Raw genomic sequence first — 43,885 nt, forward strand, 5'->3', positions numbered from 1 at the left:
GTTTTCTCCCTCTCCCTGTGGGAGAGGGCCGGGGTGAGGGCATCAGCGCGCACGTTTTCTCCACCACAGCAACCCCATCAGCACCACTCCCGGCAGCCAGACCCACAGCAACTCTGAAATGATCACCTGATGTCCGTACGGCGTGGTATAGCGCGACAGGGCAAACGGCGCGACTTTTATCACCTGCCACGGGGCAAAGAAGCGTTCATCTGACCACGGCCACAGCCAGCCGACCCCTTTTCCGCCGGTCGTCACGGAATCCAGCAGGCTGTGAGACAGCAGTGACACGGTCAGAAAAAGCCAGCAGCGCGTCAGAGGGGTTTTGAACCATCGTCGGCCAATCAGCACGCAAAGTATCGGCACCACAAAGGCAAACAGCAGGGAATGGGTAAAGCCGCGATGGCCGAAAACATTGCCGTAAGCGAAGCCGAACTTAAACGCCAGCACGTCGGCGTCCGGCAGCATGGCGAGGACAATTCCGGCAAATAACAGGCGGGGAGCGATGACTTTACTTCCCAGGCCTAAGCCCAGGCAAAGGGGAACAGCTGCGTGAGTGATAACGGTAGGCATTGCATTTATCCATGGCAAATCATGGAAATATAGCAGGGTAATGGCGGAAAATACGCTGAGCTATATTCTGATTTTACGCCGACTCGCGTGCGATAAGCTGCCCGGAGAGGGTGATGCGTTGCGTTTGCAGATCTGGCTCTTTCAGCTTACGGATAATCAGCCCTGCCGCCTGACGCCCGGTTTCATCGCTCGCTGAGGAGACATAGGTCAACGACGGTGAGGTAAGGTTAACGTGAAGCATATCTTCAAAACTGACCAGTGCGACCTGCTGCGTCAGGAACACATCTTTACCCACCGTACGCCCCACCTGGTGAATGCCTGAGATGGAGCCGAGCATGGCATCCGGGGAGTGGCAGAGCAGGGCGGTGATGGTGTTGTTCTTCTCAAGCAACTGGCGCGTTACCATCGCCGCCGCCTGGGTATCATCGGGGCAGGCGGGAGAATATTCGTCACGCCAGACCAGCCCGCTTTGCGTCATGGCACTGCGAAAACCGAGCAGACGTTGCTCGCGGAGAAGACAGCCGTCGCGCCCGCCAATGTAGGCAATATTGCGATGTCCGCGCTCGATAAGATAGCGCGCGGCCAGGTTCGCGGCCTGGCGGTTATCGCGCATGACCAGGTTACATTTTTCATCCAGCAACGACTGGGAAACGACCACCAACGGCAGCGGGCAGTGGCGAATGTGTTCCGGCAGCGTTGCGGTGCGGGTGTCGGACGCCAGATAGATGACACCCGCCACGCCCTGCTGCTTAAACGAGAGCAGGGTGCGTTCAAGATGCTCACGGTCATTCAGTGGCTGACCGAGAAACACCATATAGCCTTGCTTCTCCAGCTCCTGAACAATGCTCGCCATCACCTTGATGGAAAAGCTGTCGCTGAAGTCCCGCAGGATCAGGCCAATTAAATTAGAGGTGTTGGCGCGAAGGTTGGCAGCGGCGACGTTATGAACATAGCCCAGCGTCGTGATGGCGGCGTTGACCTTCCCGATCGTTGCCTCTGAGATTTTCCCTTTCTGGCGCAGCACCAGTGAAACGGTCGAGACCGAGACGCCCGCGTGCTTTGCGACATCAATAATGCTGACTTTCTTCAAAACCGCTCCCTGAAATTAACCGATTATCAGCCAGATAAAGTAATGCGTCCCCCAGCGTACAGGAGACGCATCACGCCGGCATCTTATTATTTGCCAATCATGGTGGACATGGTCTGGGCGATAAACTGTGCTCTGGCACCGAAAATCACCTGAATACCGTTGTCGCCAACGAAGACCACGCCGCGGGCGCCGAGTCCGTTCAGGCCGTCTTTATCCACTGCCTCGCTTTTCGCCACTTCCAGACGCAGGCGGGTAATGCAGGAGCCAACGGAATAAATATTCTGCGCGCCGCCCAGCAGGCTGATAATCTCTGTGGCAAGTTCGGAATCGGACTTGTCATTTGCATTGGCAGTGACATCGGTACGACCCGGGGTTTTGACGTCGAAGCGACGGATCACGAAGCGGAACGTAAAGTAGTAAATCAGCCCCATTGGAATGCCGATGATAATGGCATTCAGGAAGTTGGTCTTGTAACCGTTAAAGGACGGCAGGATCCCAAACGACAGGTAGTCGATAAAGCCCGCCGAGAACGATTTGGCAATATGCGCATGCAACAGGTACATGGTCATGTAGGCCAGGCCCGCCATGATGGCATTAAAGACGTAGAGAATCGGCGCCACGAAGATAAAGGTAAACTCTACCGGTTCGGTGATCCCCGTCAGGAAGCAGGTGAGCGCTGCCGAGAACAGAATACCGGCCGCAATCTTTTTGTTTTTCGTGTGGGCTTCGTGATACATCGCCAGGCACGCCGCAGGCAGCGCGAACAGCATCAGCGGGAATTCACCCTGCATGAATTTACCGGCGTTCTGGTAGGTGTCGCTGCTGAAGGATTTCACCCCTTCTTCCAGCATCTTGAACCAGATGGTCTGGTCGCCATGTATCACCTGGCCTGCCTGAGTTGTGTAATCCCCAAACGAATACCAGAACGACGGATACCAGATATGGTGCAGACCGAGGGGGATCAGCGCACGCTCCACCAGGCCGAAGATAAAGGTCGAGGCCGCCTGGTTATCGCCGTTAACAATCACCGAGAGTGCGTCGATACCGGCCTGAATATGCTGCCAGACGTACGGCAGCAACAGCCCCATCAGGAACGAGAGGAACGCGGTGGCGATCGCCACGAAGCGCTTACCGGAGAAGAAGCCAAGGAACTCCGGCAGCTGCATGGTGTGGAAGCGGTTAAAACACCAGGCCGCAAGGATACCGCAGATCAGGCCACCGAAGACGCCCATCTGCAGCGTTGGTATGCCGACCACCATGGCGTATTTCCCGCCCTGCGAGGCCATTTCCGGCGTGATGCTCAGCACGGTGCTGATGGTGATGTTGGTGACAAACACCGAGACCGCCGCAGAGAGCGCCGCAATACCGGACTCTGACGCCAGGCCCACGGCGGAGCCAATGGCGAACAGCATCGGCAGGTTGTCAAAAATCACCCCGCCCGCGTTCATCATCAGCGGCAGATGGAACTTGTCGCCGAAGGCCAGCAGCAGGCCCGCAGCGGGAAGCAGTGAAATTGGCAGCATTAAGGCGCGACCAATCATCGATAACTTAGACAGCGATTTAACAAACCCTGATATCAGACCCATGCTGATTTCCCCCGAGTAGCGCTTTTTTTGGGCGCTGTTATTGTAAGTAGAACGTTTTAGTAGAACGTTCTACTTATCGTGGAGAAAGCCTGAAAAACGCGCAACTGAATTCTCACCTTTCAACAGATGAAATAGTGATTATTTGAAGTTGATCGATAATTAACCGTGATGATTGTGGGGGGATGGTGAGAGAAATTGCCGGGTGCGGCTTCGCCTTACCCGGCCTACAAATGGAGACAGTACGTAGGCCCGGTAAGCGCAGCGCCACCGGGCATCAGACGGCTCAGGCCGTAACCGTCACGCTCTGTCCTTCAAAACTCACGGTCTGGCCCGCGACAATTTTGCAGCGCTTGCGGGTTTCCACCGCGCCGTCGACTTTTACCAGTCCATCGGCAATGGCGATTTTGGCCTGCGCACCGCTTTCGCTCCAGCCTTCCAGCTTCAGCAGATCGCACAGTTCTACGTGCGGGTGTTTACCTAATGAAAATGTCGCCATCTTACGCGTCCTCTACGTCGTGATACTCTTCGCATGCCTGCAACGTATTCTGAATCAGTGTTGCTACGGTCATTGGGCCTACGCCGCCCGGTACTGGCGTGATGTAAGAGGCGCGTGCCGCCGCATCTTCATATACTACGTCACCGACCACTTTGCCGTTTTCCAGACGGTTAATACCGACGTCCACGACAATTGCGCCTTCTTTGATCCACTCTCCAGGAATAAAGCCCGGCTTGCCAACCGCCACGATCAGCAGATCGGCGTTCTCGACGTGGTGTCGCAGGTTTTTGGTGAAGCGGTGGGTCACGGTGGTCGTGCAGCCAGCCAGCAGCAGCTCCATGCTCATCGGGCGGCCCACGATGTTGGACGCACCGATGACAACGGCGTTAAGACCGTAAGTGTCGATGTTATAGCGCTCCAGCAGCGTCACGATACCACGCGGGGTACATGGGCGCAGACGCGGCGCGCGCTGGCACAGACGACCCACGTTGTACGGATGGAAACCGTCAACGTCTTTATCCGGAGCGATACGCTCCAGCACCTTCACGTTGTCGATGCCTGCTGGCAGCGGCAATTGAACCAGAATACCGTCGATCTCTTTATCGGCGTTCAGGGTGTCAATCAGTTCCAGCAGTTCCGCTTCGCTGGTGGTTTCAGGCAAATCGTAAGAGCGGGAGACGAACCCCACCTCTTCACACGCTTTGCGCTTGCTACCGACATAAATCTGCGATGCCGGGTTGCTACCAACCAGCACAACGGCGAGCCCGGGAGCGCGTTTTCCGGCAACTTTACGCGCCTTCACTTTTTCCGCGACCTCAGAGCGCACCTGCTGCGCAATCGTTTTACCGTCAATTATCTTTGCTGCCATCAGAGAGATGATTCCGTCTGTAACGTTTGAAAGGGGGGATTGCCTGTATTTTGTCAGAAGCGAGCGCCGCTGTCAGTCACCCTTTACGCGTTTTTATCAGCGAGACGCAAAAACCCTTCTTAGTGGGTGGTCAATTTCTTAGACAGTATTAGGATGTGACCTGGCGAAATGGCAGCGTTTTGACATATTTAAAAACCTATTCCTGCGCTACTTTGTCTCCTCCGAAATAAGCTTTCAATTAATCAATTGAACGTATTTCTTATTCCCGATTTTCGCGGGAAGGGTTATTTACATTTTAAAGGAATAGACATGAAACTCAGCAACATTGCTTCTACTGTTATTGCTACACTGGCCCTGGTCGCGGGTGCCGCTCATGCTGAAGATCCAGCCACGCCGGTAACCGTAAATGGCGGTACCGTGCATTTTAAAGGTGAACTGGTTAATGCTGCTTGTTCAGTAAATACTGATTCTTCCGAGCAGACCGTTAATCTCGGTCAGTATCGTACCGCGAAATTCACCAAAGTGGGCGACACCACCTCTAATATTCCATTCAACATTGAGCTGAATGACTGCGATCCGCTGGTCGCTAAAACCGCTGCGGTTGCCTTCACCGGTCAGATCGACCCAACCGACAAAACCCTGCTGGCCGTGACGTCCGGTAACAACGACAACACCGCAAAAGGCGTGGGTATCGAGATCCTCGACAGCAAATCCAGCGTGCTGACCCCAGACGGTGCGACCTTCTCTGCCGCTCAGACGCTGATTGAAGGGACTAACACCCTGAAATTCACCGCGCGTTATAAATCAACGGCTGCGACCACTGAGCCTGGCCAGGCGAACGCTGACGCCACCTTCGTAATGAAATACGAATAATTCCCTCGCACAAGGATGTTCAGGCCTCAGGGATGAGGCCGTCATACGCAAATGCCAGGAATGAAGGATGACAAGGACTGGAACACTACTGCTGTTAACCCTTGCGATGGCTGGCCCGGCATCGGCACATACCGTGGTGATCGACGGTGGCAAAGTGCATCTTCGCGGGGAGTTGGTAAACGGCGGCTGCGCCGTGGCACCCGACAGCCAGAATATGCGCATCGACATGGGGCAGTACCGAACCAATTCATTTTCCGGTGTGGGCAGTTTCTCAACGGTTAACGTGCCCTTCACCGTGCGACTGCTGGATTGCAGCGTGGATGTCTCGCGCACCGTAGGGATCCAGTTTCAGGGTGTTACACCAGAGGAAGATCCGCAGGTTTTTCTGGCGACATCGCGGCCAGGCGAAACACCTGTCAGTAGCGGCGTGGGGCTGGCGCTTTTTGATGAACAGCAGCGTCAGATTATCCCAAATGCGACGGCCGTTAGCTGGTTGCCGGTGAATACCAGCGAGCTCGCATTTCATTTTAGCGCCCGCTATCGCGCTATTTCCGAACACCTCGTGCCAGGCAATATTCAGTCGGATGTCTGGTTTACGTTGATTTATCCATAACACCTGCGAACACATTATTAAAGGTACGGTTTTGATGAATATGCTAATTAAACCAGGACTGATGTTATCGTTTATTTTAATGATGGTTTCTACTTGCGCGAATGCTTCCGGCGGTATTGCGCTGGGGGCCACACGCGTTATTTACCCGGCGGATGCGAAGCAAACGTCGCTGGCGATCACCAACAGCAATAAACAAGAACGCTATTTAATTAACGCGTGGATCGAAAATGCAAACGGGCAGAAGGAGAAAACCTTTGCCGTCACGCCGCCGCTGTTTGTTAGCGAGCCGGACAGTGAAAACACGCTGCGTATTATTTACGCCGGGCCAGCGCTGCCCGCCGATCGCGAGTCGCTCTTTTACATGAACGTGAAGGCGATCCCGTCAGTGAACAAAGCAAAAACAGAAAACAATAACGTGCTGCAGCTGGCAATCCTTTCGCGTATCAAACTGTTTGTACGCCCGAATAATCTGGCGATGCAGCCAGAAGAGGCACTCTCTCAACTGCGTTTTGAGCGCGTTGGTAACCATCTCAAGGTCAGCAATGCGTCTCCTTACTACATCACCCTGGTCAACCTGAAGCTGGGCGGTCAGACGCTGGAGAACCTGATGGTGGCACCGAAAAACTCGGCTCAGCAGGTGCTGCCAGCCGGTGCCAGCGGTACGCTCTCATGGCAGAGCGTGAACGACTACGGTGCCATTACACCGGCGCGTAGCGTCAACCTGTGAGTAGAGACAGGGCGATGAAAAACCATCAGGGACGTTACTGCCCGGTTGCGCTGGCGCTGATGGCCGCGCTCTGGCCCCAGGCTGGCTGGAGCGAAAGCTACTTCAACCCGGCCTTCTTGTCTGACGATACTGCCAGCGTGGCGGATTTGTCGCGTTTTGAACAAGGACACCAGCAGGCACCCGGCGTTTATCGCGTGGATATCTGGCGTAACGATGAGTTTATCGGCACTCAGGACGTGCGTTTTGAGCAGGCTGAGAATACGCCACCGGTGGCGGGCGGTCTGACCCCGTGCATTACGCGCGCGATGCTCGATCGCTTTGGCGTCAACGTTGCGGCGTTTCCCGAACTGGCTAACGTGCAGGGCGAAACCTGCGTTCCGTTGACCACGGCCATTCCCGGCAGCGAAACGGTATTTAACTTTGCCTCACAGCGTCTGAACGTCAGCCTGCCGCAGGTGGCGATGCAAAACAGTGCGCGCGGCTACATCCCGCCCGAACAGTGGGATGAAGGTATTCCCGCCGCCCTGGTGAACTACAGCTTCACGGGCAACCGGGGAAGCGAAGACGACAGCTACTATCTCAACCTGCAGAGCGGGCTGAACTATGGTGCCTGGCGTTTACGTAACAACGGCGCATGGCGTTACACCCAGAATAACGGGCAGCGGCACAGTGAGTGGGAGAATATTGGCACCTGGGCGCAGCGCACCGTTATCCCGCTCAAAAGCGAACTGGTGCTGGGCGACAGCAATACCGGGAATGATGTTTTCGACAGCGTCGGTTTTCGCGGCGGACGACTCTATTCGTCCGACAGCATGTACCCGGACAGCCTGCAGGGCTACGCCCCGACCGTGCGCGGTATTGCCAGGACGCCAGCCAAAGTTGTGGTGCGTCAAAACGGCTACGTTATCTATCAAAGCTACGTTCAGCCTGGTGCCTTTGCCATCACCGATCTTAACCCGACCTCCTCAAGCGGTGACCTGGAGGTGACGGTGGAAGAGAAAGACGGCAGCCAGCAGCGCTACACCGTGCCGTATTCCACCGTCCCGCTGCTGCAGCGAGAAGGGCGCTGGAAATACGATCTCGTGGCGGGGGACTATCGCAGCGGTAACAGCGACCAGGATACGCCGTTCTTCACCCAGGGCACCCTGGTGACCGGTCTTGCCAACGGCTTTACCCTGTATGGCGGTACGCAGCTGGCGTCACGCTATACCGCGCTGGCCGTCGGGGCCGGGAAAAACCTCGGTGACTGGGGCGCGGTATCGGTCGATATCACTCATGCCCGCAGCCAGCTCGCGGACGACAGCAAGCACGAAGGGCAGTCGCTGCGTTTTCTTTATGCCAAATCGCTCAACGGCTTCGGCACCAACTTCCAACTGCTGGGCTACCGCTACTCCACGAAAGGGTTTTACACCCTGGATGATGTCGCCTGGCGCTCAATGGAGGGCTATCAGTATGCCGATAATCAGGACGGTAACGATGTGCCTGACGTACAGAGTTATCACAACCTGACGTGGAACAAAAAAGGCCGCTTTCAGCTCAACGTCTCTCAGTCACTGGGGGATTACGGCTCGGTCTATATTTCCGGGAGTGAGCAAACCTACTGGGGGACGGACGAAACGAACCTCTGGTATCAGCTGGGTTACGCGGGGGGCGTGAAGGGGATCAACTATTCCGTCTCGTGGTCGTGGAACAAATCCGTCGGTATCGACGGGACTGACCGGATCGCGTCGTTCAACTTCTCCGTGCCGTTTAGCTTGTTTACCCGTCAGGGCTATCGCCGGGACAGCGCGATTGACCGCGCCTACGCCACGGCATCCGCCAGCCGAAACAGTGAGGGTGATACCAGCTGGCAAACCGGCGTCAGCGGCACGCTGCTGGAGGACCGCAACCTGAACTACAGCGTGACCCAGGGACACGCCAGCACCAACGGCTCAAGCGGAAGCGCCAGCGCCAACTGGCAGGCAACCTACGGCACGCTGGGGGTGGGCTACAACTATTCCCGCGATCAGCACGATTTCAACTGGCAGCTCTCCGGCGGGGTGGTCGGCCATGCTGATGGCGTGACCTTTAGCCAGCCGCTGGGCGACACCAACGTGCTGATCAAAGCCCCGGGGGCATCAGGCGTCAGCGTGGAAAACCAGACCGGCGTGAAGACCGACTGGCGCGGCTATGCGGTGATGCCGTATGCCACCGTCTATCGCTATAACCGCGTGGCGCTGGATACCAATACCATGAGCAACAACACCGATATCGAAAATAACGTGAGCAGCGTGGTGCCGACCAAAGGCGCACTGGTGCGCGCCAGCTTTGACACCCGTATTGGCGTGCGTGCCCTGCTGACCGTCACACGTGGTAACCAGCCCGTGCCGTTCGGCGCCGTGGTGCGTGAAACCCAGAGTGGCGTGACCAGCATGGTGGGGGATGACGGGCAAATTTACCTGAGTGGGCTGCCGCTCGAAGGCGAACTGCTGATCCAGTGGGGGAACGGGGCACAGTCCCAGTGCCGTGCGCCTTACAGCTTGCCTGAAAAGAGCCTGCAACAGGCAATCACACTTAAGGGGATCCGCTGTGATTAAAATCCACATTTTTGCTTTATCACTTCTGGCTTTACTGCCCGCGTCACACGCACTGGCGACCGTGTGCGTCAACGAAAATGGCGTGCCGACAGAGGTGTACTACGACCTGACGGATAAATTCAACAGCTCGAATAACCAGGTGGGTCAGATTGTGACCCTCAGCGAAAAATCGCAATGGGTGGGGGTGAATGCCGTCTGCCCGAAGGGCACGACCGGCAATACCACCAGACGCAGTTACGTCACCGATTACCCGATCACCGGGACCAGCGATCGCTACCAGTATCTGAAGCTTAACGACTATCTGGATGGGGCCATGAAAATCACGGACAGCTATGCTGGCGAGTTTTACCCCCCGCAAAACTATATCCAGATGGGGAGCCATCCGAACGTCTCAAAAAACAAACCGTTTGGCGTTAAGGATTCCAACCTGGTTTTCCGTCTTAAGGTGACCCGGCGTTTTATCAACATGGTGGTGATCCCGCGTGCCACGATGTTCCGTGTTTACGTGACTACGACCGCCTCTGACCCGTTAACCACGCCGGTCTATACCATCAGCTACAGCGGAACCATTCAGGTACCGCAAAGCTGCGCAATCAATGCCGGTAATGTGGTTGAGTTTGATTTCGGGGACATTGGCGCCTCCTTGTTCAGCAAAGCGGGCGCGGGTAACAAGCCGGAAGGGGTTTCATCGCAGAGTAAAACCATCGCGATTAAATGCACCAACGTCGAGGCGAATGCCATGCTGACGATGCGCGTTGAGGCTGAAAAGATCTCCAGTAATGCACTGGTATCGGATAACCCGGATGTGGGGTTCATCATTGCCAACGAGAGTGGTACGCCGTTAACGCCTAACAACCTGACGAGCAAAATTCCATTCCGTCTGGACGACAGCGCGCAGGCGCAGGTGGGGATCCGGGTCTGGCCAGTGAGCGTGACGGGCAATAAGCCCGCGGAAGGGCGCTTTACCTCGCGCGGGTATTTGCGTGTGGATTACGACTAAGGAGCCGATATGCGAAACGGGATCCGTTTTATCACCGTAGCGCTCTTTGCGCTTTGCACACAGGCTCAGGCGGAAACCGCGTTGGGCGAAATTAACATTCAGCTCTACGGCAATATCGTCGATTTTACCTGCGTAGCCGAGGGGAACGACAGTGACAAAACCGTCACGCTGGGCACCTGGCCCACGAAGCAGCTCAGCACTACCGGGAGCCGCACGCAGCCCATGCCTTTTACGCTGAAACTGACCGGCTGTCCGCCAGGGGCCGCGTCCATTACGTTTTCCGGTAAAGCTGACGGGAGCAACAACGGGTTGCTGGCACTGAACGACGCCAGCACGGCAAGCCGCGTCGCCGTCGAGATCAGGGATGCGGATAAATCGCGTCTGGATCTCCAGCAGGCCAGCCAGCCGGTCACGGTCGATGCGCAGGGGAATGCGACACTGTCATTTTATGCCAATTATATTGCTACTGCCGATAACCCTCAGCCCGGAAAGGCTGATGCTGATGCGACCTTCATGATTAATTATAATTAGCACTGACCGCACTCCCTGCAGCTCAGATAAACTGCAGGGAGTGAATTCAGGTTATAGCAGTTCGTGTGCTTTAGCGTAATCAATTAATTCCACGATGCTTTGCACCCCCAGCTTGGAATAAATATTGGATTTGTGCGCACTAATGGTCTTGTTGCTTAATAGCAATTGCTCCGCAATTTCCTTATTGGACAGCCCATTCGCCAGATAACGTAATACCGTAACCTCGCGATTCGATAACGGCATATCTGCCAGCTCTCCCTTTCCCGACCCCATATGGTTTATAAAATTCAGCGTCTCCGACGGGAAAAAAGAATAGCCCATCAGGATCATCTCTACGGCGTTGTAGATCTCACCCAAATCTTTTCGTTTACTGACAAAGCCGTTGGCCCCGGCGCGAATGGCACGTCCGGCGTAAAACAGTTCTGATTTAGATGATAAGAAAAGAACCTTAATCTCTTTATTTAAGTTTTTGATTCTCTTAAGTAAAGCAAAGGCATCTGTGCCCGTAAGTTCAATGTCAAGGATCACCAAATCGATAGGGTGATTGCGGATGCAGTCAAGAACTTCATGGCTATCGCCAGACTTAAGCTTGACGATGATATTCTTATTTTTCTGTAGCAGGACTTCTATCGACATTCTGACGATAGGATGTTCGTCCATAATGATAACGGATGCCGGTTTCATTTTTAATGCCTCAGATTGTTAAAAGCGTTATGTAGAGTTTTGTAAAACTCTCGAAATGCCGGAAGGATATAATGAGCAGATCCCTATACCGTAGTATTTCCCTGGAAAGAGCGAAAGCATCCCTGTTTACGTAATGAAAAGAACTCTGCCTCAGCGCGGTCGTCTCATTTGGCTGGTGTTGGCAAAAAGGTTTTTCTTATTCAATTTTGATACGCATCTTATTATACAGGGTAAGTTTTTTCCGAAAACCCTGTAAATTACGTTCCGCTTATTGGTTTGTATTATCTTCTGGATCTGAATGGCCTCCTTTTTAAATTTAGCGGAATTATCCTGGTATCCCATTTACCGCATCTTTTCATCTTTATGTAATAACAAAAAATAACAGATGTCTCTTTATGTTGCGAAAATGTTAATAAAATGGCGTCTCGATTTCAGGCAGGATCTTGAGAAGATGAGGCGAAAAAATGCCCTCTCAGGGCCTCAGACCTTCATCTGAAAGTCCTTAAGCGATATCAACGTCGCTCCATCATCGTACAGGAGAACGTGCTGCCAGCTTCGCTTCCCGCTCCTGGTGCGTAAAGGGAAGCTGCTTGTTTTTACATCATTATCATCTCGTTAACGCCTTCTGCATTCACTTAACGGATGGAGGAAAGTGCTGCAGTTGATTCAATCTGTGACATTTCACATGGTTCAAGGCCATAAATTAGGAATAGTTATAAAATCGACTTTATTGTTAATATTTAACATTAAATTAACATAATGGGTAAGTAAATTCTTAAAGCGCTTTAGGAAATAAGGGGTTAGGACGTAAGTTAAAACGAGCAGTCTGAGAGGTTATTAAGAAGGTGTAACAATTCCTGGCGATGGCTCAGCCCGAGCTTCATCAGGATGCAGCTGAGGCGGTAGATAATGCGGCTATAGGGACGATTCTGCAGAAGGGCAATCTGTCGCAACGTCTTGCCACGGGCAAGCTCCTGCAAAATGGGCCATTCGTTGCGCGAGAACCAGTCTCTATCGGAGCCCTGAAGGGGGCGGGGTTCCATCAGGCTGTGCTGAAGCCCTGCTGCGTTCATCTGACGTTCGAGCACATGAAAAGGACCTGCCGCTTTGCAGAAGAGACGCGCGTCATAATTATCAGCCCGGATCAGCAGCCACGGCGTCAGGAAGGGGGGATACAGGCTATGTCTTCTTAACTGATCCAGTTGATCAATCAGCCCCGTGGAACGGCTTTCAATATCCACTACCAGACGGGCCGAGGGCCATTGGCTCTGCGCACCCAGCGCATCGTCCAGCGACGTGAAGTCGCAACAGCTGCTTAGCGGAAACTGCCCATTGAGAAAACCGGAGCGCAAAAAATTGTCCTCCGTTACCAGGATGATAAACGGGGCATCGGTTTTTCGGGGCTGGTTGATGGACTGGCTCAAAAACTCGAGTCGGTCGAAAAAGGGGGGGGCAAAAGGTGAGTGCGTAAATCCCAGTGCATCACTTCCTGTACGCCGCCGCCGGTAACGGCGCACTGTCATTCGCATGGCCTCCCTCCTGGAAATGGCGTGTTAATCCTCCGGCCATGTCCAGGACGGCCAGTAATATCCCTGGCCGAGATCGGCACCTGCCTGCAGTGCCCAGATACGATCGCGTTCAGTCTCAATACCTTCGATGAGTACGCTTCCGGCCAGCTGAAAGCAAAGTGAAACCAGTTTCCTCAGTGCAGGTGTGGCGCGTAAACGCCAGAATGCGTTCTTATCGATTTTGATGCCGTTCAACGGTAATCGACAAAATAAAAACGGCTGAATGATAGTTTCGTCGATATCATCCAGCCAGATAGTGTGTCCCTGTTCCTGAAGTTGCCGCAGGTTGTTAACGACGCTCTGCTTCTGTGCGGCGGAGATCGCCAGAAAGAGAGGGAGGTCGACAATCTCAATATTCAGCGGCGCGGTTTTCATATTGATGAGCCGCACAAAAGGCGCAGGTGCTGTCAACACGGTTATCGGCAGATTAATAAAAAGATTATTGCCGTGCGGGGTATTTTTTAATGCGGCCAGCTGCGCTTCAAGCAGCGTCAAAGACGCGTCTACCGACTGATGGCGGAAGAAGTCCTCGCTATGCTCGGTGTCGGACAAGACGCTCAGGACCTCCACGCCGACCCGGCGCCGGGCGTTGAGGGCGACGATAGGCTCCAGTTTGATGCCGACGATGTCCTGAGAAATAGACTGTAATCGGGGGGGTGTATCGAACGGGTTTTGCGCTGTCACTCCATTGTCCTGTTGTCTGTCAGCCTCCAGGCGGCCGGGATACCTCGCTCTAGTGTGACGAGCTGACGTTCAGGAAAACAGCAGGCGTTACTTAAATGCAACTAAGCCTTTTCGCAGCGCTAAATTTTAAGGTGAAACAGCGAGAAATGTTGAGAAAATAGCCGTATTTACAATCGGCTAGCGGTAATTGCCTCTGCAAGCGGAAAAGGCATTGACTCACCTGCCATTGACCGTATAATTCTTCGCGTTTCACCGCCGCGAAGTTCACTCTTCTCAGTGCGCCCTTAGCTCAGTTGGATAGAGCAACGGCCTTCTAAGCCGTAGGTCGTAGGTTCGAATCCTACAGGGCGTGCCATTAAGTTTCAGATGTTAACGCCTCTTCCTCTTCTCACTATTCCCCTTAGATCTGCAACGAGCTCTATTATTTTCCCTTTTCAGATAAATAACCGCTTAATAAATAGAAGCCTAATTAAAATCCATTCGGGCTGGTCTTAATGTTTTCTTAATCTTTAATTAATCCATTTTTTAAATCTGGATTTTTATCACTTCACTCCCCGCAAAAAAGAAATTTTACACTTTTACGCTTAAACTGGATTGATACTAATTATCATTAGCGTTTTTGTATGCTTTAATCCTGTCCCACAACGCTATGCGTCATTATTCCCGTTGCTCTATTAAGGATATGTTCATGAATTCTCGCCTGCTGTCCTGCTTCTCGCTTGCCTTGTTGTCATCATCGCTTTTCCTTTCCACACAATCCGTTGCCGCTGATAACAGCGAAGGCATTGTGGTATACAACGCGCAGCATGAAAACCTGGTGAAGTCGTGGGTTGACGGTTTTACCAAAGAGACCGGCATTAAGGTCACGCTGCGTAACGGCGATGACAGCGAGCTGGGTAACCAGCTGGTTCAGGAAGGCAGCGCATCACCTGCAGACGTATTTCTGACGGAAAACTCGCCGTCCATGGTTCTGGTGGATAACGCCAACCTGTTTGCCCCGCTGGATGCAGACACCCTGAAGCAGGTACCGGCAGAGTACCGCCCGGCGCATGGCCGCTGGATCGGCATTGCCGCCCGCAGCACCGTATTCGTCTATAACCCGGCAAAACTGAGCGAAGAGCAGCTACCTAAGTCGCTGATGGACCTGGCCAAACCCGAGTGGAAAGGCCGCTGGGCTGCATCACCGTCAGGCGCGGATTTCCAGGCCATCGTGAGCGCAATGCTGGCGCTTAAAGGCGAAAAAGCCACGCTGGAATGGCTGAAGGCGATGAAAGCGAATTTCGTTGCCTATAAAGGCAACAGCACCGTGATGAAAGCCGTCAACGCCGGCCAGATTGATGGCGGGGTGATTTATCACTACTACCGTTTTGTCGATCAGTCCAAAACGGGTGAGAACAGCAAAAACACCAAACTCTACTACTTCAAACACCAGGATCCGGGCGCGTTCGTCAGCCTTTCCGGTGGTGGCGTTCTGGCGTCCAGCAAACACAAAGCGCAGGCCCAGGCGTTCATCAAATACATTACCGGTAAAGAGGGCCAGGAAAGCCTGCGCACCAACAATGCCTTTGAATATGCGGTGGGCGTGAACGCGGCCTCTAACCCGAAACTGGTCCCGCTGAACGATCTGGATGCACCGAAAGTTGAACCTTCAACGCTCAACAGTAAAAAAGTTATCGAGCTGATGACGCAAGCCGGTCTGCTGTGATCCTGAGAGTGAAGTGAAGGTCTTATGTCTGGTCTGAGTCTCGACCTCGGCAAAAACAGCGTGCGGGAGCCTGGCCGCAGGCGTCCTGCACTGCCGATGGTAGCGTTAGCTGTCCTTTTTTCTTTACTGGCACTTCTGCCCCTGGGTTTTATCATTGCCATAGGCGTTGAGACGGGCTGGGAAACGATTAGGGCGCTGCTATTTCGCCCACGTGTTGCTGAACTGCTCAGTAACACGCTGTGGCTGACGGCGCTGGCGGTACCGCTGTGTATCGTGACGGGCGTGGCGATTGCCTGGCTTACGGAGCGCACGCAGCTTGCCGGGCGAGGGATCTGGTCCGCACTGGCGGTCGCCCCACTGGCGATCCCCGCGTTTGTGCAAAGCTATGCCTGGGTGAGCGTGGTTCCCTCGATGCATGGCCTTTCCGCGGGCGTGTTCCTCTCCGTTTTAGCTTACTATCCGTTTATTTATATGCCGGTTGCGGCGGTGCTGCGTCGTCTTGACCCAACGCTGGAAGATGTGGCCGCCTCGCTCGGCACCCCGCCGTGGCGGGTCTTTTTCCGCGTGGTGCTGCCGCAGCTAAAACTGGCTATCTGCGGCGGCGCGCTGCTGGTGGCGCTGCACCTGCTGGCGGAATACGGTCTGTACGTGATGATCCGTTTTGATACCTTCACAACGGCCATCTATGACCAGTTTCAGTCCACCTTCAGCGGCCCGGCAGCGAACATGCTGGCGGGCGTATTGGCCTTATGCTGCCTGGCGATCTTAGTGCTGGAAGGCGTGACGCGCGGGAAAGCGCGCTATGCACGCATTGGCGCTGGCGCGGCACGTGAACAGAAACGCTGGCCGCTGAAGCCTGCGGCGGCTGCGCTGGGACAGCTGTTTTTCCTCGCGCTGGTCATGCTGGCGCTGGGCGTGCCGTTACTTGTCCTGTGCCGCTGGATTTGGCTCGGCGGCGTGCAAAACTGGATGAACGCCGATCTCTGGCACTCCCTGCGCCAGACGCTGATGCTCGGCGTGGGCGGAGCGCTCCTGACTACGGCCTGCGTGATCCCCATCGCGTGGCTTGGGATCCGCTACCCGCACCGTATTTTCCGGATGCTGGAAGGGTGCATCTACATCACCAGTTCGCTGCCGGGCATTGTCACCGCGCTGGCGCTGGTCACGGTCACTATTCATTACGCTCGCCCCATTTATCAGACGGAAATCACCCTGTTCCTGGCCTATCTGCTGATGTTTATGCCCCGCGCGCTCATTAACCTGCGGGCAGGGATTGCCCAGGCGCCGGTGGAGCTGGAAAACGTGGCGCGCAGCCTGGGCAGCACGCCTGCGAAAGCGCTCTGGAGCGTTACCCTGCGGCTGGCCGCACCGGGCGCTGCGGCAGGCGCCGCGCTGGTATTCCTTGGCGTCAGCAACGAATTGACCGCCACGCTGCTGCTCTCGCCGCTGGGAACCCGCACGCTCTCCACCGGATTCTGGGCGCTGACCAGTGAAATTGATTATGTGGCCGCCGCGCCCTACGCGATGCTGATGATCCTGATCTCACTCCCGCTGACCGCCATTCTCTATATGCAGTCGAAAAAAATTGCAGGGCTATGACATGCTTGAATTAACCACCATTTCAAAATCGTTTTCGGACGTGCAGGTGCTCGACAGCTTAAACCTGAGCGTTGCGCCGGGGAGCCGCACGGCGATTGTCGGCCCCTCCGGGTCGGGGAAAACCACGCTGCTGCGTATTCTCGCCGGGTTTGAGACGCCGGATACCGGCCGCATCGTCATGCAGGGAAAAACGCTGTTTGATGAAAATCATGTTGTTCCTGCTCACCTGCGCGGGATCGGTTTTGTGCCTCAGGAGGGCGCGCTGTTCCCCCATCTCAACGTGGCAGATAACATTGCCTGGGGGCTGGACGGTACCCGCCACGAGAAGCGCCAGCGCGTTGAGGTGCTGATGGAGATGGTCTCTCTCGACAGGCAGCTCGCGACGCACTGGCCCCATGAGATTTCCGGCGGACAGCAGCAGCGCGTGGCGCTTGCCCGTGCGCTGGCTCAGCGTCCTTCGCTGATGCTGCTGGATGAACCGTTCTCGGCGCTGGATACCGGTTTGCGCGCCATGACGCGTAAAGCAACGGCCGATCTGCTGGCGGAAGCGGGCGTGGCCTCAATTCTGGTCACCCACGATCAGAACGAAGCGTTGTCTTTTGCCACGCAGGTTGCCGTGATGCGTTCTGGCCGCTTCACGCAGGTGGGAACGCCTTATGACGTCTATACCCGTCCCGTTGACGAAGAGACGGCGCTGTTTCTTGGCGATGCCGTGATCCTGCCTGCTCAGCTCGCTGGCGGTTACGCCGTGTGTGCACTGGGCGAGGTGCCCACGGACAATCCGCATGCAACAGGAGAGGGCCGGGTAATGATGCGTCCTGAACAATTGCGCGTGACGGCATGTGCGCCTCATGAAAGCCCGGTCTCCATTCTTGATGTCGACTTCACCGGTCAGCTGTCTACGCTGACGCTGGGATTAGCCGGGCATGAACAGCCCGTTATCCTCAGGACCGTCAGTCAGCCGGGCTGGCACCCGGGCGCGGCGGTACGCATTGATGTGACGGGCACTGCGCGCGTTTTATAATCATAACCACCCCAAAACGGGGTGGTTGTTCCCCATCGTCCTCATTACCTCCCTTCATGAACGCGTGACGCTTGCCAATGCATAGATAATGCGTATAGTTCTCATTTGCATTGCAGTTAATACATTCTAAGGCCCGACAACGGGTCATTTTTTCGCGCACTTTCAAATGAGTTAACGATGGACAACACCAAAATACACAAAACGCTGCTGGCGCTCGCCATTGGGGCGGTGACACATTCCGTCCAGGCGGCGGATGATAAAAAAGAAGATACGCTTGTTGTGCAGGCTGCACCTGCCAGTGACTTTAAACCCGGCGGCGACCAGCTGGTCCCGGCCTTTCTTGACGGGCAAGTGGCGAACGGCGGGCGCATGGGGATGCTGGGCCAGCAGAACGCCATGGACGTGCCGTTTAACATCATCAGCTACACCTCGAAGCTGGTGGAAGATCAGCAGGCGAAAACCATCGCTGACGTGGTCGCCAACGATGCGGGCGTGCAGTACGTTCAGGGATACGGTAACAGCGCGGAGACCTACCGCATTCGTGGCCTGAAGTTTGACGGCGACGACATGACGTTTGGCGGGCTGTCCGGGGTACTGCCGCGTCAGGTGGTGGATGCGCAGATGGTTGACCGTATTGAGATCTTCAAAGGCGCCAACGCGCTGATGAACGGTGCGGCAAGCTCTGGCGTGGGCGGGATGATCAATCTTGAGCCGAAACATGCGGGCGATACCCCGCAGGCAAAAGTGGGCGTGGATTACACCTCAGATTCGCAGTTTGGCACCACGCTGGATGCAGGCCGTCGCTTTGGTGACAGCGACCAGTTCGGTGCGCGCGTGAACCTGGTCCACCGTGAAGGGGAAACCGGCGTACCGAACGACCGTCGCCGCACCACGCTGCTCTCTACCGGTCTCGATTACAACGGCGACAACGTCCGCACCTCGCTGGACCTGGGCTATCAGAAGAAAACCTTCCACGGCAGCCCGACCAGCGTCAACATCTCGGCGGTGGATTTCGTGCCTGAACCGCCGAAAAACGATCGTAACTTCTCGCAGAAGTGGGCCTACAGCAATATCGAAAACGAATTTGGGATGTGGCGCAGCGAATACGACATCACCGATAACTGGACCGCCTATACCGGCCTGGGCGCGCAGCACGCGCACGAAGAAGGGATCTACAGCGCGCCGAAGCTGCTGGACAAAAGCGGCAAAGCCACGGTCAGCCGTCTGGATACTAACCGCATTAGCGATTCCGTTAGCGGGATGGCGGGCATTCGCGGGAATTTCAATACCGGCTTTGTGTCGCACAAGGTGAACGTTGGGTACTCGGCGACGACCAAAAACGAAAAAATCGCGTGGAAAATGTCTGCGACGAAGGATAACCCGACCACCAACATCTACCACAACACCGGCGTTGATATGCCGGACAGCTCCAACTTCAATGGATCAGGTGGCAAATACAGCGATCCGCTAACCAGCGGGCGCACCCGTACTCAGGGCTGGCTGCTGAGCGATACGCTGGGCGTCCTGGACGACAAGCTGCTGTTCACCGCGGGGGCGCGTCATCAGAAAGTGGTCATCCGCGGGTATAACAAAATTACCGGTGCGGAAAACGACGCGGACGGATTCGACGGTAGCCGCTGGATGCCAACCTACGGCGTGGTTTATAAACCGTGGGAGCAGATTTCCCTTTACGCCAACCACACCGAAGCGCTGCAGCCGGGAAAAACCGCGCCGGACACCGCCACCAACTACGGCCAAAGTACCGGTATTGTTCACTCTAAACAGAATGAAGTCGGCTTGAAGGCAGACTTTGGACGCGTGGGCGGCTCTCTGGCGCTGTTTGAGATCAAAATGCCATCGGCGATCCTCGACGATGACAATCACTACGGCCTGGACGCTGAACAGCGTAACCGTGGCGTAGAGCTCAACGTTTTTGGCGAGCCCATGCTCGGGATGCGCCTGAACGCCAGCGCCACCTGGCTGCAGGCCGAGCTGACCAAAACCAAAAACGGCGTGAATCAAGGCAACGATGCGATTGGCGTGCCGAACTTCTATGCCGTGCTGGGGGCAGAGTACGACATCAAGCCAGTTGACGGCCTGACCGCCACCGCACGCGTGAACCACTCGGGCACGCAGTATGCCGATCTCGCGAACAGCAAAAAGCTGGACAGCTATACCACGCTGGATCTGGGCATGCGCTACCGCTTCGCGCTGAACCACAATGCAAACCAGATGACCGTGCGCGCAGGCATCGACAACGTGACCAATGAAAACTACTGGGCCAGCGTGGACGATTCCGGTACCTACATCACTCAGGGCGAACCGCGAACCTTTAAGGTCTCGGTGGGCTACGAGTTCTAAGCGTTCCACCTCGTTATCCGGGGCAGGGACGCCCCAATCCCGCCGTTATCCTGTTATAAAATTGTAACAAAAGCTTCTTACACTGTTCGCCAACTCCTTACCTCTTGGCCAATGACAGGAAGCCGCTATGGGCAGACCCCTCAAATCCGTTTTTAAAAAAGAACATCGCGACGACATCACTAACCGCAGCGCTAACCCGGTTTTCTCCGAGGTTGCAGAGGTTTTCCTCTCCCGCCGTCGTTTTCTCCAGATGGGCGCCGTGGCGGGGGCTGCCGTTTCCTTTCCCTTTTTGATCAAACCTGATAGCGCCATTGCCGCGGTATCGAAGCCGTCCGCGCTGGCAAAAGCGGTGTCGCTTGGGTTTACCAGTATTCCCGTTTCCACGGACGATACGGTGAGGGTGCCGGAAGGTTATATTGCCCGCCCGTTTTATCGCTGGGGTGACCCGACGGGCATCAAAGACCACATGCCGGCATTTAAGCCGGATGCCAGCAACACGACCGACGAACAGGCCGTGCAGGCGGGGATGCACCACGACGGTATGGCGTGGTTTAGCCTGCCGCAGGGGGAGCAAAACCCGGAACATGGTCTGCTGGCGCTGAACCATGAATACATCGACAACGGGATGCTGTTTACGGACGGTATGGCGAACTGGAACCTCGACAAAGCCCGCAAGGGGCAGAACGCGATGGGCGTGTCGGTGGTGGAAGTGAAAAAAGCGGGCAGCGACTGGGAGGTGGTTCGTCCGTCTTCTTATGCCCGCCGTATCACCGTCAATACGCCGATGCAGCTTACCGGTCCGGCACGGCATCAGGACTTAATGAAAACCGCCGCCGACCCGCAGGGGGAGCGCGTGCTGGGCACCATGCAAAACTGCGCCAACGGCCACACGCCGTGGGGCACCTACCTCACCTGCGAGGAGAACTGGTCGGATATTTTTGTCAAAAAAGCCGATCTCAACCCGCTGGAAAAACGCTACGGCATCAGCGACAGCGATGAGTCCTACCGCTGGAACGAGGTGGATGAGCGGTTTAGCGTCGATAAAACGCCTAACGAGCCTAACCGGTTCGGCTGGGTGGTAGAGATTGACCCCTACGACCCGACCTCCACTCCGCGCAAGCACACCGCACTTGGCCGCTTCAAGCACGAGGGGGCCGCCGTTACGCTCGCCGCCGATAATCGCGTGGTGGTCTATATGGGGGACGATCAGAAGTTTGAGTACATTTATAAATTCGTCTCTGACAAAAAATACGATCCTGCGAACCGTGAGGCCAATATGCAGCTGCTGACCTCGGGTACGCTGTATGTTGCCAGGTTCAATGAAGAAGGAAGCGGCGACTGGCTGCCGCTGATCTTCGGGCAGAATGGCCTGGATAAAAGCCACGGTTTTGAAAACCAGGGCGATCTGCTGATTAAAACCCGCCTGGCGGCTGACGTGGTGGGGGCGACGAAAATGGATCGCCCGGAGTGGATAGCCGTCGATCCGCATGCCAGCGGCAGCGTCTACTGTACGCTTACCAACAACAGCGATCGCGGTAAAGAGGGGAAAGCCCCGGTCGATGCCGCCAACCCGCGTGCTAATAACGTGTTTGGTCATATTATGCACTGGCACGAAGAGGGGGCCGATCCTGCCGCCGCACGCTTTAAATGGGATATTCTGGTCATGGGCGGGCGCACAGACAGCGACGATCCGAAGGCCAAAGGCTCTATGCAGGGCGCGGCATTCGGCAGCCCGGATGGTCTGTCGTTCGATCATCAGGGTGTTCTGTGGATCCAGACCGACGTCTCTTCCAGCACGATCAACAAAAAAGCGTATGAGGGGATGGGCAATAACCAGATGGTGGCCACCATTCCGGGCAGCAATGAGTTTCGTCGTTTCCTGACGGGCCCGCGTGGGTGTGAAATCACCGGTATTGCGTTTACGCCGGACAACCGGACGCTGTTTATCAATATTCAGCATCCGGGAGAGGGCGGGGATGATATTACCGACCCGGCCAATCCGCGTGCTGTCTCTAACTGGCCAGACGCCAGCCCGAACGGACGCCCGCGTTCGTCAACGGTGGTGATCGTCAAAGCGGACGGCGGGATCATCGGGTCGTGACGTTAATCCGCCGGGCGCATGCGCTGGCCCGGCGTTAAACTTGCTACCACCAGCATGAAGTGTTAAAACGTGCCCCTTCTAAAAAAGAGACAGGGGTAGGGCGTGAAAGACGCGTCATCCGCTTCAGGCCATGGTAGCGCTGAAGCCTCGTCGGATCAGAATCCGACGCTGCAACGTGGTTTGCAAAATCGACATATTCAGTTAATTGCCCTCGGCGGCGCGATTGGTACCGGGTTGTTTCTCGGCATCGGCCCCGCCATTCAAATGGCTGGTCCTGCGGTACTGCTGGGATACGGCATCGCCGGGATTATCGCCTTCCTGATCATGCGCCAGCTCGGCGAAATGGTCGTTGAAGAGCCGGTGTCAGGCTCCTTCGCACACTTTGCTTACAAATACTGGGGCCCGTTTGCAGGCTTCCTCTCCGGCTGGAACTACTGGGTGATGTTCGTGCTGGTGGGGATGGCCGAACTGACCGCCGCAGGCATCTACATGCAGTACTGGCTCCCGGATGTCCCGACGTGGATCTGGGCGGCGGCCTTTTTCATCATCATTAATGCCATTAACCTCGTCAATGTGCGCCTGTATGGCGAAACCGAGTTCTGGTTTGCGCTGATCAAGGTACTGGCGATTATCGGGATGATCGGCTTTGGCCTGTGGCTGCTGTTCTCCGGTCACGGCGGCGAGCGGGCAACCCTTGATAACCTCTGGCAGCACGGCGGCTTTCTGGCAACCGGCTGGAAAGGACTGGTTCTCTCTCTGGCGGTGATCATGTTCTCCTTCGGCGGGCTGGAGCTGATTGGTATTACCGCTGCCGAAGCGCGCGACCCGCATAAAAGTATCCCAAAAGCGGTCAACCAGGTGGTGTACCGTATTCTGCTGTTTTACATCGGCTCGCTGGTGGTTCTGCTGGCGCTCTATCCATGGGTGGAAGTGAAATCTGACAGCAGTCCGTTCGTGATGATTTTCCACGATCTGAACAGCAATGTGGTGGCGTCGGCGCTGAACTTCGTCATTCTGGTGGCGTCGCTTTCGGTCTATAACAGTGGCGTTTACTCCAACAGCCGTATGCTGTTTGGCCTTTCCGTACAGGGGAACGCGCCGAAGTTCCTGACCCGCGTCAGCCGTCGCGGTGTGCCGATTAATTCCTTGTTCCTTTCCGGCGCGATTACGTCATTAGTGGTGCTGATCAACTACCTGCTGCCGAAAGCGGCATTTGGCCTGCTGATGGTGCTGGTTGTCGCCACGCTGCTGCTGAACTGGATCATGATCTGCCTGGCGCACCTGCGCTTCCGTGCGGCGATGCGACGCAAGGGACGCGAGACGCAGTTTAAAGCGCTGCTCTACCCGGCAGGGAACTATATCTGTATCGCGTTCCTGGGGCTGATTCTGGTGCTGATGTGTACGATGGATGAGATGCGTCTCTCAGCGATGCTGCTGCCAGTGTGGGTGGTGTTCCTGTTTATTGCGTTTAAATTATCCCGTAAAAAGTAGCACGTTTTTCGCCCGGTGGCGCTTCGCTTACCGGGCCTACATGTCCGGGGCCATTATTATTTTGTAGGCCGGGTCAGGCGAAGCCGCCACCCGGCTTTGAATGTGCAATATCAAATCTGAAACGCTATTCGTTTCCCATTCGGTAACGTCACATCAATGCTCATTTCACCGCCGAGCGCACTGACATAGCGTTTGAGTGTTGAAAGCCGGGGATCGTTTCCCGGCTGTTCGATTTTTGCCACAGTTGGTTGTTTTACCCCCATTGCCGCGGCCAGTTCTGTCTGCGAAATATTGAGCTCTTCCCGCAGTTGGTTCAGGGCAACAATTCTGCGTATTACATCAACTTTAGCCGCAATACGCTCCTGACTTTCCGCGCTCTGTTGTGCCATGAGTTCTTTTAGCGTTGCCATATGGCCTCCTTATCCGCCAGATGTCTGCTGTACTCAACGTCAGCCAGCGTAATCATTTCGTTATAAAACCGTTTTTGATTGCAACCGGTTTTGTTTCCAGCACAGAGCACAATTGCCTTACGGTCAGGATCAAAAGCAAAAAAAGCTCTGATGGGATTTCCCGCATGTTGAATCCGTAATTCCTTCATGTTCGCATAGGCTGAAGCCTTCACGGTATCTACGTATGGCCGCCCAAGTGTTGGGCCAAACTCAGCAAGAATATGCATCATCGCTAGCACATCTTCTTTTAATGCTGTTGTTTGTTCGAAGTACCATTGATCAAATATGTCCGTTGTCTCGACATTCCACATCGTTTCTCCTTTAGCTTCCTCGCTATATTATTTTATAGCCTTTAGGCTATAGTGACAATCAGAACGCCTCGTTTTGTCATACATCGACCTTTATCGTGACCCCCCTCCCAATTCTGTTTCGATCCACAGGATCTTTATTTTGTAATCGATTACTTTTTATTTGCTGTCATTTGTAATCGATTACTTTTTCCGGGTGAGGCTTATCATGGTGTCAACTGAAAGTAGTGAAAAGGCGATAACACAGCACCGGCTGCTGGTGCCGCGTCTGTCGTTGATGATGTTTCTGCAGTTTTTCATCTGGGGTAGCTGGTCAGTCACGCTTGGCCTGGTGATGACCCGGCACAACATGTCTCTGTTAATTGGCGATGCGTTCTCCGCCGGGCCCATCGCCTCCATTCTCTCGCCGTTTGTGCTCGGCATGCTGGTGGATCGTTTCTTTGCCTCGCAGAAGGTGATGGCGGTGATGCACCTGGCGGGCGCGGCAATCCTCTGGTTCGTACCGGGGGCGCTGATTGCCGAAAACGGCGCGCTGCTGATTGGCCTGCTGTTTGGTTACACGCTCTGCTATATGCCAACGCTGGCGCTGACCAACAACATCGCATTTCACAGCCTGGCGAACGTGGATAAAACTTTCCCGGTGGTGCGCGTGTTCGGCACCATTGGCTGGATCGTGGCGGGAATTTTCATCGGCGTGACCGGCGTGGCGTCCAGCGTCACCATCTTCCAGGTGGCGGCAGCCAGCTCCCTGCTGCTCGCACTCTACAGCCTGACGCTGCCGCACACGCCAGCGCCAGCGAAAGGGCTACCGGTGCAGGTGCGCGATCTCTTTTGTGCCGATGCCTTTGCGCTACTCAAAACCCGCCATTTCTTTGTCTTCTCCGTCTGCGCGATGCTGATCTCCGTCCCGCTTGGCACCTATTACGCCTATACCGCCTCGTATCTGGCGGATGCCGGTATTGCAGACGTCAGCACCGCCATGTCCTTCGGGCAGATGTCAGAGATCTTCTTCATGCTGGTCATTCCGCTGCTGTTCCGCCGTCTGGGGGTGAAAGTCATGCTGCTGATCGGCATGCTGGCGTGGTTCGTGCGTTATGCCATGTTCGCGCTGGGCGTTAGCGAGGAAGGACGCATCCTGTTGTACCTGGGGATCCTGCTGCACGGCGTCTGCTACGATTTCTTCTTCGTCGTCGGCTTTATCTACACCGACCGCGTGGCGGGTGAAAAGGTGAAAGGACAGGCGCAAAGCATGATTGTCATGTTCACCTACGGCATCGGCATGCTGCTGGGCTCTCAGATTTCCGGCGCGCTTTATAACCGTCTGGTGGCCGGTCAGACCGTGCCGCAGGCATGGGTGACATTCTGGTGGATCCCGGCGGTGGCTGCCGCGGCGATCGCGCTGATTTTCCTTCTCACGTTCAGGTATGACGATGACAAGGCGTAATGTTCAGGAGGGGTTATGAGGACGATGAAAGGACCGGGCATTTTTCTGTCGCAATTTATTGGCGAGAAAGCGCCGTTCAACACGCTCGACGGACTGGCAGGCTGGGCGGCGGCGAAGGGTTACAAAGCGGTGCAGATCCCCTGCAATCATCCGCACATTTTTGATGTCGAAAAAGCGGCAGAGAGCCAGGCCTACTGCGATGACATTACCGGCAAGCTGGGCGCGCACGGGCTGGTCATCAGCGAGCTGTCGACCCATCTGGAGGGGCAGCTTGTGGCGGTAAACGAGGTCTACAGCGACGCGTTTGACCACTTCGCCCCCGCCGCCGTGCGCGGTAATGATACGGCTCGTCGGGCATGGGCAACGGAAAAGCTAAAGCAGGCGGCAGTCGCCTCGGCCAGACTCGGCCTGAAAGCGCACGCCACCTTCTCCGGCTCGCTGGCGTGGCCGTTTTTCTATCCATGGCCGCCGCATAACGAGCAGCGTTTTCAGGCGGCATTCGAGGAGTTGGCAAACCGCTGGCGACCGATTCTGGATACCTTTGACGAACAGGGCGTGGACGTCTGCTTTGAGTTGCATCCGGGCGAAGACTTGCACGACGGCGTGAGCTTTGAGCGTTTTCTGGCGCTTCTGGATAATCACCCGCGCTGCAATATCCTTTACGACCCGAGCCACATGCTGTTACAGCAGATGGATTACCTGACCTTCATCGACATTTACCACGCGCGCATCAAAGCCTTCCACGTCAAAGATGCCGAGTTCCGTCCTAATGGGCGCAGCGGCGTGTACGGTGGTTACCAGCCGTGGATCAACCGCGCCGGGCGCTTCCGTTCGCTCGGCGACGGACAGATCGACTTCAAAGGCATTTTCAGCAAGCTGACCCAGTACGATTATGACGGCTGGGCGGTGCTGGAGTGGGAGTGCTGCCTGAAAGACGGTGATACCGGCGCAAGTGAGGGAAGCGAGTTTATCCGCCGCCACATCATCCCGGTATCCGGGCGTGCGTTTGATGACTTCGCGGCAGGGGGCTGCCATGATTAATGTCGGGGTTGTCGGCAGCGGGTTTATCGGCCCGGCGCATATCGAAGCGCTGCGGCGTCTCGGGTTTGTGCAGGTGGTGGCGCTCTGCGACGGCACGCTTGCCAACGCGCAGGAAAAAGCACGCCAGCTTAACGTGCCCCACGCCTGCGCCAGCGTGGCGGAACTCCTCGCACTTCCTGACCTGCACGTGGTGCACAACTGCACGCCCAATCATCTGCATGCGGAGATTAACCGTCAGATCCTGCGCGCGGGAAAACATGTCTTTTCTGAAAAACCGCTCTGCATGACGTCGGACGAGGCGCGTGACCTGGTGGCGCGGGCGGAGCAGGCTGGCGTGGTGCACGGCGTGAGCTTTGTCTATCGCCAGTTTGCGATGGTGCGCCAGGCGGAAAGCATGATGCGCGCGGGTAGCCTCGGGCGGCTATTCGCCTCACACGGCAGTTATTTACAGGACTGGATGCTGCTGGAAACCGACTACAACTGGCGGGTGGATGCCGCGCTTGGCGGGGCTTCGCGCGCGGTGGCGGATATCGGCTCCCACTGGTGCGATACGGTGCAATTTGTGACCGGCAGGCGCATTACCGAGGTCATGGCCGATCTCTCCATCGTCTGGCCGACGCGTAAGGCCAGCATGGGCGGTCATCAGACTTTCTCCCACGATGAGGCGGCGGCGTATACCAACACACCGGTCAGTACCGAAGACTTTGGCTCAGTGCTGTTCCGCTTTGACGATGGCAGCAAAGGTTGCTTTAGCGTCTCGCAGGTGAGCGCCGGGCGTAAAAATCGCCTGACGTTTGAGATTAACGGCAGCGAGCAGTCAGTGGCGTGGGATCAGGAGGTGCCGCAACAGCTGTGGATCGGCCATCGCGCGCTGGCAAATCAGACGCTCACCGATGATCCAGGCCTGATGAACCCTGACGTGGCCAGCAGCGCACACTTCCCCGGCGGGCACATCGAAGGCTGGCCTGACGCCTTTAAAAATATGATGATGCAGTTCTACCGCGCCGTGCGGGCGGGAGCGATGCCGGAGGCGCCGCAGTTTGCGACCTTCCACGATGGCGCAAACGTGATGTATATCATTGATGCCATAGTGAAAAGCCATCAGCAGCAGCGTTGGGTACGCGTGGCGCAATGACGTGTTGCCCGGTTCGCCGGGCAACAAATTTATGGTAGCCTGCACAAAACGCTAACCGCAGGATGTGTCGTCGCTATGTCAATTCAGAAAATCGCTCAGCTGGCCGGGGTCTCCGTGGCAACGGTCTCCCGCGTGCTCAATAACAGCGACACCGTGAAGGCAAAAAACCGCGAGCGCGTCCTGCAGGCCATCAAAGAGAGCAACTACCAGCCTAATTTACTGGCCCGTCAGTTACGTACTGCCCGGAGCTATATGATCCTGGTGATGGTCTCAAACATTGCCAACCCGTTCTGCGCCGAAGTGGTGAAGGGCATTGAAGAAGAGGCGGAGATAAACGGCTATCGGATCCTGCTGTGTAACTCCGGGTCGGACATCGAACGTTCCCGTTCGGGCTTAAGCCTGCTGTCGGGCAAAATCGTCGACGGCATTATCACCATGGACGCTTTCTCAAAGCTGCCGGAACTGGCCGCGCTGATTGGCTCCGCACCGTGGGTGCAGTGTGCCGAATATGCCGATGCCGGCGCGGTTTCCTGCGTGGGGATTAACGACGTTGATGCGTCGCAGCATGCCGTCAGCCAGCTTGCCGACGGTGGACGCAAACGCATCGCGATGATCAACCACGACCTGAGCTATAAATATGCCCGTCTGCGCGAGCGCGGCTATAAGAGCGTGATCCACCTAAAAGATCTGGAGTATCAGGCGGTTGAATACGCCAGCGATCTCAGCTTCCGCGCCGGGATGGTGGCGATGCAAAATCTGTTGCAGGATAATCCACCGGATGCGGTGTTTGCCGTCTCTGATACGCTGGCGGCGGGCGCGCTGCGCGCCATTCAGCAGGCCGGGCTGCGGGTGCCGGAGGATATTGCTGTTGTGGGATTTGACGGTACCGAGCTGGCGGACATGATTTCGCTGACCACCATCGAACAGCCGTCGCGGGATATCGGGCGCAAGGCGGTCGACCTGCTCTTAAATAAAATCGACAACCCCGAGGCGCCCACGGAAAGAGTGATGATGGACTGGCGCTTTATTTCCCGCGCCAGTACCTGATTATTGCGCTATAACCCCTGCCAGGGAGCGAATATCGTTCCCGGTAGGTGACTGATGAATACGCAGACCAAACTCCTCCACCACCGCAAAAATATGATCGAAGATGTCAGCCTGAATCTCCTCATATTCTGCCCAGATCACCGTGTTGGTGAAAGCGTATATTTCAATCGGCAGGCCGTTGGCATCCGGTGCCAGCTGACGCACCATTAACGTCATATCTTTGCGAATGCGCGGGTGGTTACGCAGATATTCATTCAGGTAGGCGCGGAAGGTACCAATATTGGTCATTTTGCGCAGGTCTAATACCGATTCACCTTCGCCATTTTTCTGATTCCACAGGCTAATTTCCTCATGTCGCGCGGCCAGATAGGGCTTGAGCAGTTTCGCCTGAATCAGCTTCTGCTGCTCCTGCTCGTCCAGGAAGTGAATGCTGGTGGTATCGATATTCAGGCTGCGCTTAATGCGTCGGCCGCCGGAGGCCGACATGCCGCTCCAGTTGATAAAGGCGTCAGAGACCAGCGCCCACGTTGGGATCGTGGTGATGGTGTTATCGAAGTTGCGCACTTTAACGGTGGTCAGGCCGATGTCCGTAACCGTGCCGTTGGCACCGTATTTCGGCATCTCCAGCCAGTCGCCAAGCTTGAGCATGTCGTTGGCGGAAAGCTGGATCCCGGCGACCAGTCCCAGTATCGGGTCTTTAAAGACCAGCATCAGAACGGCGGCCATAGCACCCAGGCCGCTAATCAAAATGGCCGGTGACTGACCGATCAGCAGAGAGATAATTAAGATCCCCACCAGAATCGCGCTCACCAGCTTGATGCCCTGGAAGATCCCTTTCAGCGGCAGCTGTGAGGCGGTCGCCATTTTCTGCGACAGATTGAATATGACGTCCAGCAGCGAGAAGAAGGAGAGCAGGGCATACACCATCACCCACAGCTTCGCGCAGGTGGTGAGCATTTCTGCCGCTTCGCTCCCTTTTTGCAGCCAGAGAACGGCCTGAACGTTGACGATTATCCCCTGAAGGGTAAATGCCAGACGGTGAAATAATTTATTCTGGGTAATGATCTGCAACCATAAATGGCTGCTGGCCCGGGCGCGTTTCTCGAATGCGCGCAGCACGACTTTGTGCAGAATAAAATGAACGATGATGGCAGTAAGAAAAATAATACCAAAGATAATCACTAAAGAGGTGGTGTGATTAATTTCAATGCCTAACTCTTCAACCTGAGCAATTAATTCCTGCATAACGTCTCCTGTATTGATGCAGCCCCATAATGGCGGCTGCGGATCTATTATGCAAATACCTCAGGCTTATTTGCTGGCCTGGCAGACCTTCACGACGGGTAAACACAGCCGATGGCGGATGCGCAGCGTTGCCAGCGCCAGGATGACCATCAGGCCGGTTTCCACCGTCAGGAAAAGGTTAATCGCCTGGGCGTAATCCCCGTGATGATGTTGCAGCCCGTGCAGCAAAATCGCCCCGAAAATGGCCGGGCCAAGCCCCAGCGCGGCCTGCTGCAGGGTGCTTAAGATGGCGCTGGCGGCCCCTGCGTCATCAGGCTGAATATCGCGCATCCCGATGCGGTAGAAGCTGTTCACAATCAGCGCCTGACCGTAGCCTACCAGCCCGGTGGCTGGCGCCAGCGTCAGCGCCGTATTTTGCACTCCCCAGTAGCGGAACGTGGCGATCAGCGCCAGCAGGCCGATTATCTGGATTGCCAGGCCGGTGAGCAGAATCGTGCTGGTGCTGTAGCGCGCAATCAGCCGCGGCGCGAACCACGCGGAGATAAAATAGGTCACCCCGAGGGCGATAAAACTGTTCCCGGACTGCCACGGCGCCATCCCCAGACCGGTTTGCATGGTCAGCGCCATACAGAACATAAACCCGGACCAGACGCTGAAAAAGAGCAGCGCAATCACGATGCCAAAGCGAACGCTGCGGAGCTGAAGCAGACGCGGTGGGATCAGCGGATGGGCATTTCCACGCTCTTTTTTGCGCGCATTCTGTGCCATCAGCCAGGCCAGCGGAATAATGGCGAGAAGCATAACCTTTAGCGACCACGGCCAGTGCCACTGTGGGCCGAGCGCCATCGGGAACAGCAGACAGCAGAGCATGATGGCCAGCAAGACGGTCCCTGCCCAGTCGATGCGCGACGGCGTTTCACGGCGGGTTTCCGGCACGTAGCGACGGCTCAGCGCCAGCACCACCAGGCAGATGGGGACGTTAATAAAGAAGGCGTTACGCCAGCCCAGTCCGGCGATATCCGCCGATACCAGCCAGCCGCCGCCCATCTGGCCGACGATAAACGCAATCCCCCCAATGCCGCCGAACAGGCTAATCGCCTTCGCGTGGGCGGTGCCTTTTAACGTGACGTGCAGCGTGGCAAGAATTTGCGGCATGATCAAGGCGGCACCCGCCCCCTGAACAATACGCGCGGCCAGCAGTTGTTCAATGTTCCCCGCCATTCCGCACAGCAGCGAGGCCAGGCCAAAGATTGCCACACCCCACATAAACAGGCGACGGCGGCCAAGATTATCTCCCAGCTTGCTGCCGAGCGCGAGGCAGACGGCAAACGCCACGCCATAAAGCGCGACAATCAGCTCCAGCTCGGTGGCGGTTGCGTGCAGTGAATGGGTAATGGCGTCCAGCGCCACGTTAGTGATTGAGGTATCAATCATGGGTAGCATCTGGCCGGTTAACAGCAATATCAGGCCTGCGCGACCCGGTGAAACAACTGACGTATTCATGGTAACTCCATTGCGTCATTCATCAGATGGTCGTAGCATCAACCATCTGATAAACGGGTACCAGTTCTTGCTTATACTGGTACTGGCACTACCATGCAGGGGGATTTATGGCGTTGATGTCTGAACCCGTCGCCTCACTTCAGGATGACACGCGAAAACAGCTGGGCGCATTTTTACGCGCCCGGCGTGAAAGCCTCGATCCGCAGCGTCTCGGTTTGCCGCGCAGCGGACGCCGCCGCACGCCGGGTCTGCGCCGCGAAGAGGTGGCGATGCTCGCCGACGTGGGTGTGACCTGGTATACCTGGCTTGAGCAGGGCAGGGACGTCAATCCGTCCAGCGCGGTGATGGCAGCCATAGCGAAAGCCCTGCAGTGTACTCCGACCGAAGCCCGGCATCTTTTCGTGCTCGCCGGTTTGCCGCCGGGCGAAGCACCGCAGGCGGTCTGCTGCGAGGGGATTAGCGAAGGCACGCGTCGCCTGCTGGATACGCTGATGCCAAAACCTGCCAGCATCCAGAAACCCAATTTCGATATCGTGGCGTGGAACGACAGTTTTGGGCATCTGATGGGCGTTGATTTCAATGAAATCCCGCCGGAGGACCGCAACTGTATTTACCTGTTTCTCACCCATCCCGCGTGGCGCGCGCGGCTCGGCAGACGCGATGATGTGCTGCCGATTTTTGTCTCCTATTTCCGCGCGGCGATGGCCGAGCACCGTGGCGACCCGCTGTGGGAAGCCAAACTGGCGCGCTTCTTTGCGGTGTCTGAGGAGTTCAAAACGCTGTGGCACCAGCGCAACGACGTGCGCGGCGTGGAGAACCAGCTCAAGCTGTTTACCCATCCCGAGCTGGGGGATTTTACGCTGCAGCAGATGTACTGGTACTCCGCACCGCGAAACGGGTCGCGGCTGCTGGTCTATTTACCGGTGGACGAGGCGGGGGAGAGGGCGATGGCATGGCTGGCGGAACAGGCTAAATAATTTTTTTGCGAGACGTTTTCAGGGAATCAGCACGGATCCTGCCGTGTCGGTTCACATTGCGTAAGATAAGGTCTGAATGAGACCAACCTGCTGAATCTACATCATTTAGATGAGTAGTGAAGTGGACTATACTTACGCGATGAGAAACCACCGATGTCGCCACTGATGATTGATTCCGCAGAATTTAGCCAAAAACTTGGGCTTATCACTCAAAACGTTGAACATACTGAAGCGTTTCTGTTGCGGGGCACGGTGGATTTTCATCTGCCAGGTTTTTTGTTGCCTGTGGGGTATCGGCTTCTGAAGTCGCGCTATAGCGATGAATACCGTCTCGTGACCACCGACGACGGTAAGCCTTATACGGCATATGCCGTGAAGCTGACGTTTCATAAAGAAATTACCTTTCCTCACGGTGCCGCCACGCAAGTGATGGTCTGGCGTACGCCCCGCGCGGTCCATCAATCCGTTATCAGCGGGTTGCCACAACTTTTCTTTCAGTGGGTGCTCAGCGAATACGATATCGTGGTCTCAGACAGCGAGCAAACGGGAGACGGGCAGCGGTTTTGGTTGCGGATGATAGACTGGGCGTTCAGCATGAATTACCAGATAAGCGTGGCGGACGGTACGGTAGGCACAGAGTGGGAATTAACACCAGTGAGTTCATACGCTGAACTGGAAGAACGCTGGATTGCTTTTGCCTGGGGAAACGATCGTGATGTTCATCCGCATCGCAGACTGGTCATCAGTAAAACGTAACGGGCCGCGCGCGGCGGCCCGTCGGGATTAGCACTCGGTCACAATCGTGCTCAGCGGCAGGCGAGACTTCGGCAGCGTGGCGTTGAAATCTTCCACGCTGTGATGGCCAACCGGCACCACCACTACGCTGGTGAAGCCTTTCTCTTTCAGGCCAAACTCTTCGTCGAGGATCGCGGCATCGAAACCTTCGATTGGCACTGCATCCAGACCCATGGCACCCACGCCCAGCAGGAAATTACCGACGTTCAGGTAAACCTGTTTCGCCATCCACTGGTCATCATCTTTCAGATCCACACGGTGCATATCGGCGAAGTAAGTCCGGCCCTTATGGTTCGCGGCTTTGGCTTCTGGCGTGTTAAAACGACCATCGGCTTCTTCCTGATCCACGACGCGCTCAAGCCAGGCATCGTCCATCGCGGTTTTCGCGCAGAACACCACCACGTGAGAGGCGTCCAGCATTTTGCGTTCGTTGAACACATAGGTCCCTGCGGCGGATTTCGCCACGCGCGCTTTACCTTCCTCGGTGCTGGCCACAATAAAGTGCCACGGCTGGGAGTTGGTGCTGGACGGGCTGTACTGCAGCAGGGTTTTGATTTTTTCTGCTTCTTCAGCGGTCAGTTTTTTAGTCGGGTCGAACGCCTTGGTGGAGTGGCGTTTGAGGGCGACAGAAATGATATCCATAACTACTCCTGGTAATGAAATTCGCCCGTACGCGGGCGCGAAAGGAGAGCAGATTACCGCGCAAAGCGGCAAAAGATAAGTGCATTTCGAGCGCTTAATCTGTTCGTCTCAGACGAACAATCAGGCAGGGCGTATCCACTTCTGGTCTTTCTTCGGCAGTTTATCAACGACCAGATTCCAGGAATCTGCAATCAGGTCGGCAACCAGTTCCGGGGTGATGTCCTCGGTGCCGTAAAGGGAAATCCAGTGTTTTTTATTCAGATGGTAACCAGGCTCAACGCCCCGGTAGATCTGTTGATTTAACAGCGACGTTTCCGGATCGGATTTCAGGCTAACGTGCGGCCGTCCGTGTGCGGTTGCCATCAGCATGAAAATTTTCCCGCCGACCTTGAAGACGTCGTACTCCGGGCCGAACGGCCAGCAGTGTTCGGTAAAAGGCATCTCCAGCGCGACGCGCTTCGCGTGTTCCTGCAAGGATTTACTGTCCATCGCTCTCCTCCTGAGCCAGTCCACGCCACATCACTTCAAAACCCAGGGCTTTAAAATCGACGGCGCGGGACGGATCGCGGGTGGCAAATTCCATCGTGCTTTCGGCCAGCGATAAAAACAGCGCATCGCCAAACGTTTTGAATTCATCCGACATAAACACCGGGCGCACCGAACGACGGCACAGTTCATGCAGTTCCGGGAACATCTCTTTTACCGCCATTTCCGTTTCGGCGCTCAGCTTTTCACTGACCCCAATCTGGCGAATAGCCGCATGCGCCACGGGGTTACGAATCCCCCAGTCCACATAGCTGTTCCAGATATTGCGGGTATGTTCTTTCGGCAGCGTGATGGTGCGATCGAGGTTCGCCAGCATGGTCTGGCAGAGATCCTGCTTCAGGTGCAGATAGAGGGCATTCAGCAGATCGTCTTTGGTAGCAAAGTAGCGGAACAGGGTGCCTTCGGCGACACCCGCCTTACGGGCAATGAGCGCCGTTGAGGCGGCAATACCTGACTGTGCAAATGCCGCCGTTGCGGCGTCCAGTAAGGCCTGTTTTTTATCTTCACTCTTCGGACGTGCCACTAAATTTTTCCCCCTTTCAATGATAAAAACCCCGATTGAAACACGTGCTTTGACACGCTGCAACGCGGAATGTCAAAGATCGAAAACGTCTTGACGACTTTCTCATCATATCTATAATGAGTGCTTACTCACTCATAATCAAGTTTACCCCACGCAAACCATCGGATGGCTCGCGTTTTCGGGTCAGGATATGAAAAAAACTCTCTTCATCTGCGTGGTGTTCGTCATGATTATTGCTTCAGCTGCGAGTTTACCGTTTGTTCTGAATGCCGGTTTTGGCCAGCCACCGCAGGGTGCGCAGCTCACGGAAGTGGAAGCGTCTCCGCACTACTACGAGGGGAAATTCCACAATACGCTCCCGACGCCTGGCTTTACCGGCCAACAAAATATGCTGGTGGCGTGGTGGCAATTTCTGACCCGTAAAACCGAAAACGCCCGCCCGGCTCAGCCGCTGCCGCTGGTGAAAACCGATCTGGCGAGCCTGCCGCTGGAGCAGGACACGCTGGTGTGGCTCGGCCACTCCTCCTGGTATCTGCAGCTGGCGGGAAAACGCATCCTGATCGACCCGGTCCTTGGTAACTATGCCGCGCCGTTTTCGTTTCTCAATAAAGCCTTTGCGGGGGAGTATCCGTGGCGCGCGGCGAGCATGCCGGAGATCGACCTGCTGATTATCTCTCACGATCACTACGACCACCTGGATTACGCCACCATCAGGGCGTTATTGCCGAAGGTGAAACGCGTGGTGACGCCGCTCGGGGTAGGGTCACACCTGCGCTACTGGGGGATGAAGCCAGAGATTATCGACGAACGCGACTGGAACCAGTCGGTGCACATCAGCGATGCGCTGACGGTTCACCTGTTGCCCGCGCGTCACTTCTCCGGGCGAGGCATTAAACGTGACCAGACACTGTGGGGCAGCTTTATGTTTGTCACCCCAGAGCAGAAGATCTACTACAGCGGAGATTCTGGCTACGGCCCGCACTTTAAGGCAATCGGCGAGCAGTTTGGTGATGTGGATTTAGCCATCATGGAAAACGGCCAGTATGACCAGGACTGGAAGTACATCCACATGCTGCCAGAGGAGACGGCTCAGGCGTCGGTCGACCTGAATGCAAAGGCGGTGGTGCCGGGGCATAACGGTCGTTTTGTGCTGGCGAAACACACCTGGAACGACCCACTGATCCAGCTGGCAAAAGCCAGCAAGGATAAAAACTATCGACTGCTCACGCCGGAACTGGGCGAGCCCGTTCGGGTGAGTGATACCACACAAACTTTTCGTCAGTGGTGGGAATAATGTTTAAGCAAGAAGCAGAAGGGGAGAGCAGTATGACCATTTCCGCTCAAGTCATTGATACGATCGTCGAATGGATCGACGACAACCTGCACCAGCCGTTACGCATTGAAGACATTGCCCGCCATGCGGGTTACTCCAAATGGCATTTGCAGCGGCTGTTTATGCAGTATAAAGGTGAAAGCCTGGGGCGCTATATTCGCGAACGCAAGCTGCTGCTGGCGGCGCGGGATCTGCGTGAATCGGACGAGCGCGTTTATGAGATCTGCCTGCGCTACGGGTTTGAATCGCAGCAGACGTTCACGCGCATCTTTACCCGCACCTTCCATCAGCCGCCAGGGGCGTACCGCAAGGAAAACCACAGTCGGACGCACTGAAACTGACAACACACAGGCCGGGTAAGGCGAAGCTGCTACCCGGCTTTTTTTTATGCATTCATGACGCCAGTGAAAACCAGCGGCGCCAGACGAAACGCAGCACGAAGAATTCGATAGCGCCAAGCAGTAAAAACCACACGCAAAACAAAATGGTGTAAAGCTGGTTCAGATCGACCATGTGAAAGGTCGTCATCAGCTTTTGCGCCAGCACCAGGCCCAGCGACGGCGCGGGTAACAGCAGGCAAGAGATCAGCGCCAGTAATAAAATGCCCCCGGCAGTCAGCAGCGATTCTAACGGGTGTTTCATCGTAATGTTAATCGTCAGTTAAAAATGTCATTGTCCGGCATCCTTTAACGTAAAGCAATATCAACCTGCCTGGGCTTTTTTAATGAAATAATCACCTTCTCCGGCAAATAAAGCGCGTAAGGAGAATGATTTAATCGTGGTGATTAAATTAATATTATGCCATGTAAATAAATGTCTGCATCATGAAAATAATTTTACAAAACTATATGTGCTATATCCAATTAACGTCGCAATAACAATGGCTGCGACAATGTATAACGCCAGGCGTCGTCCGCGATAAATACCAAACATGCTTCCCCCTCGTTTAGCGTTGGTTTAGAAATATTTTGTAAAAATCAGCTTGTCGAAATAATCGTAATTAATTTTGAATAACCCAGCGGTAAATATATTGCGGTAGATCAATTTTAGCCGCAAGACTTAAAAATGAATAAATTAAAGCCCGAAAGGAATTCAGGCTTCTGTTCACCGGATATTGAAGGAAAAATACGATGACCGAAAAAAAATTATCCCCAAACATGCCGCCTTCCGGCGGGCTGGCATACCAGCAGACCGTAGAGCAGGTGCTGGCTCATACGCAGAGCCAGGTGAGCGGTCTGGACCGCGCAGAGGCGCAGGCGCGTCTGCAAAAACATGGCCCGAATGCATTGCCGGAGAAAAAAGGCAAGCCGGGCTGGCTGCGCTTTCTCGCGCATTTTAACGATGTACTGATTTACGTCCTGCTTGCCGCCGCGGTATTAACGGCGGTCATGGGGCATTGGGTTGATACGCTGGTTATTTTAGGCGTGGCGGTTATCAATGCCTTAATTGGTCATATTCAGGAAAGCAACGCGGAAAAATCCCTGAAGAGTATTCGTAACATGCTCTCCAGCGAAGCGCGCGTCATTCGTAATGGCAATCATGAAACGCTCCCCACAACTGAAATAGTCCCGGGCGATATTATTGTATTACGCGCCGGGGATCGTATTCCGGCGGATATGCGTTTAATTGAGGCGCATAATTTACGCGTGGAAGAGGCGATTCTGACCGGTGAATCCACCGTGGTGGATAAACATACTCAGCCGCTGAACGGTGAGCTGCCGCTGGGCGATCGCACCAACCTGGTCTTCTCCGGCACTACCGTGAGCGCGGGCGGTGGCGTGGGCGTGGTTATTGCCACCGGGCAGGAGACCGAGCTTGGCCATATCAATCAGATGATGGCGGGCATTGAAAAACACCGCACGCCGCTGCTGGTGCAGATGGACAAGCTGGGTAAGGCGATCTTCGCCATTATTCTGGCGATGATGGCCGCGCTGTTTGTCTTCAGCCTGGCATTCCGCGAGATCCCAATGGGCGAGCTGCTGCTCTCCCTCATCAGCCTGGCGGTCGCCTCCGTACCGGAAGGTCTGCCTGCAATTATCTCCATTATCCTCTCCCTGGGCGTGCAGGCGATGGCGCGCAAGCGGGCGATCATCCGCAAGCTGCCGACGGTTGAAACCCTGGGCGCGATGACCGTGGTCTGCTCGGATAAAACCGGCACCCTGACCATGAACGAGATGACGGTCAAAGCCATCATCACCGCCGACACCTGCTACCGCGTGGACGGCAACAGCTATGAGCCGGTGGGCAACATTTACCTGGAAGGCAGTGATGAGCCAGTGCAGATCCAGCCGGGCACCGTGCTGGAGCAGTACCTGCGCACTATTGACCTCTGTAACGACAGCCAGCTGATTCAGGACGAGCGCGGCCTGTGGGGCATCACCGGGGGGCCAACCGAGGGCGCGCTGAAGGTGCTGGCGGCGAAAGCCAACCTCGCGCCGGTAACAACGACGCTGGTTAACAAGATCCCGTTTGACTCGCAGTACAAGTACATGAGCACCCACTACCAGATTGGCTGCGAGGAGCAGATCCTGATCACCGGCGCGCCGGACGTCATTTTCGCCCTGTGCGCGCAGCAGCAAACCCGCCACGGTGCAGACGCCTTCAACCGCGCGTACTGGGAAAACGAGATGGAGCGCTATGCGCGTCAGGGACTGCGCATGGTTGCGGCGGCGTTTAAGCCAGCCAATGGCGAAACGGCGCTCACGCACGACGATCTGAGCCACGGCCTGATCTTCCTCGGCATTGCCGGAATGATGGATCCGCCTCGCCCGGAAGCGATTGATGCCATTAACGCCTGCCAGCAGGCGGGGATCCGCGTGAAGATGATCACCGGGGATCACCCGCAGACGGCGATGAGCATCGGCCAGATGCTGGGGATCACCAACAGCGAGCAGGCGGTGACCGGCTATCAGCTTGAGAAGATGAACGATGCCGAGCTGGCGGATGCGGCGGTGACCTATGACATCTTTGCCCGTACCAGCCCGGAGCATAAGCTGCGCCTGGTGAAAGCGCTGCAGGAGAAAGGTGAAATCGTCGGTATGACCGGCGACGGCGTGAACGATGCCCCGGCGCTGCGTCAGGCGGATGTCGGCATCGCAATGGGCATCAAAGGCACGGAAGTGACCAAAGAGGCGGCGGACATGGTCCTGACGGACGATAACTTCGCCACCATCGCCAGCGCGGTGAAAGAGGGGCGTCGCGTTTACGACAACCTGAAGAAGACCATCCTGTTCATCATGCCGACCAACCTGGCGCAGGGGCTATTGATTGTGATTGCGCTGCTGGCGGGGAACATCATTCCGCTGACGCCGGTGCTGATTCTGTGGATGAACATGGCGACCTCCGCCACGCTCTCCTTCGGTCTGGCCTTTGAAGCCGCCGAGCGCAATATCATGCGCCGTCCGCCGCGTCAGACCGGGCAGCACGTGATGGACGCCTACGCGGTGTGGCGCGTGGCCTTTGTCGGCACCATGATTGCCATTGCCGCCTTTGCGCTGGAGGCCTGGCTGGCCCCGCGCGGCCACAGCGCGGAGTTCATCCGCACCGTGCTGCTGCAGATGCTGGTCTGCGCCCAGTGGGTGTACATGATTAACTGCCGCAACACTGAAGGGTTCTCCCTGAACCGTGGTCTGCTGGCGAATAAAGGCATCTGGCTGGTCACGGGCGTGTTGTTCCTGCTCCAGGCCGCCATCATCTACCTGCCGTTTATGCAGATGCTGTTTGGCACCGAAGCGCTGCCGCTCCGCTACTGGTTTGTGACGCTGGCGGTTGCAATGGGAATGTTCTTCGTCGTCGAAATCGAGAAGCGACTGACCCGCAGGTTCCGTAAGGCTGCATAACCAAAACCTTACCCCTCACCCTATCCCTCTCCCCTAAGGGGAGAGGGGACAGCCCGGTTTTCTCCCTCTGCTCTGAGGTGAAGGGGCGGCTCGATTTTCTCCCTCGCCCCTTTGGGGAGAGGGCCGGGGTGAGGGGTGAAATTACGCTGAGGTACTCTCCATGAAATTTCCACTCCTGTTCGCACTCCTTGCCTGCACCCTGCAACCCGTCTTCGCCGCCATTCCCGTGCGCGTCGCCACCGTTGAGCAGACCGCCCACGCCGCCGAGCGTCAGATCCCGGGGCGCATTGAAGCCATCCACACCGTTGAGCTGCGCGCCCGCACGGAAGGTGTTATCACTAAAATCCACTTTCGCGACGGGCAGTATGTGAAAAAAGGGGATGTGCTGTTTGAGCTGGACGATGCCGAGCCGCGTGCCGCCGTGCGTCTGGCGCAGGCCGAAGTCAACAGCGCTGAAGCCACGCTGCGCCAGGCGCAGCAGCAGCTTTCCCGCTTTGAAAGCCTGGGCAGCAGCAAGGCCATCAGCCGTCATGACGTGGACAACGCGCGTATGCAGCGCGACGTCGCCCGCGCCGCGCTGGAGCAGGCCAAAGCCCGGCTCGACGCACGCAACGTCACCCTGAACTACACCCGCATCACCTCGCCGATTGACGGTCGCGTGGGGCACAGCAACTTCCACGCAGGTAGCCTGGTCAACCCCGCAAGCGGCGTGCTGGTGGAGGTAGTCCAGCTTGATCCGATCCGCATCGCTTTTGCGCTGGAAGAGGGCGCCTTTGCCACCAAAGCCGGACAGCATGCAGATATCAGCGCCATGAAACAGGCGTGGCAGGTATTCATTGACAGCAACGGACAGCGTATCCGCGGTGAACTGACCTCGGTGGATAACCGCATCGACCCGCGCACCGCCAGCGTGATGCTGCGCGCCGGGTTTGCCAACCCGCGCCATCAGCTGTTGCCCGGCGGCAACGTAAATGTGACGCTGCGCCCGGCCAGCGAGCAGCCGGTACTGACGCTCCCTGCCGCTGCGGTCCAGCAGAATGGCGATGGATTCTTTGCCTGGGTGGTGAGTGCCGACGGAAACGCCGAAAAACGCCCGCTAAAAATTGCCGGGCAGGTTGGGCAGCGGTTCCAGATTGCTTCCGGTGTTAAGCCTGGTGAGCGAGCGATCACTGACGGTGCACAGCGTGTACAGCCCGGTGCTGCCGTCCAGATACTGAATTAAGGAGCCATCATGCTGACGTTTTTCATCAAACGCCCGCGCTTTGCGATGGTGATAGCGCTGGTCATTACCCTGCTGGGGGCCATCGCGCTGAAGATTATCCCGGTGGAGCAGTATCCGCAGATCACGCCGCCGGTGGTGAATGTCTCTGCCAGCTGGCCGGGGGCCAGTTCGGCTGACGTGGCGGAGGCCATCGCCACGCCGCTGGAGACGCAGCTTAACGGCGTGGATCACATGCTGTACATGGAGTCCACGAGTTCGGATGAAGGCACCTACAGCCTTAACATCACCTTTGCCGCGGGGACCGATCCGGATTTAGCCGCCATCGACGTGCAAAACCGCGTGGCGCAGGCCGTGGCGCAACTGCCAGCGGAGGCGCAGCAAAACGGCGTGCAGGTGCGCAAACGCGCCACCAATCTGATGATGGGGGTAAGTCTTTACTCACCTGACAATACCCACACGCCGCTGTTCGTCAGTAACTACGCCAGCACCCAGGTGCGTGAGGCGCTGTCGCGCCTGCCGGGCGTCGGTCAGGTGCAGATGTTTGGCGCGCGCGACTACAGCATGCGCATCTGGCTGCGTCCAGACCGCATGAACGCCCTGAACGTTACCACGGACGACGTGGCGCAGGCGCTGCGCGAGCAGAACGTGCAGGGAGCGGCGGGCCAGGTCGGCACGCCGCCGGTGTTTAACGGCCAGCAGCAGACCCTGACCATCAACGGGCTGGGGCGCCTGAACCAGTCTGATGATTTTGCTGACATCATTATCCGCGCCGGCGAGATGGGCCAGCTGGTGCGCCTGAAGGACGTCGCCACCATCGAGCTTGGCTCGCGTAGCTACAGCTCCGGCGCGCAGCTGAACGGACACGACTCCGCCTACCTCGGCATCTACCCGACACCGTCCGCCAACGCCCTGCGCGTGGCCGACGCGGTGCGCGCCGAGCTGGAGCGCCTCGCGTCGCGCTTCCCGGACGACCTGGTCTACGAGGTGAAATTCGATACCACCACCTTCGTTGCGGCCACCATCAAGGAGATCGGCGTCTCGCTGGCGCTGACGATGCTGGCGGTCGTTGTTGTTGTATCCCTGTTCCTGCAAAGCTGGCGCGCGACGCTGATTGTTGCGCTCGCCATTCCGGTGTCGCTGGTGGGCACGTTTGCGGTGCTGTACACGCTGGGCTACTCCGCCAACACGCTCAGCCTGTTCGCCATCATTCTGGCGCTGACGATGGTGGTGGATGATGCCATCGTGGTGGTGGAGAGCGTCGAAACGCTGATGGCCGAAGGGCAGAGCCGCACGGCGGCGACCACGCTGGCGCTGCGCCAGATTGCCGGGCCGGTGATAGCCACGACGCTGGTGCTGCTGGCGGTATTTGTGCCGGTGGCGCTGCTGCCGGGGATTGTCGGTGAGCTTTACCGCCAGTTCGCGGTCACGCTTTCCACGGCGGTCACGCTCTCAAGCCTGGTGGCGCTGACCCTGACGCCCGCGCTCTGTGCAATGCTGCTGCGCCCGCGTCCGGCACAGCCCGCTGCGATTTTTCGCGGATTCAACCGCGGGCTGGATGCCACGCGCAATCGCTATACCCGGATCGTAAGCGTATTTACCCTGCGCCCGTGGCTGGCGCTGCTGGCCACCGCAGTCGCGGCGGCCGTGGTGGCGTTCAGCTTTACGTCGATGCCAAAAGGCTTCCTGCCA

39 protein-coding genes and 1 tRNA gene are annotated in these 43,885 nt (G+C 56.3%); 24 read left to right on the forward strand and 16 right to left on the reverse strand.

What is annotated here, in order from left to right; translation table 11 throughout:
• Positions 1–42 precede the first annotated feature (42 nt).
• The 5 genes from L977_RS22140 to folD all read right to left on the reverse strand — a co-directional run bounded on the left by L977_RS22140 (position 43) and on the right by folD (position 4,610).
• Positions 43–570 carry a metal-dependent hydrolase gene (locus tag L977_RS22140; protein ID WP_047626949.1) on the reverse strand — a complete coding sequence of 176 codons (528 nt, stop codon included), beginning with the start codon at positions 568–570 and terminating at the stop codon, positions 43–45.
• A gap of 73 nt (positions 571–643) precedes the next feature.
• Positions 644–1,660, reverse strand: a complete 1,017-nt coding sequence (gene malI / locus L977_RS22145; protein ID WP_047626950.1) for a Mal regulon transcriptional regulator MalI — start codon at positions 1,658–1,660, stop codon at positions 644–646.
• Positions 1,661–1,746: 86 nt separating this feature from the next.
• Positions 1,747–3,246 (reverse strand): PTS transporter subunit EIIC, encoded by a 1,500-nt coding sequence (locus L977_RS22150; protein ID WP_047626951.1) that lies wholly within the window; start codon positions 3,244–3,246, stop codon positions 1,747–1,749.
• Positions 3,247–3,529: 283 nt separating this feature from the next.
• Complete coding sequence (gene ybcJ / locus L977_RS22155; RefSeq protein WP_004143016.1) at positions 3,530–3,742, reverse strand: ribosome-associated protein YbcJ; 213 nt, start codon at positions 3,740–3,742, stop codon at positions 3,530–3,532.
• A gap of 1 nt (position 3,743) precedes the next feature.
• On the reverse strand, positions 3,744–4,610 hold the full coding sequence (gene folD / locus L977_RS22160; protein ID WP_014882841.1) for a bifunctional methylenetetrahydrofolate dehydrogenase/methenyltetrahydrofolate cyclohydrolase FolD: 867 nt from the start codon (positions 4,608–4,610) through the stop codon (positions 3,744–3,746).
• 309 nt (positions 4,611–4,919) lie between these two features.
• On the opposite strand from folD, the gene fimA reads away from it, so the two are divergent.
• From fimA to sfmF, 6 genes are all read left to right on the forward strand, one after another.
• Entirely contained in the window at positions 4,920–5,483 is a 564-nt protein-coding gene (fimA, locus tag L977_RS22165; protein WP_014882842.1) for a type 1 fimbrial major subunit FimA, read from the forward strand.
• 67 nt (positions 5,484–5,550) lie between these two features.
• Positions 5,551–6,096, forward strand: coding sequence for a type 1 fimbrial protein subunit FimI (gene fimI / locus L977_RS22170; protein ID WP_014882843.1), 546 nt, complete (start codon positions 5,551–5,553; stop codon positions 6,094–6,096).
• Between the two features lie 34 nt (positions 6,097–6,130).
• Positions 6,131–6,823, forward strand: a complete 693-nt coding sequence (gene fimC / locus L977_RS22175; RefSeq protein WP_014882844.1) for a type 1 fimbria chaperone FimC — start codon at positions 6,131–6,133, stop codon at positions 6,821–6,823.
• Positions 6,824–6,837: 14 nt separating this feature from the next.
• Positions 6,838–9,399, forward strand: coding sequence for a fimbrial biogenesis usher protein (locus L977_RS22180; protein WP_047626952.1), 2,562 nt, complete (start codon positions 6,838–6,840; stop codon positions 9,397–9,399).
• Positions 9,392–10,399 (forward strand): type 1 fimbria D-mannose specific adhesin FimH, encoded by a 1,008-nt coding sequence (gene fimH, locus L977_RS22185; protein WP_047626953.1) that lies wholly within the window; start codon positions 9,392–9,394, stop codon positions 10,397–10,399. The genes L977_RS22180 and fimH overlap by 8 nt, the downstream gene beginning before the upstream one ends.
• Positions 10,400–10,408: 9 nt before the next feature.
• Positions 10,409–10,930 carry a fimbria assembly protein gene (gene sfmF / locus L977_RS22190; RefSeq protein ID WP_014882847.1) on the forward strand — a complete coding sequence of 174 codons (522 nt, stop codon included), beginning with the start codon at positions 10,409–10,411 and terminating at the stop codon, positions 10,928–10,930.
• Between the two features lie 51 nt (positions 10,931–10,981).
• Here sfmF and fimZ read toward each other — a convergent pair whose 3' ends face one another.
• From fimZ to L977_RS22205, 3 genes are all read right to left on the reverse strand, one after another.
• Positions 10,982–11,614 carry a fimbria biosynthesis transcriptional regulator FimZ gene (gene fimZ, locus L977_RS22195; protein ID WP_023332276.1) on the reverse strand — a complete coding sequence of 211 codons (633 nt, stop codon included), beginning with the start codon at positions 11,612–11,614 and terminating at the stop codon, positions 10,982–10,984.
• A gap of 812 nt (positions 11,615–12,426) precedes the next feature.
• Entirely contained in the window at positions 12,427–13,143 is a 717-nt protein-coding gene (locus L977_RS22200; protein WP_014882850.1) for a helix-turn-helix transcriptional regulator, read from the reverse strand.
• A 24-nt stretch (positions 13,144–13,167) separates the two neighbouring features.
• A complete protein-coding gene (locus L977_RS22205) occupies positions 13,168–13,866 on the reverse strand; it encodes an EAL domain-containing protein (RefSeq protein ID WP_032637272.1) in 699 nt (232 codons plus the stop codon).
• A 278-nt stretch (positions 13,867–14,144) separates the two neighbouring features.
• On the opposite strand from L977_RS22205, the gene L977_RS22210 reads away from it, so the two are divergent.
• The 7 genes from L977_RS22210 (at position 14,145) to pheP (ending at position 24,147) form a co-directional block, all read left to right on the forward strand.
• Positions 14,145–14,221: transfer RNA gene (locus tag L977_RS22210), tRNA-Arg, on the forward strand.
• A 333-nt stretch (positions 14,222–14,554) separates the two neighbouring features.
• Positions 14,555–15,571 (forward strand): iron ABC transporter substrate-binding protein, encoded by a 1,017-nt coding sequence (locus tag L977_RS22215; RefSeq protein ID WP_047626954.1) that lies wholly within the window; start codon positions 14,555–14,557, stop codon positions 15,569–15,571.
• Between the two features lie 24 nt (positions 15,572–15,595).
• The gene (locus tag L977_RS22220; protein WP_047626955.1) at positions 15,596–17,170 is read left to right on the forward strand and encodes an ABC transporter permease; all 1,575 of its coding nucleotides are present in this window, start codon (positions 15,596–15,598) and stop codon (positions 17,168–17,170) included.
• Position 17,171: 1 nt separating this feature from the next.
• Positions 17,172–18,194 carry an ABC transporter ATP-binding protein gene (locus tag L977_RS22225; protein WP_047626956.1) on the forward strand — a complete coding sequence of 341 codons (1,023 nt, stop codon included), beginning with the start codon at positions 17,172–17,174 and terminating at the stop codon, positions 18,192–18,194.
• 177 nt (positions 18,195–18,371) lie between these two features.
• Positions 18,372–20,555 carry a TonB-dependent receptor gene (locus L977_RS22230; protein WP_047626957.1) on the forward strand — a complete coding sequence of 728 codons (2,184 nt, stop codon included), beginning with the start codon at positions 18,372–18,374 and terminating at the stop codon, positions 20,553–20,555.
• Positions 20,556–20,682: 127 nt separating this feature from the next.
• The gene (locus L977_RS22235) at positions 20,683–22,656 is read left to right on the forward strand and encodes a PhoX family protein (RefSeq protein ID WP_047626958.1); all 1,974 of its coding nucleotides are present in this window, start codon (positions 20,683–20,685) and stop codon (positions 22,654–22,656) included.
• A gap of 102 nt (positions 22,657–22,758) precedes the next feature.
• Complete coding sequence (gene pheP, locus L977_RS22240) at positions 22,759–24,147, forward strand: phenylalanine transporter (protein ID WP_047626959.1); 1,389 nt, start codon at positions 22,759–22,761, stop codon at positions 24,145–24,147.
• A gap of 110 nt (positions 24,148–24,257) precedes the next feature.
• Here pheP and L977_RS22245 read toward each other — a convergent pair whose 3' ends face one another.
• Together L977_RS22245 and L977_RS22250 are read right to left on the reverse strand one after the other, a co-directional pair.
• Positions 24,258–24,557, reverse strand: coding sequence for a helix-turn-helix domain-containing protein (locus L977_RS22245; protein ID WP_014882863.1), 300 nt, complete (start codon positions 24,555–24,557; stop codon positions 24,258–24,260).
• A complete protein-coding gene (locus L977_RS22250; protein ID WP_047626960.1) occupies positions 24,545–24,907 on the reverse strand; it encodes a type II toxin-antitoxin system RelE/ParE family toxin in 363 nt (120 codons plus the stop codon). The genes L977_RS22245 and L977_RS22250 overlap by 13 nt, the downstream gene beginning before the upstream one ends.
• A gap of 205 nt (positions 24,908–25,112) precedes the next feature.
• Between L977_RS22250 and L977_RS22255 the strand changes: the two genes are divergently transcribed.
• The 4 genes from L977_RS22255 to L977_RS22270 all read left to right on the forward strand — a co-directional run bounded on the left by L977_RS22255 (position 25,113) and on the right by L977_RS22270 (position 29,571).
• A complete protein-coding gene (locus L977_RS22255) occupies positions 25,113–26,348 on the forward strand; it encodes an MFS transporter (RefSeq protein ID WP_023332295.1) in 1,236 nt (411 codons plus the stop codon).
• Positions 26,349–26,363: 15 nt separating this feature from the next.
• Positions 26,364–27,389 carry a sugar phosphate isomerase/epimerase family protein gene (locus L977_RS22260; protein ID WP_047626961.1) on the forward strand — a complete coding sequence of 342 codons (1,026 nt, stop codon included), beginning with the start codon at positions 26,364–26,366 and terminating at the stop codon, positions 27,387–27,389.
• A complete protein-coding gene (locus tag L977_RS22265) occupies positions 27,382–28,524 on the forward strand; it encodes a Gfo/Idh/MocA family protein (RefSeq protein ID WP_047626962.1) in 1,143 nt (380 codons plus the stop codon). The genes L977_RS22260 and L977_RS22265 overlap by 8 nt, the downstream gene beginning before the upstream one ends.
• Positions 28,525–28,599: 75 nt before the next feature.
• A complete protein-coding gene (locus L977_RS22270) occupies positions 28,600–29,571 on the forward strand; it encodes a LacI family DNA-binding transcriptional regulator (protein WP_047626963.1) in 972 nt (323 codons plus the stop codon).
• Here L977_RS22270 and L977_RS22275 read toward each other — a convergent pair whose 3' ends face one another.
• Complete coding sequence (locus tag L977_RS22275; RefSeq protein WP_014882869.1) at positions 29,572–30,816, reverse strand: mechanosensitive ion channel family protein; 1,245 nt, start codon at positions 30,814–30,816, stop codon at positions 29,572–29,574.
• A 66-nt stretch (positions 30,817–30,882) separates the two neighbouring features.
• Positions 30,883–32,319 (reverse strand): MFS transporter, encoded by a 1,437-nt coding sequence (locus L977_RS22280; protein WP_023336854.1) that lies wholly within the window; start codon positions 32,317–32,319, stop codon positions 30,883–30,885.
• Between the two features lie 107 nt (positions 32,320–32,426).
• On the opposite strand from L977_RS22280, the gene L977_RS22285 reads away from it, so the two are divergent.
• Complete coding sequence (locus L977_RS22285; protein ID WP_014882871.1) at positions 32,427–33,296, forward strand: helix-turn-helix transcriptional regulator; 870 nt, start codon at positions 32,427–32,429, stop codon at positions 33,294–33,296.
• Between the two features lie 153 nt (positions 33,297–33,449).
• Positions 33,450–34,052, forward strand: a complete 603-nt coding sequence (locus L977_RS22290) for a hypothetical protein (protein ID WP_047626964.1) — start codon at positions 33,450–33,452, stop codon at positions 34,050–34,052.
• Positions 34,053–34,079: 27 nt separating this feature from the next.
• Here the strand turns inward: L977_RS22290 and nfsB are convergent, their stop codons facing one another.
• The 3 genes from nfsB to L977_RS22305 form a co-directional block, all read right to left on the reverse strand.
• Complete coding sequence (nfsB, locus tag L977_RS22295) at positions 34,080–34,733, reverse strand: oxygen-insensitive NAD(P)H nitroreductase (RefSeq protein WP_014882873.1); 654 nt, start codon at positions 34,731–34,733, stop codon at positions 34,080–34,082.
• A 120-nt stretch (positions 34,734–34,853) separates the two neighbouring features.
• Positions 34,854–35,222 carry an MmcQ/YjbR family DNA-binding protein gene (locus L977_RS22300; protein ID WP_014882874.1) on the reverse strand — a complete coding sequence of 123 codons (369 nt, stop codon included), beginning with the start codon at positions 35,220–35,222 and terminating at the stop codon, positions 34,854–34,856.
• The gene (locus tag L977_RS22305; RefSeq protein ID WP_014882875.1) at positions 35,212–35,802 is read right to left on the reverse strand and encodes a TetR/AcrR family transcriptional regulator; all 591 of its coding nucleotides are present in this window, start codon (positions 35,800–35,802) and stop codon (positions 35,212–35,214) included. Before L977_RS22305 ends, L977_RS22300 begins: the two co-directional genes overlap by 11 nt.
• Positions 35,803–35,992: 190 nt before the next feature.
• On the opposite strand from L977_RS22305, the gene L977_RS22310 reads away from it, so the two are divergent.
• Together L977_RS22310 and L977_RS22315 are read left to right on the forward strand one after the other, a co-directional pair.
• Positions 35,993–37,096 carry a RomA family MBL fold metallo-hydrolase gene (locus tag L977_RS22310; protein WP_023332301.1) on the forward strand — a complete coding sequence of 368 codons (1,104 nt, stop codon included), beginning with the start codon at positions 35,993–35,995 and terminating at the stop codon, positions 37,094–37,096.
• Positions 37,097–37,128: 32 nt separating this feature from the next.
• Entirely contained in the window at positions 37,129–37,470 is a 342-nt protein-coding gene (locus L977_RS22315) for a RamA family antibiotic efflux transcriptional regulator (RefSeq protein WP_014882877.1), read from the forward strand.
• Positions 37,471–37,528: 58 nt separating this feature from the next.
• Here L977_RS22315 and L977_RS22320 read toward each other — a convergent pair whose 3' ends face one another.
• Entirely contained in the window at positions 37,529–37,777 is a 249-nt protein-coding gene (locus L977_RS22320) for a DUF1158 domain-containing protein (RefSeq protein ID WP_023332302.1), read from the reverse strand.
• Positions 37,778–38,265: 488 nt separating this feature from the next.
• Here L977_RS22320 and L977_RS22325 point away from each other — a divergent pair, with 488 nt between their 5' ends.
• The 3 genes from L977_RS22325 to L977_RS22335 form a co-directional block, all read left to right on the forward strand.
• A complete protein-coding gene (locus tag L977_RS22325) occupies positions 38,266–40,974 on the forward strand; it encodes a cation-transporting P-type ATPase (protein WP_023336856.1) in 2,709 nt (902 codons plus the stop codon).
• Positions 40,975–41,134: 160 nt separating this feature from the next.
• Entirely contained in the window at positions 41,135–42,196 is a 1,062-nt protein-coding gene (locus L977_RS22330; protein WP_045268301.1) for an efflux RND transporter periplasmic adaptor subunit, read from the forward strand.
• Positions 42,197–42,205: 9 nt separating this feature from the next.
• Positions 42,206–43,885 (forward strand): efflux RND transporter permease subunit (locus tag L977_RS22335; RefSeq protein ID WP_047626965.1); only part of this gene is annotated, 1,680 nt, incomplete at its 3' end.

The sequence above is a fragment of the Enterobacter sp. ZOR0014 genome (assembly GCF_000798855.1).
Classification (GTDB): Bacteria; Pseudomonadota; Gammaproteobacteria; order Enterobacterales; family Enterobacteriaceae; genus Enterobacter; species Enterobacter kobei.

What these genes read in the sequence shown, in the direction of transcription:
- L977_RS22140 (WP_047626949.1), bottom strand. Translation starts at nt 570, where the DNA reads ATGCCTACCGTTATCACTCACGCAGCTGTTCCCCTTTGCCTGGGCTTA.
- L977_RS22150 (WP_047626951.1), bottom strand. Translation starts at nt 3,246, where the DNA reads ATGGGTCTGATATCAGGGTTTGTTAAATCGCTGTCTAAGTTATCGATG.
- ybcJ (WP_004143016.1), bottom strand. Translation starts at nt 3,742, where the DNA reads ATGGCGACATTTTCATTAGGTAAACACCCGCACGTAGAACTGTGCGAT.
- folD (WP_014882841.1), bottom strand. Translation starts at nt 4,610, where the DNA reads ATGGCAGCAAAGATAATTGACGGTAAAACGATTGCGCAGCAGGTGCGC.
- fimA (WP_014882842.1), top strand. Translation starts at nt 4,920, where the DNA reads ATGAAACTCAGCAACATTGCTTCTACTGTTATTGCTACACTGGCCCTG.
- fimI (WP_014882843.1), top strand. Translation starts at nt 5,551, where the DNA reads ATGACAAGGACTGGAACACTACTGCTGTTAACCCTTGCGATGGCTGGC.
- fimC (WP_014882844.1), top strand. Translation starts at nt 6,131, where the DNA reads ATGAATATGCTAATTAAACCAGGACTGATGTTATCGTTTATTTTAATG.
- L977_RS22180 (WP_047626952.1), top strand. Translation starts at nt 6,838, where the DNA reads ATGAAAAACCATCAGGGACGTTACTGCCCGGTTGCGCTGGCGCTGATG.
- sfmF (WP_014882847.1), top strand. Translation starts at nt 10,409, where the DNA reads ATGCGAAACGGGATCCGTTTTATCACCGTAGCGCTCTTTGCGCTTTGC.
- fimZ (WP_023332276.1), bottom strand. Translation starts at nt 11,614, where the DNA reads ATGAAACCGGCATCCGTTATCATTATGGACGAACATCCTATCGTCAGA.
- L977_RS22200 (WP_014882850.1), bottom strand. Translation starts at nt 13,143, where the DNA reads ATGCGAATGACAGTGCGCCGTTACCGGCGGCGGCGTACAGGAAGTGAT.
- L977_RS22215 (WP_047626954.1), top strand. Translation starts at nt 14,555, where the DNA reads ATGAATTCTCGCCTGCTGTCCTGCTTCTCGCTTGCCTTGTTGTCATCA.
- L977_RS22220 (WP_047626955.1), top strand. Translation starts at nt 15,596, where the DNA reads ATGTCTGGTCTGAGTCTCGACCTCGGCAAAAACAGCGTGCGGGAGCCT.
- L977_RS22225 (WP_047626956.1), top strand. Translation starts at nt 17,172, where the DNA reads ATGCTTGAATTAACCACCATTTCAAAATCGTTTTCGGACGTGCAGGTG.
- L977_RS22230 (WP_047626957.1), top strand. Translation starts at nt 18,372, where the DNA reads ATGGACAACACCAAAATACACAAAACGCTGCTGGCGCTCGCCATTGGG.
- L977_RS22235 (WP_047626958.1), top strand. Translation starts at nt 20,683, where the DNA reads ATGGGCAGACCCCTCAAATCCGTTTTTAAAAAAGAACATCGCGACGAC.
- L977_RS22245 (WP_014882863.1), bottom strand. Translation starts at nt 24,557, where the DNA reads ATGGCAACGCTAAAAGAACTCATGGCACAACAGAGCGCGGAAAGTCAG.
- L977_RS22250 (WP_047626960.1), bottom strand. Translation starts at nt 24,907, where the DNA reads ATGTGGAATGTCGAGACAACGGACATATTTGATCAATGGTACTTCGAA.
- L977_RS22255 (WP_023332295.1), top strand. Translation starts at nt 25,113, where the DNA reads ATGGTGTCAACTGAAAGTAGTGAAAAGGCGATAACACAGCACCGGCTG.
- L977_RS22260 (WP_047626961.1), top strand. Translation starts at nt 26,364, where the DNA reads ATGAGGACGATGAAAGGACCGGGCATTTTTCTGTCGCAATTTATTGGC.
- L977_RS22265 (WP_047626962.1), top strand. Translation starts at nt 27,382, where the DNA reads ATGATTAATGTCGGGGTTGTCGGCAGCGGGTTTATCGGCCCGGCGCAT.
- L977_RS22270 (WP_047626963.1), top strand. Translation starts at nt 28,600, where the DNA reads ATGTCAATTCAGAAAATCGCTCAGCTGGCCGGGGTCTCCGTGGCAACG.
- L977_RS22275 (WP_014882869.1), bottom strand. Translation starts at nt 30,816, where the DNA reads ATGCAGGAATTAATTGCTCAGGTTGAAGAGTTAGGCATTGAAATTAAT.
- L977_RS22280 (WP_023336854.1), bottom strand. Translation starts at nt 32,319, where the DNA reads ATGAATACGTCAGTTGTTTCACCGGGTCGCGCAGGCCTGATATTGCTG.
- L977_RS22285 (WP_014882871.1), top strand. Translation starts at nt 32,427, where the DNA reads ATGGCGTTGATGTCTGAACCCGTCGCCTCACTTCAGGATGACACGCGA.
- L977_RS22290 (WP_047626964.1), top strand. Translation starts at nt 33,450, where the DNA reads ATGTCGCCACTGATGATTGATTCCGCAGAATTTAGCCAAAAACTTGGG.
- nfsB (WP_014882873.1), bottom strand. Translation starts at nt 34,733, where the DNA reads ATGGATATCATTTCTGTCGCCCTCAAACGCCACTCCACCAAGGCGTTC.
- L977_RS22300 (WP_014882874.1), bottom strand. Translation starts at nt 35,222, where the DNA reads ATGGACAGTAAATCCTTGCAGGAACACGCGAAGCGCGTCGCGCTGGAG.
- L977_RS22310 (WP_023332301.1), top strand. Translation starts at nt 35,993, where the DNA reads ATGAAAAAAACTCTCTTCATCTGCGTGGTGTTCGTCATGATTATTGCT.
- L977_RS22315 (WP_014882877.1), top strand. Translation starts at nt 37,129, where the DNA reads ATGACCATTTCCGCTCAAGTCATTGATACGATCGTCGAATGGATCGAC.
- L977_RS22320 (WP_023332302.1), bottom strand. Translation starts at nt 37,777, where the DNA reads ATGAAACACCCGTTAGAATCGCTGCTGACTGCCGGGGGCATTTTATTA.
- L977_RS22325 (WP_023336856.1), top strand. Translation starts at nt 38,266, where the DNA reads ATGACCGAAAAAAAATTATCCCCAAACATGCCGCCTTCCGGCGGGCTG.
- L977_RS22330 (WP_045268301.1), top strand. Translation starts at nt 41,135, where the DNA reads ATGAAATTTCCACTCCTGTTCGCACTCCTTGCCTGCACCCTGCAACCC.